General features: G+C 72.5%; 36 protein-coding genes and 1 tRNA gene. 13 read left to right on the top strand and 24 right to left on the bottom strand.

What is annotated here, in order from left to right; translation table 11 throughout:
* Window positions 1-191: 191 nt before the first annotated feature.
* Entirely contained in the window at window positions 192-359 is a 168-nt protein-coding gene (locus ACFO4E_RS27475; RefSeq protein WP_378579763.1) for a hypothetical protein, read from the bottom strand.
* Window positions 360-599: 240 nt separating this feature from the next.
* On the opposite strand from ACFO4E_RS27475, the gene ACFO4E_RS27480 reads away from it, so the two are divergent.
* From ACFO4E_RS27480 to ACFO4E_RS27490, 3 genes are all read left to right on the top strand, one after another.
* On the top strand, window positions 600-1,451 hold the full coding sequence (locus tag ACFO4E_RS27480; RefSeq protein WP_378579765.1) for a helix-turn-helix domain-containing protein: 852 nt from the start codon (window positions 600-602) through the stop codon (window positions 1,449-1,451).
* The gene (locus tag ACFO4E_RS27485) at window positions 1,448-1,636 is read left to right on the top strand and encodes a DUF397 domain-containing protein (RefSeq protein WP_378579767.1); all 189 of its coding nucleotides are present in this window, start codon (window positions 1,448-1,450) and stop codon (window positions 1,634-1,636) included. Before ACFO4E_RS27480 ends, ACFO4E_RS27485 begins: the two co-directional genes overlap by 4 nt.
* Window positions 1,637-1,793: 157 nt before the next feature.
* Window positions 1,794-3,107, top strand: coding sequence for a tetratricopeptide repeat protein (locus tag ACFO4E_RS27490; RefSeq protein WP_378579769.1), 1,314 nt, complete (start codon window positions 1,794-1,796; stop codon window positions 3,105-3,107).
* A gap of 181 nt (window positions 3,108-3,288) precedes the next feature.
* Here ACFO4E_RS27490 and ACFO4E_RS27495 read toward each other — a convergent pair whose 3' ends face one another.
* Window positions 3,289-3,801 (bottom strand): nitroreductase/quinone reductase family protein, encoded by a 513-nt coding sequence (locus tag ACFO4E_RS27495; RefSeq protein ID WP_378579771.1) that lies wholly within the window; start codon window positions 3,799-3,801, stop codon window positions 3,289-3,291.
* An 87-nt stretch (window positions 3,802-3,888) separates the two neighbouring features.
* Here ACFO4E_RS27495 and ACFO4E_RS27500 point away from each other — a divergent pair, with 87 nt between their 5' ends.
* Complete coding sequence (locus ACFO4E_RS27500) at window positions 3,889-4,536, top strand: TetR/AcrR family transcriptional regulator (RefSeq protein WP_378579773.1); 648 nt, start codon at window positions 3,889-3,891, stop codon at window positions 4,534-4,536.
* Window positions 4,537-4,567: 31 nt separating this feature from the next.
* Here the strand turns inward: ACFO4E_RS27500 and ACFO4E_RS27505 are convergent, their stop codons facing one another.
* Both ACFO4E_RS27505 and ACFO4E_RS27510 read right to left on the bottom strand, forming a co-directional pair.
* A complete protein-coding gene (locus ACFO4E_RS27505) occupies window positions 4,568-5,524 on the bottom strand; it encodes a hypothetical protein (RefSeq protein ID WP_378579775.1) in 957 nt (318 codons plus the stop codon).
* Between the two features lie 729 nt (window positions 5,525-6,253).
* On the bottom strand, window positions 6,254-7,216 hold the full coding sequence (locus ACFO4E_RS27510; protein WP_378579777.1) for a helix-turn-helix transcriptional regulator: 963 nt from the start codon (window positions 7,214-7,216) through the stop codon (window positions 6,254-6,256).
* Between the two features lie 58 nt (window positions 7,217-7,274).
* Between ACFO4E_RS27510 and ACFO4E_RS27515 the strand changes: the two genes are divergently transcribed.
* A complete protein-coding gene (locus tag ACFO4E_RS27515) occupies window positions 7,275-7,859 on the top strand; it encodes a DinB family protein (protein ID WP_378579779.1) in 585 nt (194 codons plus the stop codon).
* Window positions 7,856-8,317: a VOC family protein gene (locus tag ACFO4E_RS27520; RefSeq protein WP_378579781.1), complete on the top strand. Its 462-nt coding sequence runs from the start codon at window positions 7,856-7,858 to the stop codon at window positions 8,315-8,317. The genes ACFO4E_RS27515 and ACFO4E_RS27520 overlap by 4 nt, the downstream gene beginning before the upstream one ends.
* Before the next feature lie 83 nt (window positions 8,318-8,400).
* Here the strand turns inward: ACFO4E_RS27520 and ACFO4E_RS27525 are convergent, their stop codons facing one another.
* The 4 genes from ACFO4E_RS27525 to ACFO4E_RS27540 form a co-directional block, all read right to left on the bottom strand.
* Window positions 8,401-9,816, bottom strand: coding sequence for an acetyl-CoA carboxylase biotin carboxylase subunit (locus tag ACFO4E_RS27525; protein ID WP_378579783.1), 1,416 nt, complete (start codon window positions 9,814-9,816; stop codon window positions 8,401-8,403).
* Complete coding sequence (gene accB, locus ACFO4E_RS27530) at window positions 9,813-10,370, bottom strand: acetyl-CoA carboxylase biotin carboxyl carrier protein (RefSeq protein WP_378579784.1); 558 nt, start codon at window positions 10,368-10,370, stop codon at window positions 9,813-9,815. Before accB ends, ACFO4E_RS27525 begins: the two co-directional genes overlap by 4 nt.
* On the bottom strand, window positions 10,367-12,076 hold the full coding sequence (gene accA, locus ACFO4E_RS27535) for a carboxyltransferase subunit alpha (RefSeq protein WP_378579785.1): 1,710 nt from the start codon (window positions 12,074-12,076) through the stop codon (window positions 10,367-10,369). Before accA ends, accB begins: the two co-directional genes overlap by 4 nt.
* Before the next feature lie 763 nt (window positions 12,077-12,839).
* On the bottom strand, window positions 12,840-13,310 hold the full coding sequence (locus tag ACFO4E_RS27540) for an SRPBCC family protein (protein ID WP_378579787.1): 471 nt from the start codon (window positions 13,308-13,310) through the stop codon (window positions 12,840-12,842).
* A 710-nt stretch (window positions 13,311-14,020) separates the two neighbouring features.
* Between ACFO4E_RS27540 and ACFO4E_RS27545 the strand changes: the two genes are divergently transcribed.
* On the top strand, window positions 14,021-14,959 hold the full coding sequence (locus ACFO4E_RS27545; protein ID WP_378579789.1) for an AraC family transcriptional regulator: 939 nt from the start codon (window positions 14,021-14,023) through the stop codon (window positions 14,957-14,959).
* Between the two features lie 139 nt (window positions 14,960-15,098).
* Here the strand turns inward: ACFO4E_RS27545 and ACFO4E_RS27550 are convergent, their stop codons facing one another.
* Window positions 15,099-15,947 carry an NAD(P)H-binding protein gene (locus ACFO4E_RS27550; protein ID WP_378579791.1) on the bottom strand — a complete coding sequence of 283 codons (849 nt, stop codon included), beginning with the start codon at window positions 15,945-15,947 and terminating at the stop codon, window positions 15,099-15,101.
* A 539-nt stretch (window positions 15,948-16,486) separates the two neighbouring features.
* Between ACFO4E_RS27550 and ACFO4E_RS27555 the strand changes: the two genes are divergently transcribed.
* The 4 genes from ACFO4E_RS27555 (at window position 16,487) to ACFO4E_RS27570 (ending at window position 21,199) form a co-directional block, all read left to right on the top strand.
* Window positions 16,487-16,558 (top strand) — tRNA-OTHER (locus ACFO4E_RS27555).
* Between the two features lie 47 nt (window positions 16,559-16,605).
* Complete coding sequence (locus ACFO4E_RS27560; RefSeq protein ID WP_378579793.1) at window positions 16,606-18,096, top strand: SDR family NAD(P)-dependent oxidoreductase; 1,491 nt, start codon at window positions 16,606-16,608, stop codon at window positions 18,094-18,096.
* 17 nt (window positions 18,097-18,113) lie between these two features.
* Window positions 18,114-19,229: a leucine-rich repeat domain-containing protein gene (locus tag ACFO4E_RS27565; RefSeq protein ID WP_378579795.1), complete on the top strand. Its 1,116-nt coding sequence runs from the start codon at window positions 18,114-18,116 to the stop codon at window positions 19,227-19,229.
* Window positions 19,230-19,996: 767 nt separating this feature from the next.
* Complete coding sequence (locus ACFO4E_RS27570; protein ID WP_378579797.1) at window positions 19,997-21,199, top strand: ATP-binding protein; 1,203 nt, start codon at window positions 19,997-19,999, stop codon at window positions 21,197-21,199.
* 636 nt (window positions 21,200-21,835) lie between these two features.
* On the opposite strand, the gene ACFO4E_RS27575 is transcribed toward ACFO4E_RS27570, so the two are convergent.
* The 11 genes from ACFO4E_RS27575 to ACFO4E_RS27625 form a co-directional block, all read right to left on the bottom strand.
* Window positions 21,836-22,486 (bottom strand): DUF4333 domain-containing protein, encoded by a 651-nt coding sequence (locus ACFO4E_RS27575; protein WP_378579799.1) that lies wholly within the window; start codon window positions 22,484-22,486, stop codon window positions 21,836-21,838.
* Between the two features lie 294 nt (window positions 22,487-22,780).
* The gene (locus ACFO4E_RS27580; protein WP_378579801.1) at window positions 22,781-23,137 is read right to left on the bottom strand and encodes a hypothetical protein; all 357 of its coding nucleotides are present in this window, start codon (window positions 23,135-23,137) and stop codon (window positions 22,781-22,783) included.
* 295 nt (window positions 23,138-23,432) lie between these two features.
* A complete protein-coding gene (locus tag ACFO4E_RS27585) occupies window positions 23,433-24,125 on the bottom strand; it encodes a TetR/AcrR family transcriptional regulator (protein WP_378579803.1) in 693 nt (230 codons plus the stop codon).
* A 35-nt stretch (window positions 24,126-24,160) separates the two neighbouring features.
* On the bottom strand, window positions 24,161-26,230 hold the full coding sequence (locus tag ACFO4E_RS27590) for a bifunctional sugar phosphate isomerase/epimerase/4-hydroxyphenylpyruvate dioxygenase family protein (RefSeq protein ID WP_378579805.1): 2,070 nt from the start codon (window positions 26,228-26,230) through the stop codon (window positions 24,161-24,163).
* Between the two features lie 136 nt (window positions 26,231-26,366).
* Entirely contained in the window at window positions 26,367-27,308 is a 942-nt protein-coding gene (locus ACFO4E_RS27595) for a shikimate dehydrogenase (RefSeq protein ID WP_378579807.1), read from the bottom strand.
* A 115-nt stretch (window positions 27,309-27,423) separates the two neighbouring features.
* Complete coding sequence (locus ACFO4E_RS27600) at window positions 27,424-28,803, bottom strand: MFS transporter (RefSeq protein WP_378579809.1); 1,380 nt, start codon at window positions 28,801-28,803, stop codon at window positions 27,424-27,426.
* A gap of 217 nt (window positions 28,804-29,020) precedes the next feature.
* Window positions 29,021-29,557, bottom strand: coding sequence for a hypothetical protein (locus ACFO4E_RS27605; protein ID WP_378579811.1), 537 nt, complete (start codon window positions 29,555-29,557; stop codon window positions 29,021-29,023).
* Window positions 29,558-30,019: 462 nt separating this feature from the next.
* A complete protein-coding gene (locus ACFO4E_RS27610) occupies window positions 30,020-30,499 on the bottom strand; it encodes a DUF6069 family protein (protein WP_378579813.1) in 480 nt (159 codons plus the stop codon).
* A 133-nt stretch (window positions 30,500-30,632) separates the two neighbouring features.
* Window positions 30,633-31,259, bottom strand: coding sequence for a methyltransferase family protein (locus ACFO4E_RS27615; RefSeq protein ID WP_378579815.1), 627 nt, complete (start codon window positions 31,257-31,259; stop codon window positions 30,633-30,635).
* An 804-nt stretch (window positions 31,260-32,063) separates the two neighbouring features.
* Window positions 32,064-34,433, bottom strand: coding sequence for a penicillin acylase family protein (locus ACFO4E_RS27620; protein WP_378579817.1), 2,370 nt, complete (start codon window positions 34,431-34,433; stop codon window positions 32,064-32,066).
* A 289-nt stretch (window positions 34,434-34,722) separates the two neighbouring features.
* On the bottom strand, window positions 34,723-35,691 hold the full coding sequence (locus ACFO4E_RS27625) for an alpha/beta hydrolase (protein WP_378579819.1): 969 nt from the start codon (window positions 35,689-35,691) through the stop codon (window positions 34,723-34,725).
* 352 nt (window positions 35,692-36,043) lie between these two features.
* On the opposite strand from ACFO4E_RS27625, the gene rfbA reads away from it, so the two are divergent.
* Together rfbA and rfbB are read left to right on the top strand one after the other, a co-directional pair.
* Window positions 36,044-36,919, top strand: a complete 876-nt coding sequence (gene rfbA, locus ACFO4E_RS27630) for a glucose-1-phosphate thymidylyltransferase RfbA (RefSeq protein WP_378579821.1) — start codon at window positions 36,044-36,046, stop codon at window positions 36,917-36,919.
* A 24-nt stretch (window positions 36,920-36,943) separates the two neighbouring features.
* Window positions 36,944-37,927, top strand: a complete 984-nt coding sequence (gene rfbB / locus ACFO4E_RS27635; protein WP_378579823.1) for a dTDP-glucose 4,6-dehydratase — start codon at window positions 36,944-36,946, stop codon at window positions 37,925-37,927.
* Between the two features lie 120 nt (window positions 37,928-38,047).
* On the opposite strand, the gene ACFO4E_RS27640 is transcribed toward rfbB, so the two are convergent.
* The 4 genes from ACFO4E_RS27640 to ACFO4E_RS27655 all read right to left on the bottom strand — a co-directional run.
* A complete protein-coding gene (locus ACFO4E_RS27640; protein WP_378579825.1) occupies window positions 38,048-39,163 on the bottom strand; it encodes a DegT/DnrJ/EryC1/StrS family aminotransferase in 1,116 nt (371 codons plus the stop codon).
* Window positions 39,160-39,774, bottom strand: coding sequence for a dTDP-4-dehydrorhamnose 3,5-epimerase (gene rfbC, locus ACFO4E_RS27645; protein ID WP_378579827.1), 615 nt, complete (start codon window positions 39,772-39,774; stop codon window positions 39,160-39,162). The genes ACFO4E_RS27640 and rfbC overlap by 4 nt, the downstream gene beginning before the upstream one ends.
* 27 nt (window positions 39,775-39,801) lie before the next feature.
* Window positions 39,802-41,163, bottom strand: coding sequence for a crotonyl-CoA carboxylase/reductase (gene ccrA, locus ACFO4E_RS27650; protein ID WP_378579829.1), 1,362 nt, complete (start codon window positions 41,161-41,163; stop codon window positions 39,802-39,804).
* 327 nt (window positions 41,164-41,490) lie between these two features.
* The coding region (locus tag ACFO4E_RS27655; RefSeq protein WP_378579830.1) for an SDR family NAD(P)-dependent oxidoreductase at window positions 41,491-45,071 on the bottom strand (3,581 nt) is incomplete at its 5' end.

A 45,071-nucleotide genomic window follows, 5' to 3' on the forward strand; every position in this document is an offset into this window, starting at 1 on the left:
TTAGGATTCAGCCAATACAGGTTTCGCCGTATCACGCGGACCCCTCAACGCATCGCTTCCGCGCCTGAACGCGATCGTTGGTTTCCTGGCATGCTATTGTCCCCTTCGCCTTTTCGGTTCCGGGTAATCCATTAGGTCCAGAAACCTCCCTTCAGTTCCTCCCGGTTGCACCGGGGATATGGCAGAGCGCCTCACGGCGCACCGGCGTTCGCGTACAACTCCGAGGCGCACAGTTCGACGTCCGACGCCAGATCGTCGGGGAATCCGCCCAGATCAGAGCGGATATCTGAACGGACCCGCCGGACCCACTCCATCCGCCCCGGGTAGATGCGCGGTTCCCAGCGCACGGGCGAGTCCATGGCGGATTTCTGAAGGGACAACGTCAACGCCCCCAAGAGAAGGCAGAGCCGACAAGGGCTCTGAACCGCGAGCCACCGATCGTGACGGAGGGTGACTCCTTGATCGCATAGTAGAAGCGATCCTTGGTTATGTGAAGCGCTTCATGAAAATTGAAGCGACTCTCATTCGTGGATGGCGCCGACTTCCCGCATGCGAGTCCGGGCTAGGGTCGGAGGTGACCGAGAAGGAGAGATGCCCGCATGGCCCGCAAGTTCGGCTCGACCGCTCGTGGTCGCAGGCTGCGACGCGACCTCAGGTTGCTGCGCGAAGCCTTGAATCTCAGCACCGATGAAGCGGGGACCCGCGCCGGCATTTCGGGTCCGACGCTCAGCCGCATGGAATCGGGCAAGCGTGGGATCAGCGTGGACGAGGCGCGGCGGCTGCTCGACATCTACGACGTCTCGCCTGCTCGGCAGGGGAAGATCGTGGACCTCGCCGAACGGGCGAACCAACTCGGTTGGTGGCAGCCCTTCGAAAGCCATCTGCGCGAGGACGCCCAAGGGACTATTGCGCTGGAGGAGCAGGCCAGCCGCATCATCAACTTCGAGCTGATGCTCATCCCCGGTCTCTTGCAGACCCCTGAGTACGCTCGCGAGATCATCCGGGCCAGCAATTTCGATGACACGGCTCGTGACGTGGAGGCCAAGGTCGCGGCGCGCATGGCCAGGCAGTCGGTGCTGACCCGGCCGGACGACGCACCTGAACTCGTCGCCATCCTCGACGAGGCCGCACTTCACCGATTCCGCTCGTCCACGATGATGCGGCGGCAGCTGAACCACCTCGTGGACGCCGCGTCGCAACCGAACGTCACCATTCAGGTCGTCCCCTTCGGGGCAGGTCACCACGCCAGCGCCGAATCCCCGTGCGTGGTCTTCGAGTTCGGCGACGACCCGGCCATCGTCTACCTCGAAGGCAAGATCTCCGGCCTCTTCCTCGAAGAACTTCACGACGTCGCCGTCTACCAGGAAACCGTGACACGGCTGCTCCAGGTAGCGTTGAATCCATCCGAATCGGTCGATTTCATCGACCGGATCAGCAAGGAGTTGTCGTGAACCGCAACGACGGCCAGTGGCGAACGTCCAGCTATAGCGCAGGCAACGGCAACTGTGTCGAGGTCGCTGACGGCCTTGAGACAGTCGCAGTACGCGACTCCCAGCATCGGGGTGCGGGCGCCCTTGGGTTCGGCTCGGCGGAGTGGCGTGCTTTCGTGGAAGCCGTTCGCGGCGACGGGTTCTGACCCCGGGCGACACGGCCCGTCCGGCCCCTGGCGCGCGGATGCTGTGGATTTCCGCAGCTCATGGCCATGGTCGCGCGTATGCTGAGCCACGACCCCAGGTAACGATCGGCGGCTTGCCGCACGCATCATGGACCGGGACGGGCGGGAGGCCGACGCGATGGACGGCGCAGCAGGCGGTTCCTCGGATCCCTCGGCTCGGGGCGGGATCGAGGCCGTCGTCCGCAGGCTCTCGCCCGCTGCCGCGCGCCTGTACCCGCTGCTCGGCCTGCACCCCACCGCCGAGTTCGACCGCTGGGCCGCCACCGCCGCCATGGGCGGCGACGACGCGGCCGCCCGCAGCGGGCTGGCCGAGCTGCTGCGCAACGGCCTGGTGGGCCGCGTCGACGGCATCGACGGCCGCTATCGCATGTCCGAGACCGTCCACGACCACGCCCGGTCCGGCGCCCACACCGGCCTCGCGGCCGGTGACGCGCTGAATGCGCGGCAGCGCTACATCTCCTATTACGTGTCCGGCGCGATCGCCGCCGATGCCCGGAGCGCCCCGGGCCGGCGCGAGGACGTTCCGGTGGCCGTGGACCGGCCGGACACGCCCGACCTGCCCACAGCGGAGGCGGCCCGGACGTGGATGCGCGATAACCTCCCGGCCGTCCTCGCCGTAGCGGAATGGGCCCAGGACGCCGACGACCACGCCCCCGTATGGCGGATCGCCGAGGCGTCCGATGGCTTCCTCCGTGATCACGGCCGCTCCACCGACCGGACGGCGCTCACGGAGATGGGGATCCGCTCGGCGGAGGCGGCGGGCAACGCCGCGGCCGAGGCGCGGCTGCGCATCCTGCTCGGGCGCACCCTGGTCGAACTCGGACGCCCTGCCGAGGCGGCCGAGGAGTTCTCGCGCTCGCTGACCCTCTCCGAAGGACTGGCCGACGGCCGGGGCCGGGGCGCCGCCCTCGAATGCCTCGGCGTCGCCGCGCAGCGGGCGGGCGACGACGAGGTCGCGCTGCGGTACTTCGACCGCGCCCTCCCTTTCCGGGAGGCCATGGGCCGGCCCGAGGCCATGGCGGCACTGTCCCTGCTGCGCTCGCGCTCGTTGATCTCCCTCGGACGCTTCGATGACGCCCTGGAACCCCTGAACGGCGCCATCGGCACCTTCCGCGCCGGGGACGGAACGGGCGGCCGGGACGCGATGAACGAGGCGGAGGCGCTCCTGGAACGGGGCCGCGCCCTCGACGGCAAGGGGGAGCCCGACCAGGCCAGGATCGCCCTGCGCCGGGCGCTGGACATCTTCACCGAAGGCGGGTCGGCCCACGGGCAGGCCCGCGTGCACGAGGTACTGGCCCGGGTGGAGGGCGGCTCCGCGCAGGCCGGCGGTGCGGCATATGCGGAGCACCGCGACGCCGCACGGGACCTCCGCCGCGGACTCGGCGACGAGTCGGAGCACGGGCCGGCCGAACCTCGACCGCCGAGCGAGTGAGGCGGACGACGAGCGGCGGAACGTCGATCGCCCGCCGGGTGAGCCGGCGGCGAGCGTAGGGCGCGGCCGCGTCATCACCTTTTCCGATGCCCCGTGCCCACCGGGGGGCCGCCGGTTGGCCGAGGAGGTCTCGGCCAACCGGTTCAGCCGCGTTCTCGGCGAGGGGCGGGGTGGAGGCTCATCAATGGACACGCTCCAGCACGACAACGGGGATCTGCCTGCCGGAGGCGGCCTCGAACTCGGCGAACTTCGGGACGAGTGCGACCTCCTTCGCCCAGAGCCGCTCGCGCTCCGCGCCCTCCGCGCGCCGAGCCACGGCCGGCACCCTTTCCGTACCCACCTCGACCGTGACCTGTGGATTCGCCATCAGATTGCGATACCACGCCGGATGGTGCGGACTGCCGCCGTGGGTGCCGAAGACGGCCCAGTCATCGCCGACCGGCTGGTAGAACAACGGGCTGATCCGCGCGCGCCCGGTCTTGGCCCCGGTGTGGTGCACCAGGATCAGCGGCATGCCCTGCTCGTCGAACCCGGGAACCCGGGGCGGGACGGGGCGGCCCGCCGCGAACTCTTCGGCGCTACTCCACGCCGCGTACCCGGCGTTCGCCCGGACCTCGGCGATGATCCGGTCGTTCCAGTTGTTGATATCCGGGGGCGTGGTCTCGTTCGTGTTGGTCGTGGACGAGTCGGGCATGCCATCCCCTTAGCTATCCGGAGCACGTGCTCCTCAAAGTAGCACAAAGCGGAGCATCTGCTCCGCATAAGAGGTATGCTCGGCCGCATGGCAGTGGCTGAACCGGAGAACACCACCCGGCGCCGGGCGCCGCGCGCGGACGCGACCCGCAACCGGGAAGCGATCATCGAGGCCGCCGCGGAACTGCTGGCCGAACAGGGCACCACCGTGGACGTGCGCGAGATCGCCCGTCGCAGCGGGGTGGGCATGGGCACCCTCTACCGGCACTTCCCGAAGAAGGAAGACCTCGTGCAGACGGTCCTGCACAAGGACTTCTCCGAATGGGCGGAGTCCGCGCGCCGGGCGGCGATCGACGCCGAAGACCCCTGGACCGCGCTGACCGACTTCTACCAGCAGGCCCTGACCGGGTACGCGCGCCACCGCATGATCATGGAGAACTTCGCGCTGACCTGGTCGGTCCCCGACATCGAGGGCATCCGGCGGCTTCGCCTCGTCATCGAGCAACTGTGCGCCCGAGCAGGCGCCGCAGGGCTGCTGCGCCCCGGCGTCACCACCGACGACCTGCTGCTCCTTCTGGTTTCACTGGGCCACGCCGTCCAGATCACCGACGAGTGCCGCCCGCAGATGTGGAACAGGCTGCTGCGCATCTCCCTCGACGGCCTGTGCGCCGACCACCGCGAACCACTCCCGGCCGACGCCGCACCGGATACCCACCGCCCGAACCAGGACGGCTAGTACTCCCGCAGGGCTTCGTCGTCTGATCCGGTCAGGAGGCGCCTGTGAGTGCCGCGGTGACCGCCACCGTCGTGTAGTGCATGGTGAAGGCGCCCCCCATCGCGTCGATGGCGGCGGCGACGCCGGCGCCGTGCGCGAGCCACCGGGGTGAGGGTCCGCGCGGCCCGGAGCCCGGGCCGCGCGGACGCCCTCCCTCACCGGGAGGGCTTGAGGGGATCAGACCTCGTACTCGGTGATCGACTCGGCGATACCGTCGACGATCTCGACCGAGGCGAGGATGACGGTCCCGTTCGCGAGCGAGCGTGGCGTCGAACTCGTCGAAGTCGCACGTGACGTTTCCGGTGTCGGGGTCCTGGACGCCTCCGGCGCAGGCGTAGATGCCGGCGGTGATCTGCGTGTCCTCCGCCACGTAGAACGCCGTGCCGTCGACGATGTACTCGCCCGGGGCCAGGTACTCCAACTCGCCCGTAGCGGTTCCGGTGAACCCTCCGGACCCCTCCGCGGCCTCGTCGCCGCCCTCGGCGGGCTCCTCCGAGCCGGCGGGTTCACTGGGGTCCCGGTCACTGTTCGCGTCGTACTCGGTGATCGACTCGGCGTTCCCCTCGTCGTTCACCGCCACATTGGCGATGACGACCGTGCCCTCCTGGAGTGTGGCTTCGAGCGTCTCCAGGTCGCATTCCACGGTTCCGTTGCCGTCCGGGTCGACGCCGTCGTCAGCGGGGCAGGCGTAGATGCCGCCGGTGATCTGCGTGTCCGCGGCGACGAAGAAGGCCTGGCCGTCGATGGCGAGCTCGCCCGGGGCGATGAACTCCAACTCGCCCGTCATGTTCTGTGTGCCCGATTCGGCGCCGCTGCTCGCATCCGGCTGTGCGGGATCCGCCGACATCACCGCGTCGAGCATCCCCTGCGCCGAGCACCCCACAGAGCCGACGACGACCAGGCCGGAGGTCACGAGGGTCAGGACGGCGGAACGGACGTTGCGCTTCATGATGTTCTCTCTTTCCACGGAAAGGGGCACGGAATGGTGGGGAGGTGGGTTTTTTGCTTGAAAAGGGATTTCCAAAGAACCCGAGATCGCGCCTGCCGAAGGCGGGGTGCGGTTCTCTGGAAATGCCGAGGGAACGTCATGCGCGAAGCGCATGTCCCTGTCGTCGGATGCGGGAGAATTCTATTTTCGGGGAGTCCGTCCAACCCCGGGATATGGTCGCGTCATTCCAGCACATGGGCCCTCTTGAGGAGCCCACGCTCTCCGTCCGGATCCGGCGGACGGGAGGAATCGCGCTCCACCTCAAGACTCGTTGGGGAGCGGTCGCGGTCTGTCGTGCCGGGTCAGCGGTGACGGGAACGCGTGCGGCGGCCGGGTTTCGCGAAGGCCGCATCGGGCCGATCATGTCGACGGAGGTTCTGGGATGTGCGATGTGAACGGTCGCCTCCGCGGGCTGAGCTCACGGCCGATTGACAAGGTCACCCCTTTCGTCTCCGCTTGACAGACCGCTCCTGCCGGTGGTGTGCGTATTGCTGAAAAACCTTTATGTGCACTCCGATGCCGGATGGGGCCTTCGGGTTCTATGGGTGAGGAGATTTTTTTCAGACCGGACCGGGGCACGCCGTCGTCGGGTGGCCGTGTGGCCCGTGTCCTGCTGGGCCGCGATATCGAGGGGGCGGCGCCACTCCGTTCGCTCGCCTTCCACACCCTGCGCGGGCACCGACCGGCTCGTCAGCCGGTCCCGGCCATCGCCGCCAGGCGACGTGCGAGCAGCGCGGCGGTCTGCCGCAGCTCCGGGGGTTCCAGTACCTCCGCCTCGAAACCCAGCCGGGCCACGTGCAGGGCGATCAGGTCCAGGTCGTCGGCGCCGACGACGAGCACGCACCACCCGTCGCGGTCGTCCTCCTCGACGCGTCCCACCTGCGGCGGCACGAGTTCGCTCACCTGGTCGGGCCGGGCGTGCAGCCGCACGCGGGCCAGATACCGGTACGGCGCCGCGGTCACGGACCGCTGCACATAGGCGACCGGGTCCGGATGCTCCCTTGCCCTGAAGCGCCAGGTCGTCGCCGCCACGTCGCGCATGCGGTCCAACCGGAAGGTGCGCCAGTCGTCGCGGTCGACGTCCCAGGCCATCAGGTACCAGCGGCGACCGGTGGTGACCATCCGCACCGGCTCGACCGTGCGCTCGCGCCCCGAGCCGTCGCGGCCGGCGTAGTGGAACCGCACCCGTACGGCGTCGCGGCAGGCCCGGGCGAGCGTCACCAGCACCTCCGCGTCGATCTCGACCCCGGTGCCGACCAGGGTCTCGGTGGCGCCGTGTACCGCCCGCACCTCGGCGCGCAACCGCGGCGGCATCACCTGGTCGAGCTTCGCGAGCGCCCGCAGCGCCGCCTCGCCCGCTCCGGCGACCGTGCCACCCGACGCCAGCCGCAGGGAGACCGCGGTCGCGGTCGCCTCCTCGTCGTCGAGGAGCAGCGGCGGCAGCCGGGTCCCCGCGCCGAGCTGGTAGCCGCCGCCGACGCCCGCCATCGCGTGCACGGGGTAGCCGATCGCGCGCAGCCGCTCGACGTCGCGGCGCACCGAGCGGTCGGTGACCCCCAGTTCGGCGGCCAGCTCGGCGGCGGTCCAGGACGGCCGCCGCTGGAGCAGGGCGAGGAGGCGCAGGACGCGCTCGGTCGTCGCTTCGACGGTCACATGATCATTTTACGGATTACGGAACGACTCTGTCCGCAATAGGCTCCAGGCTGGAACCATGACCGAACAGACCTGGAACCCACTGCTGCGCGACCAGATCTCCTGGCACTGGACCAACCAGCTGCGCGACCGGCTCGACGGCCTCACCGACGACGAGTACTTCTGGGAGCCCGCGCCCGGGTGCTGGAACGTCCGCCCGCGCGGCACCGGCACCGCGCCGATGCAGGCCGGGTCGGGCGCGATGACCATCGACTTCGCGTTTCCGCAGCCGGATCCGCCGCCGTTCACGACCATCGCCTGGCGGCTCGGGCACGTGATCGTCGGCGTGCTCGCGATGCGCAACGCCTCGCACTTCGGACGCACGCCCACGGACTACGCGTCCTTCGCCTACGCCGAGACCGCGTCGGCGGCGCTGGAGCAGCTCGACGCCGAGTACGCCACATGGCTGGCCGGGGTGGAGTCCCTCGGCGAATCCGGTCTCGCCCGGCCGTGCGGGGAAGCGGAGGGGCCCTACGCCGAGCGCTCCATGGCGGAGCTGGTGCTGCACATCAACCGCGAGCTGATCCACCACCTGTCCGAGGTCTGCCTGCTGCGCGACCTCTACCTGCACACGAATCCCGCTGCGAACGGAGCGACCCGATGAGCCGCCACATCCAGATCACCTTCGACGCCCACGACCCGGGGGCGCTGTCGTCCTTCTGGCGCGACGCGCTCGGCTACGTGCACCCCGGCCCGCCGGGGGTCGACCTGCCCGAGGGCGCCGATCCGCTCGCCGCATGGGACGACTTCCTCGCGCGGATCGGAGTGCCGGAGGGGGAGCGCAACACGAGATCGGCCGTCGAGGACCCCGACGGGAACGGCCCGCGACTGTTCTTCCAGCAGGTGCCGGAGGACAAGGCCGCCAAGAACCGGGTGCACCTCGACATCCGTGCGGCCCCTGGTCTGCGGGGGGAGGAGCGGATGGCCGCGCTGGAGGCCGAGTGCGACCGGCTCGTGGCGCTGGGCGCGACGCGCGTGCGCCGCTACGAGCCCGCGCCCCCGCTCGCCGCCGGCCACATCGTGATGGCCGATCCCGAGGGCAACGAATTCTGCCTCGACTGAGACGCGCACGGCGGGCGGGCCGCAGGACGGCCGGGGACGACCGGCGCCGCAGGGGAGCGTGACCGGCCGCCCGCGTCGGCCGGTCACGCGTAGGAGCGCCGTTCGTCCAGGAAAGCAGTGGAGTGGCCGGCCGCGCGGAAGAGCGGGTCGCGCAGGACCGAGCGCAGCAGCGGGATGGTGGTGTGCACGCCGGGGCCGCCGATGGCGAACTCGGCCAGGGCGCGGTCCATGCGGTCGAGGGCCTGCTCCCGGTCGGGGGCCCACACGATCACCTTGGCCAGCAGGGAGTCGTAGTCGGGCGGGATCGACCACCCGGCGTAGGCGTGGGTGTCGACCCGGACGAACGGGCCGCCGGGCGGCGTGAACTCCGTGAGCCGGCCCGCGCAGGGGATGAAGCCGCGGTCGGGGTCCTCGGCGTTGACCCGGCACTCCACGGCGACGCCCCGCGGCGCGACCTGGTCCCCCCGCACCGAGAGCGGGTCGCCGGCGGCCACCCGCAGCTGTTCGCGCACGAGGTCCATGCCCGTGACCATCTCGGTGACCGGATGCTCGACCTGGATGCGGCAGTTCACCTCGATGAACGCGACATCCTCGCCCGACACCAGGAATTCGAACGTGCCCGCGCCCGTGTAGCCGACCGACCGCACGCCCCGCAGCGCGTACTCGGCCAGCCGCCCGGCCACGCCCGGCGGCAGACCGGGGCCCGGGCTCTCCTCGATGAGCTTCTGGTGCCGCCGCTGGACCGAGCAGTCGCGCTCGCCCAGCGCCACCGCCCCTCCGTGGGCGTCGGCCAGCACCTGGACCTCGACATGGCGCGGCCGCTCCCAGAACCGTTCGAGGTAGACGCGGTCGTCGCCGAAGAACTCCCGGGCGGCCGCCCGCGCCTGCCGGTAGGCCGGGACGAGGTCGTCGTGGTGGCGCACAACGGTCATGCCGCGCCCGCCGCCGCCGGCGGCGGCCTTGATGATGAGCGGAAGCCCGATCCGGCCGGCCTCCTCGGCCACGGAGCGCTCGCCCTGCACCGGGCCGTCGCTGCCCGGCAGGACGGGCACCCCCGCGGCGGCCATGAGGGCGCGGGCCAGGGCCTTGTCGCCCAGTTGCGCCATGACCCCCGGATCCGGGCCGACGAACACCAGGCCGTTCGCGGCGCAGATCTCGGCGAAGTCGGGGTCCTCCGACAGGAATCCGTACCCCGGGTGCACCGCCTGGGCGCCGGCGCGCAGCGCGGCCTCGATGATGGCCGGCGGGTAGTTGTAGCTGCGCCGGCCGGCCGCGGGGCCGATCCGCACGGTGTCGTCGGCGGCGCGGACGGCGGCGGAGTCGGCGTCGGCGCTGGAGTAGCCCACCACGCTGCGGATGCCCATCTCGCGGCAGGTCCGCACCACCCGCAGGGCGATCTCGCCCCGGTTGGCGATGAACACGGTGTCGATGGCCCGCGGCCCGGCGCCCTCGCGGGGGGCGGCCGCCCCCCCGGGCGAGGCCGGCCCGCCGGCGGTCATCCCTCCTCCAACGGGTCGAGTACCAGGAACGGCTGGTCGTATTCCACGGGCTGGCCGTCGTCGACGAGGAACCGGGCGACCCGGCCCGCGCGGTCGGCTTCGACCGGGACCATCAGCTTCATCGCCTCGACGATCGCCACCTGCTGGCCGGCGCGCACGGTCTCGCCGACCTCCACGAAGGGGCGGGCATCGGGCTCGGGCGCGCGGTAGAGGGTGCCGACCAGGGGCGAGGTGACCCGGTGCAGGCCGGAATCCGGGTCGGGATCCGGGTGCGCGGACGCGGCGGGGAGGTCGCCGCCGCCGGGGGCGGCGGTGGTCGCGGCGGGCCCGGCGGCGGAGGCCCACTCGGCGTCGATCCGGGCGCTCCCGAGCCGGACCGAGACCCGGGACGGGGGCCGCCCCGACGCGCGGAGAAGGTCGCCCACCGCTCGTGACAGTGCCTCCAGGGCCGCCCGGTCCTGTGCGGCGGGGTCGTCGGGTTCGTCGATGCGCTGCGGGGCCCACCCGCTCACCGGGGCGGGTTTCTCCTTGCCGAAGCCGATCGCATCGGTCATCGCGCGGCACCTCCCCGGTCCGTGGACTCGGCTGGTCGGGCGGTGCCGAACCCGCGGAACCGCGCGCGCCGCGCACCCACCAGCGAGCGGGCCGGGAGTTCGTCGAGCCCGCGCAGAGCCGCCACCACGGCATCGCGGATGTTCAGCGACGCCGTGGTGGGGTCCTTGTGCGCGCCGCCGGGCGGTTCGGGGACGATGCCGTCGGCGATCCCGAGCCGCAGCAGCGACGGTGCGTCGATGCGCAGGGCTTCGGCCGCGGTCTCGGCGAAGGCGGAGTCCTTCCACAGGATCGCCGCGCAGCCTTCGGGGCTGATCACCGAGTAGACGGCGTTCTCGCAGGCGAGAACGCGATCGGCGACCCCGAGCGCGAGCGCGCCGCCGCTGCCGCCCTCGCCGGTGATGACGGCGACGACGGGAACGGGCAGGCCGCCCATGGTGCGCAGGCAGGCGGCGATGGCGTTGGCCTGGCCCTTCTCCTCGGCTTCGATGCCGGGGTGGGCGCCCGGGGTGTCGATCAGGGTGACCACGGGGATCCGGAGTTTGCCGGCCAGCCGCATCAGGCGCTCGGCCTTGCGGTAGCCCGCGGGCGACGGCATTCCGAACCCGCGGCGCGCCAGCTCCGTGGAGTTGTGGCCCTTCTGGTGGCCGATGACCACGCAGGGGCGGTCCTCGATCGTGGCGAGTCCGCCGACGATCGCCGGGCAGTCGCGGTCGAGGCGGTCGCCGTGCAGTTCGACGAAGCGGGCGCCCCACAGGGCGAGGTGGTCGGTCGTGGTGGGCCGGTCGACGTCGCGCGCCGCCCGGATGACCTCGCGGACCGGGCGCTCGGCCAAGGGTTCGGGCTGGTGCACCGTGGGGTCGGTGGTCCCCGCCCCCCATTCGGCGGGAGCCGGCCCGGTGGCCGCGAGCAGCGCGCCGATGACGTGGCGCGTGGCCGTGCGGGGGACGACGTCGTCGACGAGCCCGTGGGAGAGGAGGAATTCGGCGGTCTGGAACCCCTTGGGCAGCTGCTGCCGGATGGTCTGCTCGATGACCCGCGGGCCGGCGAAGCCCAGGCGCGCCTTGGGCTCGGCGAGGACGATGTCGGACAGCGTGGCGAAGGACGCGGCCACACCCCCGTAGGTGGGGTCGGTGACGAGCGTGATGGTGAGCAGCCCGGCTTCGTCGAGGGCGGCCATGGCGTTGCTGGTCTTGGCCATCTGCATCAGGGACAGGGCGCCCTCCTGCATGCGTGCCCCGCCGGACGCGGTGACCAGCAGCAGCGCGCAGCGGTCCGCCAAGGCGAGCTCGGCCGCCGCGGTGACCGCCTCGCCCGCGGCGCTCCCGAGGCTGCCGCCGAGGAAGCGGAAGTCCATGATCGCCGCGACCAGCGGCCGTCCCTGGATGCGGCCGCGGACCACCAGGACGGCGTCGTCCATACCGGTGCGGCTCCGCGCCGCGCGCAGGCGGTCGGGGTAGGGGAGCAGGTCGGTGAAGGAGAGGGGGTCGTCGGCGGCGGCCGGGCCGGGGGCGTGCTCGATGCGGAAGGAGTCGCCGAACAGGTGCCGGGCGCGTTCCTCGGCGGTGAGCGGACCGTGCCAGCCGCATTCGGGGCAGACGGAGGACAGGCGCGTGAAGCGCTTGCGGTAGAGGAGCACCCCGCAGCGGCGGCACGCGATCCAGCCGGTGTCGGTGGCGCGGGCGGCCATGGAGTCGAGGGTCACCATAGCGGCCTCCGGTCATCGGTGAGGCCGCGCGGCAGGCGCGGCGCGCACCGGCGACGGCCCGCGGGGGTGCGCGGCCGCGGCGGAGGAAGGGGAGCGGCGGTGCCGGGTGGCGCCGCGGGGGCGCCGGGCTGCGCCGGGGCGGGACTGGGCGGTGCCGTGGCGGCGACGGCCGCGCGGACGGCGGTCGCGGGCCGCCGCGGGGCGCTCACCCTGCGGATTCCGGGGGTTGTCCAAGAACACGGCATCGATGACCTCTCGGTGGATCTGAGGCGGGGGCGAGCCGGCGATCGCGTGCGAGGACCGACCGGCGGGACCACAGTGTCGGGGGGTGCTCGATTCGCGGTCCACTACTGCTCGATTCACCACCGACGGCCTGCGGTAACGCCGTTCGGGCGACGACGCCGCCGCTCCGGTTCCGGGGCGGGCGGGCGCGGTGGACGGGGCTCGGCGGGCGCACTCGATTGGCCGAGCCCCGCCCGACACCCGGTCGGGGACCGGGGCCGATCAAGGCGTGCCCGCGGGAGCAGGCCCGGGACGGGGGCTCACGCGGGGTCAGGGGGCATCCGGCGGTGTCGGCGCGTACCCCGCGCGGGGCGGTGCTCTGCGCCGCACGGCCGGGGGTGCCCCGTGCCGCGGGGCGGGGGCTGCTCCGTTCCGCGGCACGGGTGCTCGGTCCGCGGGATCGGATGGTCCGCGGCGAGGGGGCCGGGTGCGGCCGGGCACGGACGTGCCGGCCGCACCCGGGAGGGGCAGGGGGCAGGGGTCACCCCCCGGCGTGGGCGGCGGATTTCGCGGCGGCCTCGACCCGCTGCCGGATGACGTCCATCTGGACGCGCGAGGTGCGGTTGAGGCGCTCGGTCATGGCGGCGTCGTCGAACGGGGCTTCGGGCCGGACGCGGAAGTCCTGCCGCCAGCGCATCTCGACCCCGCCGTCGACCTCGCGGTAGCTCCAGTCGAGATTCATGTACTCGAAGGGGCCGGTCTCGACGCGGTGTGCGGTGACGGTTCGGGAGTCGGGATCGGGTTCGCGCTCGGAGACCCAGCTCCACGTCCGGCCGTCGTCGTCGGGATGGGTGGTGAGCCGGAAGCGGACCCTGGCGCCGTTCTGCTCCAGGACCTCGGCTTCGGCGTATTCGGTGAACAGGTCCGGCCACGAAGCGACGTCGTTGGTCATCTCCCAGACGAGTTCGAGGGGCGCGTCGATGACGATCCGGTTGTCGGTCAGTCCGGCCATGGCGGTGATCACCCTTCCGATGTGATCCGTCAGGACGTACGGGGTGTCCTGCGCGCGGGCGCCGCGCAGGGCCGGAGAGCGGCCCCGATCCCGAGCGGCCGGGCTGGGTGGGGGTGCCCGGGTGTCCGGCGGTGGGCCGCATGGGGCGGCTGGTCGCCGGGCGGTGCCGAAGGGACGCGGCGCGTACTTGCGTCATGACGGAGAGTATGCGCATCGTCACTCAAGCCCGGCTCAAGCCGCTCTGTAGCGCTTGGCCATAGCATCGTCGCCGGTCGCCCATCGCCCGTTGGGGGAACGGCCGTATGTCGCCTGGTCACGCCGGTCCGGCCGCGCGCCGGCCGCCCGTTCGGGAGCCGGGGCTCCACGTGAGATCCCGGCGCGTGGTCGCCGCGCCGAGCCCACCGCCCGACACGGTCCGTCACGGCCGGGTGTCCGCGGCCGCGATCCGCCGGGCCCACGGGCGGCGTCTCCCCGGGCACGGCACAGGGCACCGCGTCCCCGCCGGCCGGCCTCGCCCGGCCCGGCCGGAACCGGAGCACCGCCGATGGGAGAGGAGGCGCACGCCGTCGTGCACCGGGCCGGCCGCGCACGCCGTCGTGCACCGGGGCGACCGCGCACGTCGGCGGGCCGCCATGGGCGCGTGTCCGCGATCCATCGGCGGACGTTCAGCGGGAACCCTCGCCGGTCCTCCGCCCGCCTATCGTGAGGGCATGGACGTGTTCGACGATCTGCTGCGGGGGGTGCGGGGCAGAGGGGCGGTGTTCGGGCGCTCGGTGCTGTGGCCGCCGTGGTCGCTGCGGTTCACCGACGGCGCCTACCTGACCCTGTGCGTGCCGATGCGCGGGGCGGGGTGGATCGTCCCCGCCGTCGGCCCGCCGCACCGCATCGGGATCGGCGAGGTCGCGATCGTCCGCGGCCCCGAGCCCTTCGTCTTCACCGACGATCCTGCGGCGCCCGCCGGCGCCGCGCCGCGTGACGTGCACTGCGACGCCGGCCCGGGCCCGGCCTCCCGGGAGGAGTTCGCGGGACCCATGGTCCTCATGGCGGGCGCCTACGACGTCCGCGCCGAGATCCCGCGGCGGCTGCTCCGGGTACTGCCCCCGGTGCTCGTGGTCCCCGACGACGATGACGGCTCCGCCTTCCGCGACTACCTGGAGGCGCAGGTCTCCGCGGCGCTCCCGGGCCGCCAGATCGTGCTCGACCGGCTGCTGGACTGGCTGCTGGTGTGCACCCTGCGCGACTGGTTCGACCGGCCCGAGGCCGCTCCGCCCGCGTGGTATCGCGCGCTGGGCGACGAGGTCGCGGGTCCCGCGCTGCGCGCCGTGCACGAGGACCCGGCGCACCCCTGGACGACGGCGTCGCTGGCGGCGCGAGCGGGGGTATCGCGGACGACGCTGGCGAAGCGCTTCACCGAGCTGGTCGGGGAAGGCCCGGCCGCCTACCTGGCCGAGTGGCGCATGGCGCTCGCCGCCGACCTGTTGGACCGGCCGGACCTGACCGTCGCCGCCGTGGCGCGCCGGGTGGGCTATGCCGATGCCTTCGGGTTCAGCGCCGCCTTCAAGCGCGTCCAAGGGGTGAGCCCCAGCGCCTACCGACAGGGTTGCCGTGAAGGGGGGCGCAACGGAGAGCACGAGGCCCCGGCAGGCTGAGGGCGCCCCGGCCGCTTGGGGGCGACGCGCCCCCGTTGGCCGGGGAGGCGTGCCGGTCCGCGGGCCGGCGGCGCCGCCTTCCCGCGCGGCTGAGCTGCGGCCCTGCCCCAACGGGGGCAGGGCCGAGCCCGCGTGTCGCTCAGCTCCGCCAGGCGCCCGCCTGCGCCGCGGCCCGCGCGAATTCGGTGAAGTCGCGCGGCGCGCGGCCCAGGGCGCGTTCGACCCCGTCGGAGATCCGGGCCTCCGCGCTGGTCCGGATGGGCCTCAGCCCTTCGGTCCAGAGGGCGGCCTCGGCCTCGGACATGCCCTGGGCGACCAGGCCCGCCCGGAACGCGTCCTCCTCGATCGGCGTGTAGCGCGCCTTGGGGCCCGCCGCCCCGGCGATCTCGTCCACCACCTGGGCGATGGTGAGGGCGCGCGGCCCCGTCAGCTCGTACACCTCACCGTCGTGCCCCGGGCCGGTCAGCGCCGCGACCGCGACCGCCGCGATGTCGTCGGCGTCGACGAACGCCGACGCTCCGCTTCCCACGGGCAGCGCGAGCTCACCGGCGAGCAGGCCGTCACGGAAGACCCCTTCGCTGAAGTTCTGCGCGAACCAGGCCGGCCGCACGATCGTCCAGGCCGCCCCCGACGCGCGCACCGCCTGCTCGCCCTCAAGGTGGAGGGCGGAGGCGGTGAAGCCTTCGGCGAAGTAGCCGGGAACGTCGATCCCCCGGGCCGAGAGCAGGACCAGCCGGGCGACCCCGCTCTTGACGGCGGCTTCCACCAACGCGGGCGTCCGGGACGGCGCGTCGTCGAGCGGGACGATGTAGGCGGAGTCCGCGCCGTCCAGCGCGGCCTGCCACGTGCCCGGGTCGGTCCAGTCGAACCGGGTCTCCCCCGAACGCGACGCGACGCGTACCGCCGCCCCCTTCTCGCGGAGCCCGGCTGCGACCCGCCGTCCCGTTGTACCCGTCCCGCCGATCACCACTGTCGTCTTCTCTGTCATGGCTCCAGCCTGGCCCGCCGTGCCCGCGGCGGCCATGTTCCGGGGTCCGGGACGGATGTCCGTCCGTTCGCGGCGCCCCGCCGGTCCGGGTGCGCGCCGCGGACTCCCGCGGCCGGACGGTCGTTCGCCGCCGGGGTGGTCCTCGGCTCCGCCTCCGTCGCCGGGCCCCTTCCTCCCTGATCCGGATGCGGCGATCCCCCCGATGATCACAACCGTCAGGATCAATGCGAGGGGCCCCGGCCCGCCCTCCTCCGTCACCGCGGCCATGAGCCGACCCGCGCCGAAGGTCACGGCCACGAACACGACCACGAATGCCGCCGCGATCAGGATCACGCGCTCCATGACAGGACCTCCGGCCGTCCGGGAGGGCCATCACGCTACTCACCCGGCGCCCGGCGCGGGGCAGAAGCGTCCTCATCCTTCCGCGGTGCGCGGATCGGGCAGATTCCGACGTTTCCGAATGGCGCGATTACGAGCGAATGCGAGAATGATTCGCCAATGCGCGATAAGGGTGAATGCTGGCTATACTCCGACGCGGCGAGGCCGTAGCGCAGAGGTCGTCGCGCCTTACAGCCAGGAGGAGGACGCCGGTTCGAATCCGGTCGGCCTCGTCTTTCCCCTCGTTCCCGGCCGGTCACCGGTCCCCAGGAGTGCCACCATGCCGCCGATCCCCTCAGGCCCGGCTCCGGCCGCCGAGGACCGGCCGGCCGGCGGCGCTCCCGGCCCGGACCCGGCCGAACTGGACGCCTGCCTGCGGGTCCTGGCGCAGGCCCGGGCGGCGGATCCGGCGGACCCCCGTTGGCAGGCGGTCCACAGGGCCGTCGCGCACGTCCACCGGGTGGGACGGAGCGCGCGCAGAGCCGCCCGCGACGCGGAGCGCAGGCGACGCGACCGCGAGGCCATCGCGACCTCCGCCCGCTACCGCGACCAGGACCCGGACCCCGATCCCGGCCCCGGACCGGAACCGGGATCCGCCGGTCCGCCGGCGCACATGCTTCCCACCGTCGCGGCCCCGCGCCCGTGCTACGTGTGCAAGGCACCCTTCCGCGAGGTGCACCCCGAGTACCACCTGCTGTGCGCGCCGTGCGCGCAGGAGAACCTGACCCGGCGCCATGCCCGCTGCGACCTGCGCGGGCGCCGCGCCCTGGTGACCGGCGGCCGGGTGAAGATCGGCTTCCACACCGCCCTCAAACTGCTGCGCGACGGCGCCGAGGTCATCGTCACCACCCGGTTCCCCGCCGACGCGGCCCGCCGGTTCGCCGCGGTGCCGGACTCCGCCGAGTGGCTGGAGCGGCTGCACGTCCGGGAGGTCGACCTGCTCGACCTGCCCGCCGTCGCCGGCCTGCTCGCCGCCGTGCACCGGCGCTTCGACCACCTCGACATCCTCGTCAACAACGCGGCCCAGACGATCCGGCGGCCCCCGGCCTACCACCGGGAGGTCCGCGAAGCCGAGCGCCTGCCCCTGACGGGTGCCGCCGCCCGCGTGGACATCACCGGTGCCCCCGCGCTCCCGGGCGCCGGCCCGCAGGCCCCCGACACCTCCCTCACGGCCCGCACCGTTCCGGCCGCGACGGCGGCGTCCGCCCCCGTCGCCGGCGCGCCCGTATGGGAGGAGCTGTTCCCCGCCGGGCGGGTCGACGAGACCGGCCAGCCCTTGGACCTGCGCGACCGCAACAGCTGGAGCCTGCGCCTGCACGAAGTGGACCCGGCGGAGTGGATGGAGGTGCAGATGGTGAACGCGTTCGCCCCCTTCCTGCTCACCTCGCGCCTGCGCGGGCTGCTGGAGGCGTCCCCGCGCCCGGACCGCTACGTCGTGCAGGTATCGGCGATGGAGGGCTGCTTCTCCCGCAAGGGCAAGACGGTCCGCCACCCGCACACCAACATGGCCAAGGCGTCCCTGAACATGCTCACCCGCACCGCCGCCGCCGACTACGCGCGGGCGGGAATCCACATGAACAGCGTCGATACCGGCTGGGTGACCGACGAGAACCCGCATCCGGTCAAGACGGCGCACCGGGAGGCCGGGTTCCGCCCGCCGCTGGACGTCATCGACGGCGCCGCCCGCGTCTACGACCCGATCGTGCGCGGTGTGAACGGGGAACGGGTCTCCGGCCTGTTCCTGAAGGACTACCGACCCGTGGACTGGTGATGATGGACCCGACGCCCGTGCGATGCCCCGCCATCGAGCACCCCGACATCGCGCCGGCCGACCCCGCCCTCCTCGACCCCCTGCTGGACCGGTTGGCGGAGCACCGGGAGGTCGACGCCGATGAGGCATTCCCCCTGGGCACCCTCCGGCCCGACGGCCGGGTCGACCTGTGCAAGCAGGGCCTCGGCGCCCAGGGCGCGGCCCGGCTGCTCCCGGCCGCCACCGCCTCCCCGCACGCCCGGCACCTGCTCCTGGGCACCAACGCGATCGGCGACGAGGGCGCGCGCACCATCGCCGGCGCACTGGCCCCCGGACACGGCCTGGAGACCCTGTACCTCGGGTGCAACCGCATCGGCGCTGAGGGCGCCGAAGCGCTCGCCGGCCCGCTGGCCGGCGACGACACCGTGCGCGCCCTCTGGCTGAAGCGCAACCCCATCGGCGACGACGGGGCCGGCGCCATCGCCGCCATGCTGCGCGACAACCGCACCATCCGCACGCTCGACCTGGTCAACACCGGACTCACCGGCGCCGGACTGCGCGCACTGCTCGACGCCCTCACCGAGCACCCGGCACAGGTCGAGCGGCTGTTCCTCGGCGGCAACGGGCTGACCGCCGACACCGCCGGCCTGTTGGCCGCCCTGATCCGCGACGCGGGGGTCAGCGAGCTCTACGTTCCCGCCAACCACCTCGGCGACGCCGGCGCCGCGGCGCTCGCCGGTGCGACCGACCCCGCACGACCCGTCCGCCTCGGGCTGGGCGGGAACGGCATCGGGCCCGCGGGGGCGCGGATCCTGGCGGCCGCCCTCGACGGGATCGAGTCGCTGGACCTGGGCCGCGCGCCCTCCGAACGCGCTCTCGGCGCTCCCGCGAACTTCACGGGCGACGCCGGGGCGGCCTCGCTCGCCGACGCCCTCCCCGGCAGCCCGCTGCGCCGGCTCGACCTGCGGCACACCGGTGTCACGGTACGCGGCGCGGCGGAGGTGCTGGGCGCCGCCGTGCGCGGCACCCGCCTGGAGTACGTCGGGTTCGGCCCCGGTGTGCCCAGGAAGACGAAGCGCGCCTTCGACGGCTATCTGCATCGCGACACCGGCGCCCACGCCGACCTCCGCGCGATCGGCAGCCTCTACCGTTGAGCGCCGCCGCCCCCGCTCGCCCCGGCTCCACCGTCCCGTCCGGGCCGCCGACGGCCGGATCCGGTTTCGACGCTCCCGGCGCCGACCGGCGAACGCCGTCGCTCGCGGACGTGTGCGGGGAGGGGGCGGCCGGTCCGGACCGCGCGCCGCGCGGCAACGGAACGCGGTACCGATGCCGCGGTTGAGGGGTGGGGGACGGTGGGGCGCGCCGTCGGCCGATCCGGTGGACCAGGCGCCGCGGCCGCCCCTTCGGCGTCGCCCGCATCGAGGGTGAACGCCCTGATCGGACCGGAGCGGAATGATCCACGCCGTCATCCGGAGCGCAGCAGCCGTTCGCGCGGGCGCCGCGCGACCGCCGCGGTGGCCGCGTCGCGGTGCGGCGCTCTTGTGCGAGGCGGTAACGGCCGGGGGCGCCGCCGAACGGCGGTGGGGTTCTGTGACGCGACGGTGCGTGCTCGGTGCGGTCGGCCGCCGCACCCGAGCGGCGGCAGCGCGTCCGACCGGCTCCCTCCGGTCCGGCGAACGGGCGGACACCGTCGGCGGCCCGGGGGACACCGCTCCCGGGCCGTGCACCGTCCCGACGTGCGGGCACACGATCGGGTCGGCTCCGGGTGATGACGGCGCCCACCGATGCGGCCCAACCCCATGCGGCCCACCCGATGCGGCCCACGGCATCGGACGACGAGATCCGAACCTCCCGATCGGCGGCGATGGGCGAACGGCCGGCGGCCGCCGATCGGAACGAACGAGCGAGCGACTGAGGAGACATGACCCCCATCGGCATCCCCGCCATCGGACCGGACCCCCTGTCGGCGGCCGACCTGCTCAACCGGCGTGTTCGCGCCACGCGCCACGAGCCGGGCGAGGACCCGCGCTTCGAGGCGCTGGCCCTCGCCGTGACCGCGAACCTGCCCGTGCTGCTGTGGGGCGAACCCGGGATCGGCAAGTCCTCGGCCGTCGAACGGCTCGCCGCCGGGCTCCGCGTCCCGTTGGAGACGGTCATCGCCGGCGTCCACGATCCCTCCGGCGCCACGGGGCTGCCGGCCACCGGCGGCCGGCCCGCACGCTCCGGCGGGTCCACGGCCCCGCCCGACTGGGCGGTGCGCCTTGCCGAGGCGGGCTCCGGACTGGTCCTGCTCGACGAGCTGTCCTGCGCCTCCTCCGCGGCGCAGGCCGCCCTGCTGCGCGTCGTCCTCGAACGCCGCGTCGGCGGCCTCGCGCTGCCGGAAACGGTTCGGGTGGTCGCCGCCGCGTCCCAGCCGTCCGGCGGCGACGGCCGGCACCTCAGCCCGCCGCTGGCCAACCGGTTCGTCCACCTGCGCTGGACCCACGACCCGCGCACGGTCGCGCGCGGTATGGCCGGCACCTGGCCGTCCCTGCGGATCCCGCTGACCGACCCCGACAAGATCCCCGGCGCCGTCGCCCGCGCGCGCGGCGCGATCTCCGGCTTCCTCTCCGCGCGGCCCGACCTGTCGCACCGGCTGCCCGACGACCCCGGGAGCCGCGGCGGGGCGTGGCCGTCCCCGCGGACCTGGGAGATGGTGCTGCGGCTGCTCACCACCGCCCACGCAACGGGCACCGGCGGCGAGGCGCTGGCGCTGGCCGTCACCGGCACGGTCGGCGACGGCGCCGGCGCCGAGCTGATCTCCTACCTCGACCGGCTCGGCCTTCCCGACCCCGACCAGGTCCTCGCCCATCCCGACGCCTTCGCGCTCCCCGAGCGCGGCGACCGGCAGCTCGCGTTCCTGACCTCCGTCGTCGCCGCCGTTCAAGGCGACCTCACCCGCCGGCGCTGGGAGGCGGGCTGGACGGTACTGGCGAAGGCGGTCGACGCGGGGGCGCCGGACGTCGCGGCCCAAGCCGCCGCGGACCTCGCCGCACTGCGCCACACCGACTGGGCGGTCCCCGGAGGCATCGACGCCTTCCTCGACCTGCTCCGCCTGACCGGCGCCCTCCCCGGCGGGCGCTGAGCCGCGCGCGGACGCCCGACCGCCCGCCCGCGTCCGGCCGGCACGGCCGGAGAGCCCGGTGCGCGACCGCCGTCGCCGCCGCGCTCTTCGGTGACCGGCACCAGGGACCCATATCGCCGCACGCACCACCGCGAAGGGGGTTGCGGAACACGTGAGCAGGATCCGGCGCCAAGGATCGCCCTGGCCGTGGCCTGCTGGAGGTAGAACGAGGGCCACGTGCGGGTGGCCGGGTGGGCGTGGACGAGTACACCGGCATGGACAAGGAGGCCGCGGCGCGCATACGGTCCGCCGCGGCCGAGGACCCCGACGGCGAGACCGCCCGTCGTTGAGGAAGCGGCCGTCAAGTAGACATGGGGGCTTATCCCGGCCCGCCACTCCTGAAGCCGCGACGAGCCACCTGGAGGCCGCGGCCGAACAGCTCACCTCACGGCCACGCAAGAACGCCCGGCCGGGGACCCCGGCCGAGCGTTCTGACCGAGCCGCTCGCGGCGGCAACCGATTCTCCGCGTTGCGACGGCCCCTTGAATCCGCCGTTCAGGGCGCGGGGCCGTCGTCGTGCCCGGCCTCCGGAACCGGGGAACACCCCAACGAAGACCCACGCTCAGCGCCGGGTCCCGCACCTGTGTTCCGCATGCCCTACAGGGGCTGGTCGTCGACCTGGATGTCCCACTGGACGTTGTCACCCTCGACCGAGGTCGTCGTGATGGTCATGCCGTAGTTCGTGCCGCCGTCCACGAAGTTGCAGCGGATCTCGGCGCCCACCTGCGCGGGGAGGTCCTCCAGGCAGGAGAGGTCCTGGGGGGCCTGTCCGACCAGCGCCTCCAGCTCCGCGGCCGACGTCTCGGCGACCTGCTCGGCCGGCACGGAGCCGCCGCTGGCCACAGCGGCCGTATCGTCCTCGGCGGCGCCGTCGCCCGCTGCCGTGTCCGTGCCCTCCTCAGCATCCTCGGTGCCCGCAGCGGCGGCGTCGTCGACCTGGACGTCCCATTGGACGTCGGATCCCTCGACCGAGGTCGTGGTGACGGTCACGCCGAGGCTTTCGCCGCCGTGGGTGAGCTCGCAGCGGATCTCGGCGTCCACCTCCGCGGGAAGGTCGTCGGTACAGGTGAACTCGTCCGGGGTCTCGCCGATCTGCTCGGCCAGCATCTCGCTCGACTGCTCGGCGACCTGGGCGGCGTCGACGGCGCCGGGGCCGCCGACGCTGAAGGAGCAGCCAGTGGCCAGCAGCAGGGGCAGCGCGCCCAGAGCCGCTCCGGCGATGATCCGATGAGGTCCGGCCTGCCGCATAGCGGCCTCCTTAGCGTGGGGGAAACGTGCTGTATGTACAGACCCCGGCGGCGGCGTGCAGGTTCCGAAGCCGGGTGCTTCGTTATGTGGCCGGGGCCTGCGCCCAGACTGAATGGGGCCGTGTTCGCTCCGGCCGTCCGGCCGTCCCGCCGTCCCCCGGACGGGCGACCGGAGCCGTCGGCTGAGCCGACCGGCGGACGCTCCGGTACCGGCCCGAGGGGCCTGCCCTGCGGGCGCACTGGGCGTGCCAGGGGCCTTCGCGCCGCCCGGCCGCGGGTGCCAGGGGGTGCGGGCTCAGTCCTGCCAGGTGAAGTCGAAGGTGGCGGCGTCGCCGTTGCGCTCGACGTAGGAGACGGTGTAGCCGCCCACCTCGGTGGAGTCCCCGGGCACCAGGGCGGCCTCATCCGACTCCCGGTACGCCCCCTCCTGCACGGTCACCCGGACGTCGGCCTCCTGGTCGTCGGCCAGGCGGATGCGGTACTCGATCGTCGTGTTGCCCTGGTCCCACAGGTCACCGCTGCCTTGGGCCCCACTGACGGTGACCTCGCAGTCCCGGCTCGTGCAGGAGGTGCTGGAGGCTCTGACCCCGCTGCTCGAAGTCACTTCGCACGAGGCCGAGGACGCCACCACCAGCAGCGCGTTCGCAGCCATCACCGCAAGACTCCGCGGGATCATCATGGGGGATCCACTCCTTCCGGGCCGTCGGTGGAGGCACCGCTTGTGGTGACCGATTCACGCCGACCACCGGATAGGACGCCCGGCGCGCCCGTTCGGATCCCCCTATCGGCGTCACGTTCCCGCCCCGGCTCCGGTGCATAGCGGCCATAGCGGGCCGCCTGCTCATCGGCGAGGAACCCGACCGATAGGCCCACAGGCGGTGTGAAGTGGAACGAGACGCTCAGAGCCGGATCCCGCTCGCTCGTTCCTCACTCCCGAAGCGGAGACGCTACCGGCCGACCGTCGGGTCCGTCCGCGCGGGATCCGCGGCGGTCAGGTAGCCGACGACCATGTCGCCGACCATGGTGCGGAGCCGGTCGCGGTGCTCGGGCGCGGCCAGGTCGCGGTCGAACAGGACACCGAACGTGTGCTGGTTGGCGATGCGGAAGAAGCACAGGGAGCTGATCATCATGTGCACATCGACGGCGTCGGCCCCGGTGCCGAACTCCCCGCGCTCCCGGCCCGCCGCGAGGATGCGCTCGATGAGGTCGATGACCGGGACGCCGAGGTCGACCAGCGCCTGGGACTTGCGGAGGTGCTCGGCGTGGTGGATGTTCTCGATGCTGACGATCTTGATGAAGTCGCGGTGGGCGTCGTGGTGGTCGAACGTCAGCTCGGCCAGGGTGCGGATCGCCGCGACGGGCGCCAGGTGCTCGACGTCGATGGCCGCCTCGGCGGCGCGGACCTCGGTGTAGACCTTCTCCAGGACGGCGAGGTACAGCTGCTCCTTGCCGCCGAAGTAGTAGTAGATCATGCGCTTGGTGGTGCGCATGAGGGCGGCGATCTCGTCGATCCGGGCGCCCGCGTAGCCGTGGCGCGCGAACTCCGCCTGGGCGACGTCCAGGATCTCCGCCTTGGTGCGTTCGGCGTCGCGCCGGCGCCGTTCCCCCTGGGGCGCCCGCGGCGCGGGTTGTGAGGACATTCGGCTCCAGGGGGTATGGACGCGGAGATCTGGTGTCATCCTAACCCTCCGGGTGCCGCGGGGTTCCGACCCGGCGGACGACACGGTCCCGGGGCGATCGGGGCGGACCGGGTGGACCGGGCGATCCGGGCGTGCTGGGCGGCGAGCCGGACGGGGGCGTTCACCGCGCCGTACCCCTGGTAGCCGCCGATGCGCTGGACGATCTCGAAGAACACCCGGCCCGCCGTGGCGGTGTAGAGGTGCAGGAATTCGCCGTGCCCGTCGCTGTCGTAGAGCAGCCCCAGCTCGCGCAGCTCGCGGTGGCGCGCGGCCCCGAGGTCGTAACGGGCCTCCAGGTCGTCGTAGTAGTTGTCGGGGATCGGCAGCAGGACGTCGTCGCCGGACTCGCGCAGCCCGCGGGCCGTGGCGGTGATGTCCTGGCTCTCCAGCGCGATGTGCTGCCACGATGCCTCCGGTGCGCCGGGGATCGCGCCGATGTTGAGGACCATGCGGACGCCGCCGCCGTCCGCGCCGCCGTCGCGGTCCCCGCCGCCACCGCCGCCACCGCCGCCGCCACCGCCGTCGCCGCTGCCATAGCCGCTGCCGTCCCCGCCGGACATGGCCCGGCTGCGGACCAGCCCGTACAGGTCGGCGAGTTCCAGGCTCTCGTCCGCCCGGAGCCCGAGCAGGGACCGGTAGAACAGGGCGGCCTCGTCGAAGTGGTGCCAGGGCTGGGTGAGCGCGACGTGGTCGATCCGGGTGATGCCGATGGGCCCCGGACCGGCCGCGGGCGGGTCCTGACCGGGTCTGTCGAGGACCCCGCGGAAGTCGTCGGTCCAGCTCGGATGGTCGGGACGGGCCGTCCGGCAGAAGAACAGCGCGGTGCCGTCGGGGGCCGCGACGGCGTCGAGGGGGACGTCGCGGGGCGCGCGCCGACGGGGCAGCACCGGTGCCAGCAGCGCCTCGGCGCGGGCCGCCGAACCGGCCGGGTCCGGGCTCTCCAGCCCGATCGCCGCGAGGTGGGGCCCCGCCGATCCGGGGCGTCCGTCGCCGCTGTTCAGCAGCAGCCGCGCCCGGCCCTGCTCCCACAGTTCGACCGCCTTGCCGCCGTGTACCCCGGTGCGCGTGAAGCCGAGAGCGGCGAGCAGTCCGGCGAGTCCGCTGGTGTCGGCCGTCTCGGCGGTCGCCAGCTCCGCGAAGGCGAACCCGGTCGGGACGACGGCGGCGGGCGGCGTGCGCGGCGCGTCCCGCACCGCCGCTGGTGCGGCGGCCGAGCGGGGTGCCGGCGTCCGTCCGGGCCGGTCGGCCGGGAGGAGCGGGGCGGCCGCCTCCTCCAGCGCGATGAGGGACCGCATCGCGTCGACCGCGGTCCGCCGGGCTTCGGCCTGCCGGAACACGTCGTTGAAGACCTCCAGCGACAGCGGCCCCCGGTACCCCGTCCGCAGGACGCGGGCGAGCATCCCCGCCACGTCGAAGTCCCCCTGGCCTGGGAAGCAGCGGTAGTGGCGGCTCCACTGGAGGACGTCCATGGCCTTGGCCGGGGCGTCGGCGAGCTGGAGGAAGAACACCTTCTCACCCGGAATGCGCTCGATCTCCCGCGGATCGGTGCCGCGGGAGAGGATGTGGAAGCTGTCCAGGCAGGTGCCCAGAGCGGGGTGGTCGGCCATTTCCACGATGCGCCACGCGTGTCGGTAGTCGTCGACGTGGCGGCCCCACGCCAGCGCCTCGTAGGCGATGCGGATGCCGTGCGCGGACGCCCGCTCGGCGAGCAGGTGCAGGTGCTCGGCGGCCAGGGCGTCGTCGCCGATCGCCTCGGGGGAGACCGAGGAGCAGACGAGCAGCGTGGTCGCGCCCAGGCGGTCCATCACGGCGAACTTGTGCTCGGCGCGGCGCAGGTTGGCGGCGAGGGTGCCGGGGGGCACGGCCTCGAAGTCGCGGAACGGCTGGTAGAGGTCGATGGCCAGGCCCAGGTCGGCCGCGCGGCGGCGGACCTCCTCGGGGGGAAGCGGGGTGGCGATCAGGTCGTTCTCGAAGACCTCGACCCCGTCGAAGCCCGCGGCGGCGGCCGCGGCCAGCTTCTCGTCGAGCGAGCCGCTGAGCGAGACCGTGGCGATGGACTTCCGCATTCCGTGCTCCTCTTCTGCTTCCTGTGCTTCCTCTGCCCTGCGGTCGTCCGGGCCCCGGCGGAGGGGCCCGGGACACCGGGGGCGGCGTCCCGGGCCCCTCCCGGCTCGCCCGCCGCCTTCCCACTTGCGCGGCGGCTCAGACGGCGACGAGGTCGGCCAGATGGGCGAGCATCCGGTCGGCATCGGGTTCGACCCCGGTGAACAGGCGGAACGCGTGCGCGGCCTGGTGGACCACCATGCCCCCGCCGTCGAGGGTCCGGCAGCCGGTCGCGCGGGCGCTGCGGAGCAGGGCGGTCTCCAGCGGGCGGTAGACGATGTCGGCCACCCACAGGCCGGGGTGGAGGAGGTCGGCGGGCAGCGGCATTCCGGGATGGGCGGCCATCCCGGTCGGGGTGGCGTGGACCAGGCCGTCGGCTCCGGCGAGCGCGGCGTCCAGCGTGTGGAGGGGGGCGTCGTCGGCGCGGCCGGGGCCGAAGCGGCGCTCCAGCTCGCCGGCGAGTCCGCCGGCCCGCTCGGGCCGCGCGTCGGCGATGGTGATGCGGCCGGTGCCCAGGGTCAGCAGCGCGTGGGCGACGGCGGCGCCCGCACCGCCCGCGCCGAGCTGGACGACGTGGTCGGTGGCGGCGTCGGGCAGGCCGCGCGCGAACGACCGGGCGAAGCCGGTCCAGTCGGTGTTGTGCCCGATGAGGCGGTCGCCGTCGAAGGTCACCGTGTTGACGGCGCCGAGGGTGGCGGCATCGGGGGAGAGGCCGTCGAGGTGCGGGATGACCGTCTGCTTGCAGGGGTGGGTGATGTTGAGCCCGGTGTAGCCCAGGCGTCGCGCCCACCGGACGATGTCGCCGACGGAGTCGGTGGCGGTGGGCGCTCCGTTGGGAGCGGGGGGCGGTTCCGCGTCCGCGTCGCCGGGGGCGGGAGCGGGGGGCGGCTCGGCGTTCGCGGAGCCGGGCGCGGGCGCGCCGATGTCGATGATCCGGTACAGGTAGCGGATGCCGTGGTGGTCGGCTTCGCGTTCGTGTAGGGCCGGGCTGAGGGAGGACCCGATGCCGGAGCCGATCAGTCCGATGAGATGAGAGGTCATCCTGCGTCTTCTCCCGCGGTGTCGTGTCCGGCCGCCGAGGCGCGCGGCGGCGGGGGTGGCGCGATGGGTGCGCCGCCCCCGCCGGTCAATGTACGAACTGGTACGTTACTTGACTCTAGTCCCGCCGGGCCGCGTCCGTCAGCCCGTCGTCCGCCGCGGGGCCGTTCGGCGCGGGGACGCGTCCCAGGTCGGCGGTCGGGGTGTGGGCGGTTTCGCGGGCGGTGAGCGCGGCGACGACGGGGATGAGGCACAGGACGGCCGACAGGCCCGCGACGCCGAGCCAGTTGTCCCCCTCAGGGCCGGCGATCCAGGCGGCGAGGGTGGCGGAGAACCCGGCGATCCCGTATCCGATCTGGGTGCCGATCGCCATGCCCGACAGCCGGACGCGGGTACTGAACATCTCGCCGTAGAACGCCGGCTGGAGGCCGTTGGCCGCGCTGCAGACCACACCGAGCAGCAGGATGCCGACCGTGAAGATCAGCACGTAGTCGCCCGTGGAGATCGCCCACAGGTAGGCGACCATCAGCACCGCGGACCCGGCCGAGCCGAAGGCGAACACAGGTCTGCGCCCGACCCGGTCCGAGAGCCGCGCCCACAGCGGGATGGCGATGAGCGCCACGCAGTTGCCGGCCACGGCCACCCACAGCAGCGCCGAACGGTCCAGCCCGACCGAGTCCGTGGCGAAGGCCAGCGCCCAGACCCCGGCGATCGTACTCACGGAGGCGTAGAGGGCGGCGGCGGTCACGCGCACGACGTCGGCCCACTGGTGGCGGAACAGGACGGCGAGCGGCATCTTGGCGACGGTGCCCTCGGCCGCGACCCGCTCGAATTCGGGGGTCTCCTCCATCCGGCGCCGGATGATGTAGCCGACCACGGCGACGACGACGCTGAACCAGAACGGGATCCGCCACCCCCACGTCAGCAGGTCCTCGTCGGGGAGCGCCGCGATCGGCAGGAACGCCAGGGTGGCGAAGATCTGGCCGGCCTGGGTGCCGTTGAGGGTGAAGCTGGAGTAGTACCCGCGGAGGTGCGCCGGGGCGTGTTCGAGGGTCATGGAACCGGCGCTGGCCTGCTCGCCCGCTGCGGACAGCCCTTGGAGCAGGCGCAGCGTCACCAGCAGAGCGGGCGCCAGGACGCCGACCTGGTCGTAGGTGGGCAGGCAGCCGACGAGGAACGTCGACACGCCCATGAGGACGAGGGTGAAGAACAGGATCTTCTTGCGTCCGAGCCGGTCGCCGTAGTGCCCGAGCACGAACGCGCCGAGGGGGCGGGCCGCGTAGCCGACCCCGAACGTCGCCAGGGAGAGGAGGGTGGCGCTCGCCGGGTCGGATTCGGGGAAGAAGACCCGGCCGAAGATCAGCGCGGCGGCCGTGCCGTAGATGAAGAAGTCGTAGTACTCCAGCGCACTGCCGACCCAGGCGGCGATGGCCGCTTTCCGGGGCTGGCCCTGCACGCCGCCTGCCCCCGGAACGGGGGTGCGGGGGGTGTCGGTCACGTGAGGCTCCTTTGGGCATGCCCGATTCCAGGAAAGTTACGAACTAGATAGTTAATTAGCGCGATGTTACGTATGGTGCGGTGACCCAGGTCACCTGTCAACCCCCGCTTTCGCGGTGCCCGAGGCCGAAGGGTGGGTCAGGTTGACATGGACCGGCTCGCGGAACTTTGACAGCGGGTGCGGGGCGGCGGAGATCCGCCGCCCCGCACCCGGGTGGTCAGGATCCTTGCGCTGTCAGTCCATTGAGTCCCGCCCAGTCACCCGCTGCAGTGGCGATGATCGACTTGACGCGCTCGCGTCCCTCAGTGAGGACGACGTCGATGAAGCACGCGCATCGAACGAGTCCGGGTTCTGTGGGCAGGCAAATGGCGATCCCCGTCATCTGTAGACCGCGCGAGACGGCGACCAGGGGTTCGTCGATCGAAGGAATGGGGATGCGCTCGGCAAGATGCTGTGCCAGTTTTCGTTCCAACGGTGGGCGCCCGAAATACGCTGCGACGGACTCGGCCAGCCATCCGATGCGGCTGTGCAGGTCGTCCTTCCCTTGGAGGATGCTGCGCGCAAGGACGGCGAGGGATTCGCAACTATATTGCCGTCTGCCTTTCAGGAACCTTCGCATGTGCTCGTCGTTAGCGAATTGTAGAGCCTGTTTCACGGCGGCTTGCTGGATATCAGTCGTAAGGGCGTCGTGGCAGAAGGCGACTGCGCGTTCGACTCGATCCTGCTGCTCCCGGGTGAGCTCGCGTCCGATCATGTGGGAGTGGACGCCCTGCCGGCGAGGAGGGGGCTGATGTGCCGGGGTGGAGCCCTGAGTACGTTGAACGTTCGAGGGTGTGCGGCGGGGTCGGCGGCTCCTCGCAGAGGTGCCGTTGTGTGCAGTTCTGCTGCGGCCCCCCGGTGGCTTCTCGGGCTCGCCGTGGTGGTGGCGGCAGCGCTCCCCGGGGTAGGTAACCCGGTTCTTGCACATCTTTCCTTCAGCGGTCTTTGCACGGCACCGATGGATCGGCTTCTTCGGTCTTCGTTTGGCCATATGGAAATCTGACCGGGTGCAGAACGCCTGTCAACGGGGGATGTTCGCGGTGGGAATGAAGTGGAAGATGAGTCACGAATTGACTGTGATAAATATTTTGCAACTGATTCATATGTGATTGAATTTCATAGGGCGACCCCGCGCATCGCGCAGGGCCGCCCTATCGGGTTCGTGTGAGGTGACTGTTCAGGATCCGGTACGAGCGAGGGCCCGCTTGCGGACGGCGCCGAGGGAGAACCACACGGCCGGGGCCAGGGCGATGTGCATCAGCGAGAGGGCCACGCGGGTCGGGGCGTCGGTGTCCAGCAGGAGCGCGGGGCTCGCGGTCGAGAGCAGGGCCAGGACCGTGCCCGTGATCTGGGCGGTCCGCAGGAAGCCCGTCCAGAGGAGAGACAGCCCGACGGCCGCGAGGAAGCCGATGGCGAGCGGCACCACGGACGCGATGGCGACGCCCCCCGCGGTGACGTCGACGATCGCACCCGGGTCCGCGGGGTCGGGGTGGGTCATGGAGGCGCCGGCCAGGTGGCCGGCGCCGAAGATCAGCAGGTTCGCCGCCACGGCGGCGCCGACGCCGAGGGCACCGGCCTGCCACCACGGCAGACCGGGGAGGCGGGGGGATGATGCGGCGGTGGGGTCGGTGGTGCCGGCCGGTGACTGCGTGGTCATTGCCATCTCCTGCGGTGATCCGTTTTGGACGTATATGTTGGATTTTCCAACCTCAACCATAGTTGATGTCAACCGGTGGAGGCGGGGCGCAGTGTGACCCCGGTGACCGTCGTGAACCGCCGTTTCGGGCGGATCAGCCTATCGCCGGCGAGGTCAGGCGCCCGATACCGGGGAGGAACCGGCCCGCCGTAGCGGCGTAGTCCCGGTAGGCCTGGCCGTGCACGCGCAGCAGGTAGGGCTCTTCCACCGCGCGGACCTGGATCTGGACGGCGGCGATGACGAGTGCCAGCCCGGCCGCCGACACCACGTTGGGGACGGCGAGCGCGACCCCCAGGCCCAGGGTGGCGGCGACGGTGAAGATCGGGTTGCGCACGAGCCGGAAGGGGCCGCCGGTGACGAGCCGGGTGCGTTCATCGGGGTCGACCCCCACGCGCCAGGACGCGCCCAGTGCCGCCTGGGTGATGGGCGTCGCGACGATCGACGCGGCGACCAGCGCCAGCCCGGCCCCGGAGGCGACCGGGTGTGCCGCCAGGGCGGGCACCGCGCCGGGCCCGGTCAGCCCCGCCGCATCGACCGCGGGCCCCGCAGCACCGATGACGAGGGCGCCGATGAAGAGGAGCTTCGCCCACCATTGGGCACTCCCCACGCGAGCGAACGTACGCAACCCGGCATCGCCGGTGCGCCGGTACTGCCGCCAGCTCTGCCACCCGAATGCCAGCCCCAGCCACCCGAGGTAGGCGAGCAGGACGATCCATGCCATGGCGGTTCCATCCGTTCACAAAGTACAGTATCTGCTGTATTCAGCGAAGAGTGAATCATTCATGATCTAACATGTCAACGATCGTTGGTTCGTTGCCCCGGCGAGGAGTGATTCTGAACAGCCGCGCCTCGGCCGTCCCCGGGCCGAGGGCGCGACCTCGTGCCTGCCCGCCGAGATCCGATCGCGGACCGCGTCTGCCGGGCGGCCCCACCCGCCTCCGCGTGATTCCCACCGGGGCCGATCTCGGTTTGGTCATTTCCTTGATGAATGAACGATGCCTTGAGGAGGCGTCGGTAGTCGATCGGTTCGAGTGCGCCAACTGTGCGGGAGCGGAGGGTTGATCGATCAGCGTCTATGAGAAGGTTGCAGGCGTTCTTGGATCGCCGGATCGAGATGAATTTCTCGGCGAGTTGGGAAAGAACCTAGGAATATCTCTTCGTCATCTTTTTCATGTGTCGAAAGAGGATTGCGAGGATCGCCTGGTGGTCGCCCGGGAATGCAATGAGATGATGATCGCCATCTGGTCGCAGACCTGCGGGGACGGCAGTGTCGTCGGAGTCGGTTACCCCGACGGGGAGTTCCTTTGCATTCTGCTGGGAAAGTCGACGACGGAGGAGTCCCGATCCCATTTGCGGGTCGCCGTCGAGGCCGCGTTGAGGCGAGTCACGGCGTGAGGGGAGGCGTTGTCCGCGGGGAAGGCGAGCCGTGGGGCGGGGTGGTGCCCGTCTCGCGAATGAAGCGTGCCGGGGTCCCGTATGCCTACGGGGCCCCGGCACGCTCGGTCGTGATGGGTCGTCCGGGGCGTCAGTCCCCGGACCGGAGGACGATGACCTCTTCGGTGTTCTCCTCGACCGCGTCGCGGGTGTAGTGGAGGGGGAAGTACTCCCCGTTGCGCCACAGTGGGACCAGGTCGTCGTAGTGGGGGCTTCGCGGGTCGCCGGACTGGCCGGGGGCGTTGATGGCCTGGGAGGCGTCCCAGTCGCCGACGTCGAGGACCATTTTGAAGGACGCGCCGCTGCGCTGCTGGAACGTGGCCGGGTCGTAGGACGAGGCGTCGACGGTGTGCGCCGTGCCGCCCCGTTCGAAGGGGCCCACCGACCCGTTCAACGGGTGGGTGAACACCGTCTGCTGGAGGTCGCCCCAGCGCCAGTGGGCGGGATCGCCGCCCAGTTCGGCGGCGACCTCGTCGTAGGCCGCGCCCAGCGAGTCCAGCAGGATCGCATCGCGCTGCGCCTCGGGGTCGTCGCCGTCCAGCCAGGCGCCGGGGTCCTTGAGCGCGTCCGTCAGCGCCGGGGCCTGCTGCGGGTACGGCAGCAGCTCGGCCACCTCGGGGGACGCCGCCCGGAAGAACGCCGGCCCCAGGTGGCGCATGAACCAGGTCTCGTACAGGGCGGGCCCCGCGGCGTCGGCGGACGCCTCGCCGTCCCACGCCCGCAGCACCTCCAGGCCCGCCGCCGCGGACCCCTCGCCGTCGAGGCCGTCCAGCAGCGGCAGGGTCACGGCCGCGGCCAGGTCGGCCTTGTCGCTCTGCAGCGCCATGGAGGCGTCGAGCGACGACGCGTCGTCGCCGGACAGGACGTCTTCGATCCGCTCGTAGCGGTAGGGGGCCGCCCACTCGTAGCCCACCCGGGCCGGGTGGTCGTCGGGCATGTTGTACTCGTTGGCCGTGGCGACGAACCCCCGCTCCGGGTTGTGCTGCGAGGGCAGCGTGGAGCCGTCGAGGAAGCCGTCCCACTCGTAGCGGCCGTCACCGGGCACCGGCATCAGGCCGTCGTAGCCCGACCGCTCGGGCATCAGCCCGCCCGGCGTCCAGCCGATGTCGCCCCCGGTATCGGCGTAGGTGAAGTTCAGCGGCGGCCCGCCCCACCCGCTCATGACCTCGCGGAAGCCCTCGAAGTCGGTGGTCTTCATCAGCTCCAGGCCGCCGTAGTAGGCGGCGGTCCCCGGCTCCGACCACGTGGTGCGCACCGCGAACGCGAGCCCGCTGTCCGCGTCCGAAGCGATCACCGGTCCGTGCCGGGTGAACGCCAGGTCCACCGGTTGCGGCTGCTCGCCCTTGACGGGGACATCTTCGGTCACGGTGGTCATCTCCTCCCAGCCGTCGCCGTAGCGGTACCGGGAGGGGTCGTCGGGGTCGAGCTCGTAGACGTAGAGGTCGTTCTGGTCCGCCCCGAAGATCGTGAGGCCGAACGCGGCCGTCCCGTTGTGCCCCATGGACACACCGGGCAGGGTCGGCTCACCCGCCCCGATCACGTCCATCTCCGGGGAGGAGAGGTGGACGATGCTGCGCAGCGAGGGCGCGTTCAGCGCGCGGTGCGGGTCGCCGGCGAGGATCGGCCGTCCCGTCGCGGTGCGCTCGGGCGAGATCGCCCAGCTGTTGCTGCCCTCGGCCGGCGGCCCGGCCGAGAGTCCCTCCGCGGACCGGGACCCCTCCGAGGTGTCGAAGGTGACCGCCGAGGTGGCGAGGTTGTAGACGTCGAGGACGTCGTCGGGGATGGAGCAGGGGTCGAGGCCATCGGGTACCGATGTCGTGTGCTCGGGCTCCAGCCGGGCCCGGAGCCGGTCCGCCTCGATGCCGTCGGCGCAGGCGATCTGTGCGCGGGCGACCTCACTGGGCACGTTCCCGCCGAGGCTGTTGGAGCGGATCCGCACGACGTCCTCGGGCTCCCAGCGGCCTGGTGTGTACCCCAGCTCGCCGAACTCCGGGGGGAGCCGATCGGGGTCGTCGTCCAGCCGGTCGATGTAGGCGTTGATCCCGGCCGTGAACCGCTCCGCGGCGGAGCGCGCGTCCGGACCGTAGCTCTCCCACTCCGCGTCCATGTCGCCGCGGTAGAGGAAGAGGCGGGTCGCGCGGTCCTGCTCCACGAAGGAGGGCCCGAACACCTCGGACAGCTCCCCGAGGCCGCGGCGGCGCTGGAGGTCGATCTGGAAGAGGCGGTCGCGGGCGGCGTTGACGCCCTGGGCGAAGAAGAGGTCGTCGTTGTTCTCCGCGTAGATGTGCGGGACCCCGGTGGTGTCGACGGCGATCTCGACCTCCCCTGTCAGTCCGGGTAGCACGAGGTCACCGCCCCCGCTGGGATCGGCGAACGCGGATGGGGTCGGGGCCAGAAGAACGGGGGCACTGAAGATTCCGGCGGCCATGACCGCACCGGCGGCCATCCGGCGTTTCCGCATTCTGCTCCTCGGTTCGACGGTGAGTGACGACGCGTGCACAGGCGCCCCGGGCGCCACGGCACTTTACCCCGTTACCGAGCAGGATGGGGAGGGGGTGAAGAGGCCGAGATGCCGGACGCCCGACCCCCCGGGTCGGGGGACGGGCGTCCGGGGGTCCGGGCCCGGGATCATGGAGCCGGATGTCAGCGGCCGGATCTGACCGTGGCCTCAGCTTGCGCCGGAGCCCGGAGCACGGGTACCCGTAGTCGCCCCCACCTCCACCCCGAGTGCCGTGGGGCGGGCGGCGAAACTACTGGTCGGCGCGCATGCCCCGGCGCAGCGAGAAGACCATGTCGTCGTTCATCTTCTGCGTGATCCCGGTGTGGACGACGACCGATGCCCCGTGGAACGTCCCGGAGTACTGGACGAGCTCCGTCGGCACTCCGGCGTGCGACAGCCGCTGCGCGTACTGGATCCCCTCGTCGCGCAGCGGATCGTACTGGGCCACCACCACCATCGCCGCGGGCAGGCCGGTCAGGTCCTCCGCGCGCATGGGCGCGGCGTAGGGGGGTACGTCCGGCCCGCCGGGCTCGGGGCCGTCCTTGAGGTAGTAGCGCCACATGGCCGCGTTGTTGCGCCCGTTCCACCCCGGGGAGTCGGTGTAGTCGCGCACGGACGGTGTCGTCATCCGGTCGTCCAGAACGGGGACGTCCAGGAACTGGAAGCACACCTGCGGTCCGCCGCGGTCGCGGGTGAGCAGGCAGACCGCCGCGGAGAGGTTGCCGCCGGCGCTGTCGCCGCCCACCGCGATCCGCTCGGTGTCGACGCCGAGCTCGCCGGCCGTGTCGTGGAGCCATCGGAGCGAGGCGTAGACGTCCTCCAGCGCACCGGGGAACGGTGTCGCGGGGGAGATCCGGTAGTCGACCGACACCACGACGGCGTCGACCCGGTCGGCGATCTCGGTGCACCGGGCGTCGAAGACGACCATGTCGGAGGTGACGAACCCGCCGCCGTGCATGTACAGCAGGGCCGGTCTGGGCGAGCGCGGTGCGGTCGGGGCGTAGACGCGCACCCGCACCGGCGGCGCGTCCGGGGGGCCGGGGATCTCGCGGTCCGCGATGTCCACGTCCTGGGCCGGCGTGTAACGGGGGAGTTTGGCGTGGAACTCCGCCTCTTCTTCGGGGCTGAGGGTGACCACGCGGTCGACGACGTCGGCCAGGTCGACATCGGGGATCAGCGCCGCCCAAGGGGCGAGTTCGGGATCGATGTTGTAGCGCATGCGCCCATGCTGGCCGCCGGGGCGGTGCGGGGTCATCCGCCGGGCGGGCGCCATCGGGGGCTCCGCGCGGCCGGACGGCGTGTCGGGTGTCCACTGCGTCGCGAGCCCGTTGCGCCGCGCGACTTCCGCCCCCCGCAGCCGACCCCGCGCGCCCCCGGCCGCCCCCGGATTACCGGTGGTGCGGCCGTGCCCTCGCCCGACCCCTGAACACCGCGAAACGCCCCCTAACTCGCATACCGGGTCTGGTCCGGCCCGTCTCCGCTCGCCTAGCTTCGACCTCGCCGGGCCAACGACGGCCCTGCCGGAGTCATCTGACCCCGCCTGTGTCACACAGCGAAAACGGTGAACGACGGTGAAAGGCATCATCCTCGCCGGAGGTTCGGGGACACGGCTGCACCCGGTGACCCTGACCGTCTCCAAACAGCTCCTGCCGGTTCATGACAAGCCGATGGTCTACTACCCGCTGTCGGTCCTCATGCTCGCCGACATCCGGGACATCCTGATCATCTGCGCGCCGGAGTCCATCGACCAGTTCCGGCGGCTGCTGGGGGACGGATCCCGGTACGGGATCGAGATCGACTACGCGGTGCAGCCCAGCCCCAACGGGTTGCCCGAGGCGTTCATCATCGGGGCCGACCACATCGGGGACGACTCCAGCGCGCTGGTGCTCGGCGACAACATCTTCCACGGAAACGCGTTCTCGGCGGTGATGGAGGAGTACAGCGGCGACGTCGACGGCTGCGTGCTGTTCGGCTATCCCGTCGGCGACCCCCAGCGCTACGGCGTCGGCGAGGTCGACGCCGACGGCCGCCTGGTGTCGATCGAGGAGAAGCCCGGCTCCCCCCGCTCCAACCTCGCCATCACCGGCCTGTACTTCTACGACAACGAGGTCGTGGACATCGCGAAGAACCTGCGCCCGTCCGCGCGCGGGGAGCTGGAGATCTCCGACCTCAACCGGGTCTACATGGAGCGCGGCAAGGCGAAGCTGGTCAACCTCGGCCGCGGCTTCGCCTGGCTGGACACCGGGACGCACGAATCGCTGGCCCAGGCCGGGCACTATGTGCGGACGATAGAGGAGCGCCAGGGCGTGGGCATCGCCGTCCTCGAGGAGGTGGCGCTGCGCAAGGGGTTCATCGACGCGGACGCCTGCTACCGGCGGGGAGAGGAACTGGCGAAGTCCAGATACGGGCGCTACGTGATGCGCGTCGCCGAGGAATTCCGACGCTGAGCCGAGCTGAAGGGCAGGACCACCGTGGCCGAGCGCATCCTCGTGACGGGCGGGGCGGGCTTCATCGGATCGAACTATGTGCGCCGGGTGCTGGAGGGGCGCTACCCCGGGCAGAAGGGCGCCCACGTCACCGTCCTCGACAAGCTCACCTACGCGGGCAACCCGGGCAACCTCGCCGATGTGGCCGACGACCCGCGGCTGGAGTTCACGCGCGGCGACATCGTCGACCGGCGCCTGGTCGCGTCCCTGCTGGACGGGGTCGACCTGGTGGTGCACTTCGCCGCGGAGTCGCACGTGGACAGGTCGATCAGCGGCTCGGCCGAGTTCATCACCACCAACGTCGTGGGCACCCACAACCTGCTCCAGTGCGCGCTCGAAGCCGGGGTCGGCAGGTTCGTGCACGTGTCGACCGACGAGGTCTACGGTTCCATCGAGGAGGGGTCCTGGGCGGAGACGCGCCCGCTCGAACCCAACTCGCCGTACTCCGCCTCCAAGGCGTCCTCCGACCTGATCGCGCGCGCCTACCACCGGACCCACGGGCTCGACGTGCGCGTCACCCGCTGCTCCAACAACTACGGCCCCCGCCAGCACCCGGAGAAGTTCATCCCCAAGGCCGTCACCAACCTCGCGCGCGGCATCCCGGTGCCGCTGTACGGCGAAGGGGTGAACGTGCGGGACTGGCTGCACGTCGACGACCACTGCCGCGGTATCGCGCTGGTGGCGGCGGAGGGCCGCGCCGGGGAGGTCTACAACATCGGCGGCGGCACCGAGCTGACCAACCGCGAGCTGACCGGGCGCCTGCTGGACATCCTCGGCGCCGACTGGTCGGCGGTGCGCCGCGTCGCGGACAGGCCGGGCCACGACCTCCGGTACTCGGTCGACCATTCGAAGATCACCCGGGAGCTGGGCTACCGTCCCGAGGTCCCCCTCGATGAGGGGTTGGCCGGCACCGTCCGCTGGTACCTCGACAACCCCGATTGGTGGGAGCCCGCCGCCCAGCCGGCGTGACGCCCGGGCCGGGGGCACCGGGGACCGCGGGAGAGCGCGGATACCGGGCCCCGGGCCCGGAACGCCGAAACGGTGCCGGCCCCCGCCGGAACGGGGGCCGGCACCGTCACCGCACCGGGGTCACCACCCGGCCTTGACCGTCTCCGCGATGTGGTCGCGCTGCTCGTCGGTCACCCACGATCCGACGGGGATCCCGACGATGCGCGGGGCGACGCGGTCGAGTCCGGGCAGGATCGTGCGGAACTCCCGCACGGCGGTGTGCACGTCGTTGCGCGCGTGGATGTTGCCGGTCATGATCCCGGCCTCGTCCATGCGCTTCATGAACCCCTCGCGGTCGTCCACCTTCATCGGGTAGACCCAGAACGACGAGTCGTGGCCGGGGGCCCGCTGGGTGAGCTCGACGCCGGGGACACCCGCCAGCTCCCGGTCGAAGAACGCCGCGTTGTCCTTGTGGCGCGCCACGACGGCGTCGGCCGGGCCCAGGTTCGCCAGGCCGATCACGGCGTTGATGTCGGTCATGTGGAACTTGAAGCCCCACTCGGTGACATCGGGCGGGTTGCGCAGGCGGTCGGCCGTGCGGTCGATCCCGAACCAGCGCAGCCGCCGGGCACGCCGGTGCAGCTCGTCGGTCGGCAGGACCACCGCGCCGCCGTCGCCCGCGGTCAGGTGCTTGATGGCCTGGAAGCTGAACACGCACGTGTTGCCGTGGGAGCCGATGGGCGAGCCCCGGTAGGCGGCGCCCCAGGCGTGCGCGCAGTCCTCGATCACCGCGGGCCTGATCCCGAACCGCTCCTCGGCCTGGTCGACGATCTCCCGCAGCCGGTCGAGGTCGACCGGGTAGCCGGCGAAGTGCACCACCACGATGGCTCGCGTGCGCGGGGTGATCTTGCGGGCGAGGTCGTCCAGGTCGACGTTGAGCGTCGCGGGGTCGATGTCCACCCACCTGATCCGCAGCCGGTTGGCCAGGATGGTCCAGTTGGTGGCCTCCATGGTCAACGGGGTCGTCAGCACCTCCCCCCGGCCGTCGTCGTCGGCGCCGGCGAGCAGGTGCAGTGCGAGGTGGAGCCCGGAGGTGGCGCTGTTGACCGTGGCGACCCGGTCGGTGCCGATCTTCGCGGCGATCCCCAGCTCGAACTCCTCGACCTTGGCTCCCTGCCCGATACTCCCGCTGGAGAGGAGCTCGGCCGCGCGCTCGGGCGCGTCCTTGGCCATGGCCACCCTGAACATCGGGATCATCGCGCTCCCTCCCCGGACTTGGCGAGGGAGTCGTAGACCTCGCGGCACGCGGCGTAGTCGGGCAGCAGCCCCTGCTCGCGGGCCTCGCGGAAGGACGGGGCGGCCCGGTCCTTGTCCGAGAGCAGGAGCTCGCCGGCCTCCGGCCAGGGCAGGCCGAGCTCCGGGTCGGCGGCGTTGATGATGAACTCCGCCCCCGGGTTCCACGGCGCCGAGCACAGGTACACGACCGTCGCCTCGTCGGTGAGCGGGGAGAACCCGTGCGCCATGCCCTCGGGAAGGTAGAGGGCCCGGCGGTTCTCGGCACTCAGTGTCACGGCCTGGTGCCGGCCGAAGGTCGGCGACCCCACCCGGATGTCGAGGGCGATGTCGGTGACGGCCCCCTGGACGCACATGACGTAGCGGGCCTGCCCCGGCAGCGCCACGGCGTGCATGCCCCTGACCGTGCCCCGTTTCGACAGGGAGCAGTTGACCTGCGCGACGGAGAGCTTGTGGCCGAAATTCTCCTGGAACTCCCGCTGGCTGAACGCCTCCAGGAAATACCCGCGATCATCGGGGATGATCTTCGGGGTGACGATGAAATTGTCGTGGAGATCGATCTCGGAAATCATCATTCGCGTCATTTCCATGTACGGTGCGGTCTAGCCGGCGGTGATGGAATTCGGGTCGCCTTCGCGGAAGCGGTGGATCGCGTCGATGTGGCGGGACCGCAGTTCGGGGTCGTCGACCCCCAGCCCCGGCCGCGGCGCCAGCCCCAGCACCCCGACCTTGCCGCTGTGGGCGTTGCCGTGTACCCGGCGCGCGGCCAGTCCGACGTCGTCGAGCCCGTAGACGGCCGACAGCGTGGGGTGGATCGTGCCGTCGGCGATGAGCCGGTTGGCCTCCCACGCCTCGCGGTAGTTCGCGAAGTGGGTGCCGACGATCCGCTTCAGCCCCATCCACAGGTAGCGGTTGTCGTACTGGTGCTGGTAGCCGGAGGTGGAGGCGCAGGTGACGATGGTCCCGCCGCGCCGCGCGACGTAGACGCTGGCGCCCATCGTCTCCCGGCCCGGGTGCTCGAAGACCACATCGGGGTCGCGGCCGCCGGTCAGCTCGCGGATCCGCCCGCCGAAGCGCCGCCACTCCCGGGGGTCGGGGGTCTCGGGGTCCTTCCAGAACCGGTAGTCCTCCGCGGCCCGGTCGATGACGAACTCGGCGCCCTGCGAGCGGACCAGCTCCGCTTTGTGCTCGCTGGAGACCACGCACACCGGGGTCGCGCCCGCGCGCAGCGCGATCTGGGTCGCATAGGAGCCGAGGCCGCCCGCCGCGCCCCAGATGAGGACCACGTCGCCGAGCTTGATCCGCGCGCCGTTGCGCGAGATCAGCTGGCGGTAGGCCGTGGAGTTCACCAGGCCCGAGGCCGCCGACTCCTCCCACGCCAGGTGGGCCGGCTTCGGCATGAGCTGGTTGGACTTCACCAGGCTGAGCTGGGCGAGCCCGCCGTAGTTCGTCTCGTAGCCCCAGATGCGCTGGTCGGGGTCGAGCATGCTGTCGTCGTGGCCGTCGGCCGAGGACAGCTCGACCGACAGGCAGTGCGCCACGACCTTGTCGCCGGCCCGCCAGCGCGTGACACCGGGCCCCGTGGCGAGCACGACGCCCGACAGGTCCGAACCGAGCACGTGGAACGGCCGGTCGTGGATCACGGCCGAGGGGACCGCCTTCGCGTAGCGCTTCAGGAATCCGAACGTGGGGGCGGGCTCGAAGATCGAACTCCACACCGTGTTGTAGTTGATGCTGCTCGCCATGACCGCGACCAGCGCTTCGCCGGGGCCGGGCTCCGGCGTGGGGACATCGCGCAGGGACAGCGCCTTCGCGGGGTCGCGGTGCTTGACCGGGATGCCGGTGAACATGTCGGCGTCGTCCTCGTGGACGACCGCCCCCCGATAGCTCTCGGGGACGGGGATCCGCTCCAGCTGCTCCGCTGTGAATTCCTCTGACAGCAGGACGTCTGCGATTTCCTTCATTGATTTTCCTCAGAGGGAGACCGGTGATTTCCGTCGTGGGTGCACACTGCCGAATCGGTCGTGATCGGATCCGGGGCGGTGGTCCAGGTGGCCGCGGAAAAATTCCCTAGAAGAATCCCGTCTTTTTCCTGGAAGGGTTCGGTGAATGCACAGCAACACTATTTTTCGGGGAAGGCTCCACCAACCCCTACGGTTCCCCTACTCGCACCTTGATCCGTATCAGCCCCTTGACCCCCCTCCCCGTGACGGCGGCGGGCCGGCCGGCCGCGGCCGCCGGCCGGGACCGGACGCGGTCCCGGCCGCCGGAGCAGGGGTGGAGACGACGGGTCAGGGGGTGCCCAGCTCGTCGTCCAGGGTCGCGAAGAGCTCGTCGTCGGAGAGGTCGTCGACCTCCTGGCCGGCGGCGTCGGCGCCCTCGCCGGCCGCCGGGCCGTCCACCGCCTCGGCGGCGTTGAGCAGGGCCCGGAACCGGTCGCCGAGCCGCGCCCGCTCCCCGGTGGACAGGCTCTGCTCCCGCAGCAGCACCTCCACCTCGCCGAGCCGGTCGAGGATCGACACCGCCGCCCCGGCGCTGCGCGGAGCGAGCCGGTCCAGCATGAACCGGGCGAGCGCGTTGGGGGTGGGGTGGTCGAAGACCAGCGTCGCGGGCAGCTTCAGCCCGGTCGCCTGCCGGAGCCGGTTGCGCAGCTCCACCGCCGTCAGGGAGTCGAACCCGAGCTCGTTGAACGCCCGGTCCGGCCGGACCGGGGCGTCGGAGGTGTGCCCGAGCACCCCCGCCGCGGCCGAACGCACCAGCGCCACCACCGTGCGCTCCTGCTCGGCCGGGGACTGGTCCGCCAGCCGCTTCACGAACGCCGCGCCGTCCGGTTCGCCGCTGTCGGCGGGCCGGCCCGGACCGGCGGGCTCGCTGAGCGCCCGGGTGAACTCGGGGATCGACTCCATCAGCGGGCGCGGCCGGGCCAGGCCGAAGGCCGGGGCGAAGCGCTCCCAGTCGATGTCGGTGACCACCAGGCCGTGGTCGCCCCGTCCCAGCGCCTGGCCGATCGCGCTCGCGGCGGCGCCGGGCTCCATGGGCCGCATCCCGAACCGGCCCATGTGCGCCTGGACGGACGCGTCCATCATGCCGCCGCCGCCCCAGCCGCCCCAGGCGATCGAGGTGCCCGCGAGCCCTCGCGCCCGGCGCCGCTGCGCCAGCCCGTCGAGGAACGCGTTGGCCGCGGCGTAGGGGGCCTGACCCCCGGAGCCCCAGACGGCCGACACGGAGGAGAACATCACGAACGCCTCCAGGCTCCGGTCGCCCAGCAGCTCATCCAGGTTGATCGCGCCGGCGACCTTGGCCCGCCCGAAGCCCGCGAAGTCGCCGGGGGAGGTGTCGGTCACCCGCACGTCGTCATGCCCGACGCCGGCGGCGTGCATCACCGCCGTCAGCGGGGGGCCGTCGGACAGCGATCCCAGCAGGGCGCGGAGCGCCTCGCGGTCGGTGACGTCGCAGGCGGCGACCACGACCTCGGCGCCCTGGTCCTCCAGCTCGGCGGTCAGCTCCGTGACGCCTTCGGCGCGGTCGCCGCGGCGGCTCACGAGCACCAGGCGCTCGGCGCCCTCACGCGAGAGCCAGCGCGCGACGTTCGCCCCGACGCCGCTCGTCCCGCCGGTGACCAGCACGGTCCCGTGCGGCGTCCACGCCCGCTGCCGGCCGGTTCCGGGCGCGGCGCCGACGGCGGCGTGGACCAGGCGCCGGGCGAAGAGCCCACCGGACCGGATCGCCACCTGGTCCTCGCCGCCCCCGTCCGTCAGCACGCCGTGCAGCAGTGCGATGTCGTCCGCGCTCGGGGAGATGGGCACGTCGACGATCCCGCCCCAGATCTCGGGGTGGTCCAGCGCCAGCACGGCGCCGAGGCCCCATGCCGCGGTCTGGAAGGGGCGCGACGACTCCGCCGCCTCCTCGACGGCCACCGCGCCGGCGGTGGCGATCCACAGGGGAACGCCGTCGTTCAGCCCGGCGTCGGCCAGCGCCTGGATGAGGGTGAGCGTCGCCGCCACGCCGCGGGAGAGCGTCGGGTGGCCGGCGTGCGGTTCGTCGTCGAGGGGGAGGAGGGCCAACACCCCGGCGACGACGGGCGCGGATTCCTCCGGCGGGCCGTCGGCGCCCGTGCTCCGCGCCCAGGTCCGCAGGTCCGCGGCGAGCCCCGCGCGGTCCTCGCCAACGGGGACCTCGTGTACCAGGACGCCCCGCTCGCCGAGCCCGTCCACGATGGCGCGGACGTCGGCCGAGCCGTGCGCGGCGGCCGGGACGGCCACCAGCCAGGTGCCGTCACCCGCGCCGTCGGCGGCGGACGGGTCGGCCGGGGCGGCCACCTTGCGCCACACCGCCTTGTAGCGCCAGCCATCAGCGACCGCCCGTTCGCGCTCGCGGTCGCGGAGGGAGGAGAGGGCGGGCAGCACGCTCTCCAGGGCCTGCGCGTCCACGTTCAGCCGTGCGGCGAGTGCCGGCGTCCCCTCGGACTCCAGGGACTCCCAGAACCCGTCGTCGACCGCCGGACCCGAAGCCGTGGCCTTCGTGGTGTTCGTTCCGGTGGGGAGCCAGTAGTGGTGGTGGGTGAAGGGGGTGGTGGGCAGGGGGGTGGGGGTGGTGTGGGTGGGGGCGAAGACGTGTGCCCAGTTGGTGGGGGTGCCGGTGGTGTGGGCGGTGGCGATGGCTTGGAGGAGGGTGTGGGGTTCGGGTCGGTCGGGGCGCATGGTGGGGGTGATGGTGGCGGTGGTGTCGGGTCCGAGGGTGGCCGGGGTCATGGAGGTCAGGGGGGTGTCGGGTCCGAGTTCGATGTAGGTGGTGGTGCCGGCCTGGTTCAGGTAGGTGATGGCGTCGGCGAAGCGGACGGGGTGGGTGATGTGGTCGGCCCAGTAGGCGGGGTCGGCGAGTTGTCGGGGGGTGGTGGGGGTGGCGGTGAGGTTGGAGATGACGGGGATCTGTGGTGGGCGGGGGGTGAGGGTGCGGGTGGTGTGGGTGAAGGTGTCGAGGATGGGGGTCATGAGGGGGGAGTGGAAGGCGTGGGAGACGTTGAGGGTGCGGGTTTTGCGGCCGTGGTCGCGGAAGTGGGTGGTGATGGTGTGGATGGTGGGGGCGTGGCCGGAGATGACGGTGGCGTTGGGGGCGTTGTGGGCGGCGATTCCGGCGTGGTGGTGGTGGCCTTCGAGGAGGGGGCGGATTTCTTGGGGGGTGGCGTCGATGGCGGCCATGGCGCCGCCTGGGGGCAGGGATTGCATGAGGCGGGCGCGGGTGGTCACGAGTTTGGCGGCGTCGGTGAGGGTGAGGGCGCCTGAGGCGTGGTGGGCGGTGATCTCGCCGAGGGAGTGGCCGGTGAGGTAGTCGGGGTGGATTCCCCAGGTTTGCAGGAGGCGGAAGAGGGCGGTTTCGATGGCGAACAGTGCGGGTTGGGTGTAGGCGGTCTGGTCGAGGAGGTGGGCGTGTTCGGTGCCGGGGGTGGCCCACATGACGTGTTTGAGGGGGTGGTCGAGGTGGGGGTCGAGGGCGTCGCAGGCGGTGTCGAGGGCGTGGGCGAAGGCGGGGAAGGTGGTGTAGAGCTGGTGGCCCATGCCGGGGTGTTGGGCGCCTTGGCCGGAGAACAGGAACGCGGTTTTGGTCTGGCCGGTGGTGGGGGTGTGTCCGGTGATGAGGTTGGGGGGTGGGGTGGTGGTGAGTCCGCCGGGTCCGGTGTTCCACCCTTGGGGGCCGGTTTGGGCTAGTTGGGCCAGGGTGGTGGTGAGGTCGTGGCGGGTGGTGGTGAGGATGACGGCGCGGTGGGGGTGGTGGGTGCGGGTGGTGGCCAGGGCGTGGGCGGTGGCGGTGAGGGTGTGGTGGGGGTTGGCGGTGAGGTGGTCGGCCAGGCGGGCGGCGTAGGCGGGTAGCCGGG

Origin of the sequence: Nocardiopsis mangrovi (assembly GCF_042653925.1) — a bacterium.
GTDB lineage: Bacteria > Actinomycetota > Actinomycetes > Streptosporangiales > Streptosporangiaceae > Nocardiopsis_B > Nocardiopsis_B mangrovi.

What these genes read in the sequence shown, in the direction of transcription:
- ACFO4E_RS27475 (WP_378579763.1), bottom strand. Translation starts at nt 359, where the DNA reads ATGGACTCGCCCGTGCGCTGGGAACCGCGCATCTACCCGGGGCGGATG.
- ACFO4E_RS27480 (WP_378579765.1), top strand. Translation starts at nt 600, where the DNA reads ATGGCCCGCAAGTTCGGCTCGACCGCTCGTGGTCGCAGGCTGCGACGC.
- ACFO4E_RS27490 (WP_378579769.1), top strand. Translation starts at nt 1,794, where the DNA reads ATGGACGGCGCAGCAGGCGGTTCCTCGGATCCCTCGGCTCGGGGCGGG.
- ACFO4E_RS27495 (WP_378579771.1), bottom strand. Translation starts at nt 3,801, where the DNA reads ATGCCCGACTCGTCCACGACCAACACGAACGAGACCACGCCCCCGGAT.
- ACFO4E_RS27500 (WP_378579773.1), top strand. Translation starts at nt 3,889, where the DNA reads ATGGCAGTGGCTGAACCGGAGAACACCACCCGGCGCCGGGCGCCGCGC.
- ACFO4E_RS27505 (WP_378579775.1), bottom strand. Translation starts at nt 5,524, where the DNA reads ATGAAGCGCAACGTCCGTTCCGCCGTCCTGACCCTCGTGACCTCCGGC.
- ACFO4E_RS27515 (WP_378579779.1), top strand. Translation starts at nt 7,275, where the DNA reads ATGACCGAACAGACCTGGAACCCACTGCTGCGCGACCAGATCTCCTGG.
- ACFO4E_RS27520 (WP_378579781.1), top strand. Translation starts at nt 7,856, where the DNA reads ATGAGCCGCCACATCCAGATCACCTTCGACGCCCACGACCCGGGGGCG.
- ACFO4E_RS27525 (WP_378579783.1), bottom strand. Translation starts at nt 9,816, where the DNA reads ATGACCGCCGGCGGGCCGGCCTCGCCCGGGGGGGCGGCCGCCCCCCGC.
- accB (WP_378579784.1), bottom strand. Translation starts at nt 10,370, where the DNA reads ATGACCGATGCGATCGGCTTCGGCAAGGAGAAACCCGCCCCGGTGAGC.
- accA (WP_378579785.1), bottom strand. Translation starts at nt 12,076, where the DNA reads ATGGTGACCCTCGACTCCATGGCCGCCCGCGCCACCGACACCGGCTGG.
- ACFO4E_RS27540 (WP_378579787.1), bottom strand. Translation starts at nt 13,310, where the DNA reads ATGGCCGGACTGACCGACAACCGGATCGTCATCGACGCGCCCCTCGAA.
- ACFO4E_RS27545 (WP_378579789.1), top strand. Translation starts at nt 14,021, where the DNA reads ATGGACGTGTTCGACGATCTGCTGCGGGGGGTGCGGGGCAGAGGGGCG.
- ACFO4E_RS27550 (WP_378579791.1), bottom strand. Translation starts at nt 15,947, where the DNA reads ATGACAGAGAAGACGACAGTGGTGATCGGCGGGACGGGTACAACGGGA.
- ACFO4E_RS27560 (WP_378579793.1), top strand. Translation starts at nt 16,606, where the DNA reads ATGCCGCCGATCCCCTCAGGCCCGGCTCCGGCCGCCGAGGACCGGCCG.
- ACFO4E_RS27570 (WP_378579797.1), top strand. Translation starts at nt 19,997, where the DNA reads ATGACCCCCATCGGCATCCCCGCCATCGGACCGGACCCCCTGTCGGCG.
- ACFO4E_RS27575 (WP_378579799.1), bottom strand. Translation starts at nt 22,486, where the DNA reads ATGCGGCAGGCCGGACCTCATCGGATCATCGCCGGAGCGGCTCTGGGC.
- ACFO4E_RS27580 (WP_378579801.1), bottom strand. Translation starts at nt 23,137, where the DNA reads ATGGCTGCGAACGCGCTGCTGGTGGTGGCGTCCTCGGCCTCGTGCGAA.
- ACFO4E_RS27585 (WP_378579803.1), bottom strand. Translation starts at nt 24,125, where the DNA reads ATGTCCTCACAACCCGCGCCGCGGGCGCCCCAGGGGGAACGGCGCCGG.
- ACFO4E_RS27590 (WP_378579805.1), bottom strand. Translation starts at nt 26,230, where the DNA reads ATGCGGAAGTCCATCGCCACGGTCTCGCTCAGCGGCTCGCTCGACGAG.
- ACFO4E_RS27595 (WP_378579807.1), bottom strand. Translation starts at nt 27,308, where the DNA reads ATGACCTCTCATCTCATCGGACTGATCGGCTCCGGCATCGGGTCCTCC.
- ACFO4E_RS27605 (WP_378579811.1), bottom strand. Translation starts at nt 29,557, where the DNA reads ATGATCGGACGCGAGCTCACCCGGGAGCAGCAGGATCGAGTCGAACGC.
- ACFO4E_RS27610 (WP_378579813.1), bottom strand. Translation starts at nt 30,499, where the DNA reads ATGACCACGCAGTCACCGGCCGGCACCACCGACCCCACCGCCGCATCA.
- ACFO4E_RS27615 (WP_378579815.1), bottom strand. Translation starts at nt 31,259, where the DNA reads ATGGCATGGATCGTCCTGCTCGCCTACCTCGGGTGGCTGGGGCTGGCA.
- ACFO4E_RS27620 (WP_378579817.1), bottom strand. Translation starts at nt 34,433, where the DNA reads ATGCGGAAACGCCGGATGGCCGCCGGTGCGGTCATGGCCGCCGGAATC.
- ACFO4E_RS27625 (WP_378579819.1), bottom strand. Translation starts at nt 35,691, where the DNA reads ATGCGCTACAACATCGATCCCGAACTCGCCCCTTGGGCGGCGCTGATC.
- ACFO4E_RS27640 (WP_378579825.1), bottom strand. Translation starts at nt 39,163, where the DNA reads ATGATCCCGATGTTCAGGGTGGCCATGGCCAAGGACGCGCCCGAGCGC.
- rfbC (WP_378579827.1), bottom strand. Translation starts at nt 39,774, where the DNA reads ATGATGATTTCCGAGATCGATCTCCACGACAATTTCATCGTCACCCCG.
- ccrA (WP_378579829.1), bottom strand. Translation starts at nt 41,163, where the DNA reads ATGAAGGAAATCGCAGACGTCCTGCTGTCAGAGGAATTCACAGCGGAG.